The organism is Mycoplana sp. 10N416, assembly GCF_056394765.1.
On sequence record NZ_JBFTIM010000013.1, the window covers coordinates 1 to 57,671 of the forward strand.

Annotated in this window: 50 protein-coding genes and 3 pseudogenes (1 of these 53 running past the window's edge); 41 read left to right on the forward strand and 12 right to left on the reverse strand. The window is 59.8% G+C overall.

The genetic code is table 11. The features are described from left to right. Positions 1 to 159: 159 nt before the first annotated feature. Positions 160 to 933 carry an outer membrane protein gene (locus AC1DDS_RS21860; RefSeq protein ID WP_477480771.1) on the reverse strand — a complete coding sequence of 258 codons (774 nt, stop codon included), beginning with the start codon at positions 931 to 933 and terminating at the stop codon, positions 160 to 162. Between the two features lie 316 nt (positions 934 to 1,249). Between AC1DDS_RS21860 and AC1DDS_RS21865 the strand changes: the two genes are divergently transcribed. From AC1DDS_RS21865 to AC1DDS_RS21925, 13 genes are all read left to right on the forward strand, one after another. After that, complete coding sequence (locus AC1DDS_RS21865) at positions 1,250 to 1,612, forward strand: M20/M25/M40 family metallo-hydrolase (RefSeq protein ID WP_477480772.1); 363 nt, start codon at positions 1,250 to 1,252, stop codon at positions 1,610 to 1,612. A gap of 482 nt (positions 1,613 to 2,094) precedes the next feature. Next, entirely contained in the window at positions 2,095 to 3,096 is a 1,002-nt protein-coding gene (locus AC1DDS_RS21870) for an ABC transporter substrate-binding protein (RefSeq protein ID WP_477480773.1), read from the forward strand. A 133-nt stretch (positions 3,097 to 3,229) separates the two neighbouring features. After that, positions 3,230 to 4,648, forward strand: coding sequence for an amidase (locus AC1DDS_RS21875; RefSeq protein ID WP_477480774.1), 1,419 nt, complete (start codon positions 3,230 to 3,232; stop codon positions 4,646 to 4,648). A gap of 73 nt (positions 4,649 to 4,721) precedes the next feature. Beyond that, positions 4,722 to 5,900 (forward strand): M20 family metallopeptidase, encoded by a 1,179-nt coding sequence (locus tag AC1DDS_RS21880; protein ID WP_477480775.1) that lies wholly within the window; start codon positions 4,722 to 4,724, stop codon positions 5,898 to 5,900. An 89-nt stretch (positions 5,901 to 5,989) separates the two neighbouring features. Continuing rightward, positions 5,990 to 6,649, forward strand: coding sequence for a GntR family transcriptional regulator (locus AC1DDS_RS21885; RefSeq protein WP_477480776.1), 660 nt, complete (start codon positions 5,990 to 5,992; stop codon positions 6,647 to 6,649). A 199-nt stretch (positions 6,650 to 6,848) separates the two neighbouring features. After that, complete coding sequence (locus AC1DDS_RS21890) at positions 6,849 to 7,928, forward strand: ABC transporter ATP-binding protein (RefSeq protein ID WP_477480777.1); 1,080 nt, start codon at positions 6,849 to 6,851, stop codon at positions 7,926 to 7,928. Beyond that, positions 7,928 to 8,785: an ABC transporter permease gene (locus tag AC1DDS_RS21895; protein ID WP_477480778.1), complete on the forward strand. Its 858-nt coding sequence runs from the start codon at positions 7,928 to 7,930 to the stop codon at positions 8,783 to 8,785. The genes AC1DDS_RS21890 and AC1DDS_RS21895 overlap by 1 nt, the downstream gene beginning before the upstream one ends. After that, on the forward strand, positions 8,785 to 9,591 hold the full coding sequence (locus AC1DDS_RS21900) for an ABC transporter permease (RefSeq protein WP_477480820.1): 807 nt from the start codon (positions 8,785 to 8,787) through the stop codon (positions 9,589 to 9,591). The genes AC1DDS_RS21895 and AC1DDS_RS21900 overlap by 1 nt, the downstream gene beginning before the upstream one ends. A 69-nt stretch (positions 9,592 to 9,660) precedes the next feature. Beyond that, positions 9,661 to 10,008 (forward strand): RidA family protein, encoded by a 348-nt coding sequence (locus tag AC1DDS_RS21905; protein ID WP_477480779.1) that lies wholly within the window; start codon positions 9,661 to 9,663, stop codon positions 10,006 to 10,008. Between the two features lie 14 nt (positions 10,009 to 10,022). Next, positions 10,023 to 11,306 carry an NAD(P)/FAD-dependent oxidoreductase gene (locus AC1DDS_RS21910; RefSeq protein WP_477480780.1) on the forward strand — a complete coding sequence of 428 codons (1,284 nt, stop codon included), beginning with the start codon at positions 10,023 to 10,025 and terminating at the stop codon, positions 11,304 to 11,306. After that, entirely contained in the window at positions 11,306 to 12,001 is a 696-nt protein-coding gene (locus AC1DDS_RS21915) for a DUF1028 domain-containing protein (RefSeq protein WP_477480781.1), read from the forward strand. The genes AC1DDS_RS21910 and AC1DDS_RS21915 overlap by 1 nt, the downstream gene beginning before the upstream one ends. Then, positions 11,998 to 12,840, forward strand: a complete 843-nt coding sequence (locus AC1DDS_RS21920) for a nitrilase-related carbon-nitrogen hydrolase (RefSeq protein ID WP_477480782.1) — start codon at positions 11,998 to 12,000, stop codon at positions 12,838 to 12,840. The genes AC1DDS_RS21915 and AC1DDS_RS21920 overlap by 4 nt, the downstream gene beginning before the upstream one ends. A gap of 236 nt (positions 12,841 to 13,076) precedes the next feature. After that, positions 13,077 to 14,321: a flavin-containing monooxygenase gene (locus AC1DDS_RS21925; protein ID WP_477480783.1), complete on the forward strand. Its 1,245-nt coding sequence runs from the start codon at positions 13,077 to 13,079 to the stop codon at positions 14,319 to 14,321. Positions 14,322 to 14,836: 515 nt separating this feature from the next. Here the strand turns inward: AC1DDS_RS21925 and AC1DDS_RS21930 are convergent. The 9 genes from AC1DDS_RS21930 to AC1DDS_RS21970 all read right to left on the reverse strand — a co-directional run bounded on the left by AC1DDS_RS21930 (position 14,837) and on the right by AC1DDS_RS21970 (position 24,752). Then, positions 14,837 to 15,757: an ABC transporter permease gene (locus AC1DDS_RS21930; protein ID WP_477480784.1), complete on the reverse strand. Its 921-nt coding sequence runs from the start codon at positions 15,755 to 15,757 to the stop codon at positions 14,837 to 14,839. After that, positions 15,757 to 16,785 (reverse strand): ABC transporter permease, encoded by a 1,029-nt coding sequence (locus tag AC1DDS_RS21935; protein ID WP_477480785.1) that lies wholly within the window; start codon positions 16,783 to 16,785, stop codon positions 15,757 to 15,759. The genes AC1DDS_RS21930 and AC1DDS_RS21935 overlap by 1 nt, the downstream gene beginning before the upstream one ends. Positions 16,786 to 16,859: 74 nt before the next feature. After that, positions 16,860 to 18,419, reverse strand: coding sequence for an ABC transporter substrate-binding protein (locus AC1DDS_RS21940; RefSeq protein WP_477480786.1), 1,560 nt, complete (start codon positions 18,417 to 18,419; stop codon positions 16,860 to 16,862). Positions 18,420 to 18,462: 43 nt separating this feature from the next. Next, positions 18,463 to 19,296 carry an ATP-binding cassette domain-containing protein gene (locus tag AC1DDS_RS21945; protein WP_477480787.1) on the reverse strand — a complete coding sequence of 278 codons (834 nt, stop codon included), beginning with the start codon at positions 19,294 to 19,296 and terminating at the stop codon, positions 18,463 to 18,465. Further along, positions 19,296 to 20,252, reverse strand: coding sequence for an ABC transporter ATP-binding protein (locus tag AC1DDS_RS21950; RefSeq protein WP_477480788.1), 957 nt, complete (start codon positions 20,250 to 20,252; stop codon positions 19,296 to 19,298). The genes AC1DDS_RS21945 and AC1DDS_RS21950 overlap by 1 nt, the downstream gene beginning before the upstream one ends. 61 nt (positions 20,253 to 20,313) lie before the next feature. Further along, positions 20,314 to 21,084: an SDR family NAD(P)-dependent oxidoreductase gene (locus tag AC1DDS_RS21955; protein ID WP_477480789.1), complete on the reverse strand. Its 771-nt coding sequence runs from the start codon at positions 21,082 to 21,084 to the stop codon at positions 20,314 to 20,316. An 88-nt stretch (positions 21,085 to 21,172) separates the two neighbouring features. Next, entirely contained in the window at positions 21,173 to 22,648 is a 1,476-nt protein-coding gene (locus AC1DDS_RS21960) for an aldehyde dehydrogenase (RefSeq protein ID WP_477480790.1), read from the reverse strand. 268 nt (positions 22,649 to 22,916) lie between these two features. Beyond that, a complete protein-coding gene (locus AC1DDS_RS21965; protein ID WP_477480791.1) occupies positions 22,917 to 23,780 on the reverse strand; it encodes an IclR family transcriptional regulator in 864 nt (287 codons plus the stop codon). A gap of 99 nt (positions 23,781 to 23,879) precedes the next feature. After that, positions 23,880 to 24,752, reverse strand: coding sequence for an IclR family transcriptional regulator (locus tag AC1DDS_RS21970; RefSeq protein ID WP_477480792.1), 873 nt, complete (start codon positions 24,750 to 24,752; stop codon positions 23,880 to 23,882). Positions 24,753 to 24,900: 148 nt separating this feature from the next. Here AC1DDS_RS21970 and AC1DDS_RS21975 point away from each other — a divergent pair, with 148 nt between their 5' ends. From AC1DDS_RS21975 to dps, 26 genes and pseudogenes are all read left to right on the forward strand, one after another. Beyond that, a complete protein-coding gene (locus AC1DDS_RS21975) occupies positions 24,901 to 25,695 on the forward strand; it encodes an alpha/beta fold hydrolase (protein WP_477480793.1) in 795 nt (264 codons plus the stop codon). After that, positions 25,692 to 26,546, forward strand: a complete 855-nt coding sequence (locus tag AC1DDS_RS21980) for a MaoC/PaaZ C-terminal domain-containing protein (RefSeq protein WP_477480794.1) — start codon at positions 25,692 to 25,694, stop codon at positions 26,544 to 26,546. Before AC1DDS_RS21975 ends, AC1DDS_RS21980 begins: the two co-directional genes overlap by 4 nt. Before the next feature lie 65 nt (positions 26,547 to 26,611). Continuing rightward, on the forward strand, positions 26,612 to 27,784 hold the full coding sequence (locus tag AC1DDS_RS21985; RefSeq protein ID WP_477480795.1) for an acyl-CoA dehydrogenase family protein: 1,173 nt from the start codon (positions 26,612 to 26,614) through the stop codon (positions 27,782 to 27,784). Then, positions 27,781 to 28,578 (forward strand): enoyl-CoA hydratase/isomerase family protein, encoded by a 798-nt coding sequence (locus AC1DDS_RS21990; protein ID WP_477480796.1) that lies wholly within the window; start codon positions 27,781 to 27,783, stop codon positions 28,576 to 28,578. Before AC1DDS_RS21985 ends, AC1DDS_RS21990 begins: the two co-directional genes overlap by 4 nt. A 128-nt stretch (positions 28,579 to 28,706) precedes the next feature. Beyond that, on the forward strand, positions 28,707 to 30,794 hold the full coding sequence (locus tag AC1DDS_RS21995) for an acetate--CoA ligase family protein (RefSeq protein ID WP_477480797.1): 2,088 nt from the start codon (positions 28,707 to 28,709) through the stop codon (positions 30,792 to 30,794). A gap of 22 nt (positions 30,795 to 30,816) precedes the next feature. Continuing rightward, on the forward strand, positions 30,817 to 31,779 hold the full coding sequence (locus AC1DDS_RS22000; RefSeq protein ID WP_477480798.1) for a Bug family tripartite tricarboxylate transporter substrate binding protein: 963 nt from the start codon (positions 30,817 to 30,819) through the stop codon (positions 31,777 to 31,779). 12 nt (positions 31,780 to 31,791) lie between these two features. Further along, positions 31,792 to 33,192 (forward strand): MmgE/PrpD family protein, encoded by a 1,401-nt coding sequence (locus tag AC1DDS_RS22005; protein ID WP_477480799.1) that lies wholly within the window; start codon positions 31,792 to 31,794, stop codon positions 33,190 to 33,192. A gap of 14 nt (positions 33,193 to 33,206) precedes the next feature. After that, a complete protein-coding gene (locus AC1DDS_RS22010; RefSeq protein WP_477480800.1) occupies positions 33,207 to 33,593 on the forward strand; it encodes a Zn-ribbon domain-containing OB-fold protein in 387 nt (128 codons plus the stop codon). Continuing rightward, on the forward strand, positions 33,590 to 34,744 hold the full coding sequence (locus AC1DDS_RS22015; RefSeq protein ID WP_477480801.1) for a thiolase: 1,155 nt from the start codon (positions 33,590 to 33,592) through the stop codon (positions 34,742 to 34,744). Before AC1DDS_RS22010 ends, AC1DDS_RS22015 begins: the two co-directional genes overlap by 4 nt. A 12-nt stretch (positions 34,745 to 34,756) precedes the next feature. Beyond that, on the forward strand, positions 34,757 to 35,659 hold the full coding sequence (locus AC1DDS_RS22020; protein ID WP_477480802.1) for an SDR family NAD(P)-dependent oxidoreductase: 903 nt from the start codon (positions 34,757 to 34,759) through the stop codon (positions 35,657 to 35,659). Positions 35,660 to 35,678: 19 nt separating this feature from the next. Beyond that, positions 35,679 to 36,146, forward strand: a complete 468-nt coding sequence (locus tag AC1DDS_RS22025) for a tripartite tricarboxylate transporter TctB family protein (protein WP_477480803.1) — start codon at positions 35,679 to 35,681, stop codon at positions 36,144 to 36,146. Position 36,147: 1 nt separating this feature from the next. Continuing rightward, entirely contained in the window at positions 36,148 to 37,656 is a 1,509-nt protein-coding gene (locus AC1DDS_RS22030) for a tripartite tricarboxylate transporter permease (RefSeq protein ID WP_477480804.1), read from the forward strand. Positions 37,657 to 37,687: 31 nt separating this feature from the next. After that, positions 37,688 to 38,731 (forward strand): AbrB family transcriptional regulator, encoded by a 1,044-nt coding sequence (locus tag AC1DDS_RS22035; protein WP_477480805.1) that lies wholly within the window; start codon positions 37,688 to 37,690, stop codon positions 38,729 to 38,731. Between the two features lie 105 nt (positions 38,732 to 38,836). Next, on the forward strand, positions 38,837 to 39,586 hold the full coding sequence (locus AC1DDS_RS22040; protein ID WP_477477796.1) for an electron transfer flavoprotein subunit beta/FixA family protein: 750 nt from the start codon (positions 38,837 to 38,839) through the stop codon (positions 39,584 to 39,586). A 24-nt stretch (positions 39,587 to 39,610) separates the two neighbouring features. Then, positions 39,611 to 40,540 carry an electron transfer flavoprotein subunit alpha/FixB family protein gene (locus AC1DDS_RS22045; RefSeq protein ID WP_477480806.1) on the forward strand — a complete coding sequence of 310 codons (930 nt, stop codon included), beginning with the start codon at positions 39,611 to 39,613 and terminating at the stop codon, positions 40,538 to 40,540. Positions 40,541 to 40,570: 30 nt separating this feature from the next. Continuing rightward, positions 40,571 to 41,767, forward strand: a complete 1,197-nt coding sequence (locus AC1DDS_RS22050) for a helix-turn-helix domain-containing protein (protein ID WP_477480807.1) — start codon at positions 40,571 to 40,573, stop codon at positions 41,765 to 41,767. A gap of 267 nt (positions 41,768 to 42,034) precedes the next feature. Beyond that, positions 42,035 to 43,585, forward strand: a complete 1,551-nt coding sequence (locus AC1DDS_RS22055; protein WP_477480808.1) for an ABC transporter substrate-binding protein — start codon at positions 42,035 to 42,037, stop codon at positions 43,583 to 43,585. Positions 43,586 to 43,723: 138 nt separating this feature from the next. After that, positions 43,724 to 44,713, forward strand: a complete 990-nt coding sequence (locus AC1DDS_RS22060) for an ABC transporter permease (protein ID WP_477480809.1) — start codon at positions 43,724 to 43,726, stop codon at positions 44,711 to 44,713. After that, complete coding sequence (locus AC1DDS_RS22065; RefSeq protein WP_477480810.1) at positions 44,713 to 45,633, forward strand: ABC transporter permease; 921 nt, start codon at positions 44,713 to 44,715, stop codon at positions 45,631 to 45,633. The genes AC1DDS_RS22060 and AC1DDS_RS22065 overlap by 1 nt, the downstream gene beginning before the upstream one ends. After that, positions 45,630 to 47,513, forward strand: a complete 1,884-nt coding sequence (locus AC1DDS_RS22070; protein WP_477480811.1) for a dipeptide ABC transporter ATP-binding protein — start codon at positions 45,630 to 45,632, stop codon at positions 47,511 to 47,513. Before AC1DDS_RS22065 ends, AC1DDS_RS22070 begins: the two co-directional genes overlap by 4 nt. A gap of 38 nt (positions 47,514 to 47,551) precedes the next feature. Next, positions 47,552 to 49,135, forward strand: coding sequence for a GMC family oxidoreductase (locus tag AC1DDS_RS22075; RefSeq protein WP_477480812.1), 1,584 nt, complete (start codon positions 47,552 to 47,554; stop codon positions 49,133 to 49,135). 138 nt (positions 49,136 to 49,273) lie between these two features. After that, complete coding sequence (locus AC1DDS_RS22080) at positions 49,274 to 50,707, forward strand: aldehyde dehydrogenase (protein WP_477480813.1); 1,434 nt, start codon at positions 49,274 to 49,276, stop codon at positions 50,705 to 50,707. 133 nt (positions 50,708 to 50,840) lie between these two features. Then, positions 50,841 to 51,995: an amidohydrolase gene (locus AC1DDS_RS22085; protein ID WP_477480814.1), complete on the forward strand. Its 1,155-nt coding sequence runs from the start codon at positions 50,841 to 50,843 to the stop codon at positions 51,993 to 51,995. A 203-nt stretch (positions 51,996 to 52,198) separates the two neighbouring features. Continuing rightward, entirely contained in the window at positions 52,199 to 52,510 is a 312-nt protein-coding gene (locus AC1DDS_RS22090) for a hypothetical protein (protein ID WP_477480815.1), read from the forward strand. 118 nt (positions 52,511 to 52,628) lie between these two features. Continuing rightward, positions 52,629 to 52,928 (forward strand): helix-turn-helix domain-containing protein, encoded by a 300-nt coding sequence (locus AC1DDS_RS22095; protein WP_477480816.1) that lies wholly within the window; start codon positions 52,629 to 52,631, stop codon positions 52,926 to 52,928. 868 nt (positions 52,929 to 53,796) lie between these two features. After that, positions 53,797 to 54,277, forward strand: a pseudogene (gene dps / locus AC1DDS_RS22100) (DNA starvation/stationary phase protection protein Dps). A gap of 595 nt (positions 54,278 to 54,872) precedes the next feature. Here the strand turns inward: dps and AC1DDS_RS22105 are convergent. Next, entirely contained in the window at positions 54,873 to 55,259 is a 387-nt protein-coding gene (locus AC1DDS_RS22105) for a type II toxin-antitoxin system VapC family toxin (RefSeq protein WP_477480817.1), read from the reverse strand. Then, positions 55,259 to 55,513 (reverse strand): type II toxin-antitoxin system VapB family antitoxin, encoded by a 255-nt coding sequence (locus tag AC1DDS_RS22110; RefSeq protein WP_477480818.1) that lies wholly within the window; start codon positions 55,511 to 55,513, stop codon positions 55,259 to 55,261. The genes AC1DDS_RS22105 and AC1DDS_RS22110 overlap by 1 nt, the downstream gene beginning before the upstream one ends. Positions 55,514 to 55,916: 403 nt before the next feature. On the opposite strand from AC1DDS_RS22110, the pseudogene AC1DDS_RS22115 reads away from it, so the two are divergent. Both AC1DDS_RS22115 and AC1DDS_RS22120 read left to right on the forward strand, forming a co-directional pair. Next, a pseudogene (locus AC1DDS_RS22115) lies at positions 55,917 to 57,342 on the forward strand (ISNCY family transposase). 302 nt (positions 57,343 to 57,644) lie between these two features. After that, positions 57,645 to 57,671 (forward strand): annotated as a pseudogene (locus tag AC1DDS_RS22120) (helix-turn-helix domain-containing protein) (its annotated part continues 393 nt past the right edge of the window); the annotation flags it as partial.

Here is a 57,671-nt window from a genome sequence, read left to right on the forward strand (position 1 = left end):
GGAGAGTATGATCCGACCCGCCTGCCGTCCCATCCACGACTTTCGCCGGATCATCGAATGTCAGAGTTGTCTGCGCCATAGTCTTCCCTCACCGCTGCGTCGCAGCGCCCCTTCATCCAGCCGTGCTGGGTGCACTTGCGAGCCACCCGCCGTATAAAATTACATTCGCCACTTCAGCCCGACGCGGATCGTGTCGACTTCGACATCGTTTTCGAAGCGTGGAAAGGCGCCGGGCGGAAAGCTCGCCGCGCCGGTTGCCGTGATGGTGCCGAAGTCATAATGCAGGTATTCGATTCCGACCGACCACTCGGGTTTGACGCGCCATTCGATGCCGGCGCCGGCGACCCAGCCGCCCTCGGTCCCACCGCCGGACACGTCCATTTCTCCGGGCGCTGCGAGGGTTGGCCGACTGTAGGCGCGCACGTCCACATTCGCGAGCGCGTAGCCACCGGTGGCATAAAACAGCAAATCGGAAGCGGCGATGCCGGCGCGAACTCGGGCACTCGTCGCCCAATCGATGTCAAAGCTGGTGTGGGTGTCGCTGCTGATGGCGGACGTCCTGGTCGCGCCGAGGTTCATGAGCGAGAAATCGATGACACCGCCCAGCACGAACGACGTGCCGTTGAAATCGAACTGACGGTCACAGCCAACCTCTACTCCGCCCGCAATGCCGCTGTCATCGTTGGAGATGCGCTCATAGGGCGCGCCAGCACTGTTCCAGGAAAAGCCCGACCCCGCGAAAGGGCCTTCCGTGAAGGGCGAATCCGTGGCGTCTGCATCGCCGTGCACGTAACCAGCATTTGCACCGAGGTAACAGCCGGACCACGACGGCGGCACAGCAAGCGCCGGCACCAACGGGTCGGCCGCATCTGCCGGAAGCATGCCAGCCAACGTGAAGACGGCCGATGCTGCAGTCAAAAATCGATACTTCACGTCTGTTCCTCGGGTCGGAAAGATCAGCGAGACACTCGTTCAGGTACTTGAGATGGGAATCGAGAAATACAGAAGCGAGCGAATGGCAGCTAGTCAGAAAAGTAGCAAAATTCGCGTAGAAAGGGTTCAAAGGGTCGCGACTGCGGCAGATTAATCACAAGGCAGGTGGGTCACGGGCACAGGGCGGATAGGCGTCGTCGGCCTCATTCATGGGTCGACTCTGGCGCGGGCGGTCCCGTGATAGTCTCAGGGCCAATATGAGGCGCTGCCATCCTACAGGATCCGGCTACACTTATGCTTCACGACGGTCGGGCTCATGTATGCCTGCGGCCATGACGGCCATACGTCGTTGCTTCTCGACGCAGCCAAATATCTTCCCGCGACCCGGCGCTTGCCGGGCAGCGTCGCAGTGATTTTCCAGCCGGCGGGAGAAGGCGGCGGCGGCGCCAACGAGATGGCCAAAGACGGCGTTCGGGAGAGGCTGGCATCGCTGAAGTCTACGGTATGCACAACATGCCCAGGCGGCCCGCCGGCACGTTCGCCATGCGCAATCGACCGATCATGGCTCCGCTTGAGATCGACGGAAGCGCGGCCACATGACTGCATCGACCCCATCCTGTGGGCGCGCAGATCGTCAGTAATGCGTCGATCGTCTCGCGCAATGTCGCCCCACCACTGACCGCGCCTCCTAGGACGCAGGCCCTCCGCTAATTTACTCCGGTTCGTGAGCGCACCATTTTTGACATTCCTCAAAAACTTGTTGCGCCTGCTATTTCTGTATGCAAGTATCCCGGCACACACAGGCACTGGGGAGGTGGACCGTTGACTCTTTCCGCGGAGTTGAACGCCGGTTTGGAGAGGCAGCTGATTTTTTGTGCTGCCGGCTTCGCTGAGTTGACTGGAATTGAAAGTGGGTCCTATTGCGGCGATGGCTGATGCCGGGTCTTTCCCGCGCGATAAAAGATCGCGTTAAAGAGGTGGCCTTCAGGCCCATCCGTCCAGGACATGCACCACATGATCGGCAGGTCTCGCTCCGGAACAACGGAACTCCGGTGGCTGGACGACTGTCGGCGATCCGACGGTCCCTTTCCATGGCCGACGTTTGCTCACAACACGTACGCGTTGACAGCCGAGATGACCTTAAAACCAGGAGGAGTTACCATGAATATTAAGTCCCTGCTTCTATCGTGCGGCGTGCTGCTCGCAGCCAGCCCCGCATTTGCACAGGCCAAAGAGATTACCGTTCAGATCTGGGGCTCGACGTGGGAAAACGGCTTGATGGCCATTTCACAGCAGTTCGAGGCTGAAACGGGTATCAAGGTCAATGCCGTCACCCAGTCGTCTTCGGGCGAGGGGCTCGTCAAGCTCCAGGTCGAGCGTGACAACCCCTCCGTGGATGTCTGGTTTGCAACCAACACCATTGCAAGCGAGGCGGCGCAGGATCAGAAGCTGTTCGTCAAGATTCCGCAGGATAAGCTGAGCAACCGCGACCAGTTGATCAAGGGCGCGATGTCCGAGGATTGGGTCGGCATCTATTATTACCCGATGGGCATCGTCTATGACGCGGATGCCATAGATGTCCCGCCGACCTCCTGGGAAGACCTCTGGAAGCCTGAGTACAAGGGCAAGATCATTGCTCCGGCCATGTCGATCTACTCCGGCTCGCTGTTGACGGTTGCAAACACCATCAATGGCGGCACCTCGGAGAACTTCGACCCGGGATTTGAGGCTCTCAAGCGCCTCAATGAGAATGTCTCGCTCTACTACACCTCGGACTCCCAGGCTCGCCAGTCCGTCGTTCAGGGGGAGGGGAGCATCCTCATCGGACAGAGCTCGCACATGAATGCGGTTGCAGGCGAAGGCCTCAACATGAAGATGATCGCTCCGCGTCCGGCCCCGATGTATTTCGACGTCATGATGATGACGAACGGATCGCACCAGGAAGATGCAGCCAAGTTTATCGACTTCATCATCTCGAAGACTGCACAGGAAGAGATGCTGGCTAGGGTGAACATGGCTCCGGTCAACCGGAACGTAACGCTGCCGGCAGAACTCGCAGCGGCCCTGCCCGCTGAAGGCGACGGCATCGTGATGGATGGCGCTGTCGTCTTGAAAAACATCAGCGACTGGTCCGTCCGCTTCGACGAAATCGCGACCCACTAACCCCACACCACCACCGCTCTACGGAATTGAGATCGATCAGGTGGTGAGAGCCACCTGATCTTCTTTCCGACAAAGCTTCAAATCAAGACAGTGGGCGGCTGGCTCGTCTCGCTGGCCGACCCCTTGCGAGCCCATGACCCTGTCCACCCCGATCGCAGCCATCAGACTTCCCGACCTCATTGCCAAACCGCTGGCTCAGGCCGCAAAAGCGGTCGCAAAAGGTGAGGTCAGCTCCGTCGCGCTTACACAACACTATCTTGAGCGGATCGCGCGGTTGAACCCGTCGCTTCGGGCCTACATCACAGTCACTGCTGAAACAGCCCTCGCGCAAGCAGACGCAGCCGACCGGGCATTGGCTGAGGGCAGGACGCTTGGGATCTTGCATGGCGTACCCATTGCGCTCAAGGATCTATGCGAAACTGATTTCGCGCCGACGTCCAACGGCATGGCGATTTTTCGCGATCGCAATACCGGCAGCAATGCAGCGATGGTGGGCAATCTTCTGGCGGCGGGCGCGGTTATTCTCGGCAAATTGGCCATGGCCGAGGGTGCCTGTTCCACCCACCATCCGAAAATGCCAGTTCCGGTAAACCCGTGGGGCCCATCGTTTCGCGTTGGTTCATCCTCGTCGGGCTCGGGTGTTGCGGTCGCTGCCGGCCTCGCAGCCGCAGCCGTGGGCAGCGACACTGGCGGGTCAATCCGCTTCCCTTCAGCCTATTGCGGGATAACAGGGCTCAAGCCCAGCCGCGGCCTTGTCAGCACCGATGGCATTTGCGCCATGGCCCCCAGTCTCGACCATATCGGTCCAATGGCATCCAATGCGGAAGGCTGCGCTCTGCTGCTGAAAGCGATGTCGGGCCATGACAATACGCAACCGGCCCAAGAAAAAATGCGCCGCTTCGGCTACCTTCCGATCCTGCTCAATGATGGGCTCGACCCCGAGGTTGCGGCAACCTATCGCCGCCTGCTTGATACAGCCGAGCGTATGGGCCTCGATCTCATTGCCTGCGACCTGCCGGACATCCCCTATCTGCACGAAACGTGGGACCGGATCTGCGCTAGGGAGACGGCGCTTTGCCATGCCACCACCTATCCCGCGAAGAGCCAAGACTATGGTCGGGCGCTCGCTACATTGATCGAAAAGGGATTGAGCTTGTCGGATGACGACTATGCTGGCGCCCTGAAGCGGCAGGCCGAGATTACCATCATGTGGGAAAAGCTGTTCGAAGAGATCGACTGGCTGGCCCTGCCGGTTCATGCAGCTATTCCGCCCCTGCTTGATAATGCGCTTGGCGCGCCAAACAGGAGCGTCGGCAATCCATTGGAATACACTTCGGCTGCCAATCTTACCGGCCTGCCTGCGCTTGCGCTTTCTGCAAGTCGCGATTCCCGCGGTTGCCCGATCGGCATGCAGATCATGGCCCCGATGCACGCCGACTTCGCGTTGCTGGAACTGGGCAGCCGCCTGCAGTCAAACGGCCTCCTTCCGCTCTCGCTTCTGAATGGAGAGATAGCGGGAGGGTGCTGGAGCAGCCCGCAGGTCCAGAAATAGCATTTGTTAAGTTTTTTGTTGCGCATTGCGCACAGGTATGCTTGTATCCCTGTATACAAACTTGGAGGCTATCGTGACCCTGGCTAATGAGTTTCGCAGCGTTTTTGCGGATCGTCTTGATGCAATGCTCGCAGACATTGCCGAGCTCGTCGCTATTGAGGCGGGATCCTATGATATTGAAGGTGTGACCCGCACATCGCGCTGGATTGGCGAACGGTTGCAGGCGCTTGGCTTTGAGCTGAACTATGAGCGGGTGCACGAGCGCGGAGATCGCTTGCTGGCAGTACGCAAGGGTGATGGCAAGGGTCGCTTGATGATCCTCGGCCATGCCGATACCGTTTGGCCGCGCGGCACTCTCGAGAACTGGCCTTTCGAGATCAAGGGCGAGCTTGCAACCGGCCCCGGCGTTGGTGACATGCGAGGCGGGCTTGTGTTGGCCCTCAATGCCATTGATGTTGCTTCAAAGGCGCGCCTCGCCGAGTTTGAAGAGATCAAGTTCCTTGTCGTCAGCGATGAAGAGCTCGGGAGTCCGCTCTCGCGCGGTTGGATCGAGGAGCACGCAAAGACCTCCGATTGGGTCCTGACCCTTGAGCCTGGTCGCCCCGGCGGTGGTTATTTTACCTCTCGCGGTGCTGTTGGTGCCTTCTTTGTTGAGGCGACCGGGCAGACCGCGCACGCGGCAGCCAACTATCTCAAGGGCGCTTCCGCGATTCGTCCTCTTGCCATCCTCGTGCCCCAGATCGAGGCACTGACGAATCTCGAAAATGGCACCATCGTCAACGTCGGCGTGTTCCAGGGTGGCGATGCCCGGCAGGTCATTCCGGGCCACGCCAAGCTCCACGTTGATATGCGCGCTCGAACGCCTGACGAAGCTGAGAAGCTGCAAAAGGAAGTGGAGCGTCTGATTGCCGAGGTTTCGACCGACCGGGTTCGGGTGGTTCTGTCTGGTGGCTGGACGCGGCCTGCCTGGGCCCGCACGCCCGAGACCAAGGAGCTTTACGACATCGTTGCCAAGGCTTCCGCGGAAATCGGCTCACCCTGCTTTGAACTCACCAATATCTCGGGTGGGTCCGATGCGAGCTTCTGCGGCGCGCTCGGTGTGCCGACGATCGACGGCCTTGGTCCGATCTGCAACGACATCTGCTCTCGCGATGAAACGATAGTCGTTGACAGTCTCGTGGGGCGCGGCGCGGTATTTTCGACGCTGATCGCTGATCTCTCCAAGAACGGGAAGGTCCGGGACAAGGGATAACGTGCAAACTAGTTGTCTGGGGACTGGTAGTCAACTTTTGATCGCGGCATAACCAAGGCATGTCAGTGAATATATGGAAGCGAGATATCATGGATGCCGATGGAATTGACGATCTGGTTGGATTCCGGCTGGCTGCGGTTAGCTCTGCCGATGCTGTTTATGAGCTGTTGCGGTCGCTTATTCTGGATGGGAAGATCGAGGCGGGGCAGCGTTTGCGAGAAGTCGAGGTGGCCCAGCGGCTCGGGGTCAGCCGCACGCCCCTGCGCGAAGCCTTTACGCGGCTTATCTCCAACAGGCTGCTTGTGCGGACGTCTTCTGGTGTCGTTGTCGCGGATGTGAAGTCTGCGCTTAAGGGTATCCGTGCGATCAGAATTGCACTTGAGGGTTACGCGACGAGGCTCGCGGTGCCCCACCTCAACGAGGAAGACTTCAAGGTTCTTGAGGAGTCGATCAAATTGGCGCTAGCGCTGCCGGAAGAGGCACGCACCGAGCGCGTGCGCAACAACAATGTATTTCACGGGAGGATCTACAACGCATGCGGAGTTCCCGAACTACAGTCCGCGATAGACAACTACGCCGGCTTTTTCATGAGTGAAGCGAATCTCTCCGCTCTCAGCCGGGCGCAATCGCAGGAAGTGATCCAGGATCACGTCAAGCTTCTCGAGGCAATCAAAGCGCGGGATGCGGAGGGAGCCGAGCAATTGATGAGAGCTCACCTGATCCGCGGTTTTAACCAACCAATGGGATAAAAAATGAAGCACAGTGCGTGTCCCGCGACTGAATGTGCCATGCGTGGCCCATTTTAGTCGGACCCGGATCCAGGCGGTCCGGTGAGCCAAGCTACGACATCGTAGCTCGCTAACAGTCCCCAAATTCAAATTCAGTCGAATGTTCGGGCGGCCGGCCGCGCGAGCACGCCCTCAATTCTTCTCTGACGGAATGGCGACCATGAAACATCTGCAGAGCAGTACTTTGCAACTCAGGAACCTGACCAAGCGGTACGGCTCGTACGATGCTGTACGCGACCTCGATCTGGACGTGCCGAGCGGATCGCTCTTGACCCTTCTTGGGCCATCCGGTTGCGGCAAGACCACCGTTCTCCGAATGATCGCAGGATTTCTCAATGTGACATCCGGCGAGATCCTCGTCGATGGCAAGGACATCAGCAAGGTGGAGCCGAACTTTCGTGACATCGGCATGGTTTTCCAGAACTATGCCCTGTTCCCGCATATGACCGTCGAATCGAACGTTGCGTTTGGCCTCAAGATGCGCGGCGTTTCAAAGCAAGAGCAGGTGACCCGCGTGCGCGAAGCGCTTGCGATGGTCCAGCTAACGCACCTGGCGGACCGCTATCCCAGCCAATTATCCGGTGGCCAGCAGCAGCGCGTTGCCCTCGCGCGTGCCGTGGTCATCAAGCCCAAGCTCTTGCTTCTCGATGAGCCGCTTGGCGCGCTCGACCGGCACCTTCGCGAAGGGCTGCAGTCTGAGCTGCGCGAGCTTCAGCAGAAACTGGGCATCACATCGATCCTTGTGACGCACGATCAGGAAGAAGCTCTCTACCTCTCTGACTATATCGCCGTCATGAACCAGGGCCGCATTGAGCAGCTTGATTCTCCGATCGCGCTCTATGATCGACCCAAGAGCGAATTCGTCGCCAGGTTCCTCGGCGTGCCCAATATCTTTGACGCAAAAATTGTCGCCAGCAACGGCAGAGAGGCAACCCTATCGGTGGGCGGACAGCTGATTTTTGTCAATGACGCCGAAGGCCAATCCGCAGGCGCAGATTGCAAGGTTTCGATCCGTCCCTCCCATATCGATGTTGTCGGCGCCGATGATCCGCGAGAAGGGATCGCCGGAACCGTCAAGAACATGCACGAACTTGGCGAGCGGGTGGTCTATCGTACTGAGGTCAACGGCCTCCTGATCGAGGCCAATGCTCCGCGCAACAACAACCGTGACCGGTACGCCATCGGGAAGTCAGTCAAGCTGATCCTCGATCCGGCCCAGACAATTCTGTTGAGGGCATGATGGAGGCAACCAACGATCGCACGAAGTATCTGATTGCGCCTGCGCTGATTATCGGCCTCTTTATCGTTGCAGCGTACAGCTACTTCGGTCTCTCGAGCTTTTTCGTAAAGGGCCCACCGGGATCGCAGTTCGTCGGGGCGTTCACACTCGACAATTATTGGCGCGTATTGTTGACCGGGACGAACCAGTCGGTGCTCGTAAGCACGCTCGGGGCTTCCTTTGTGATCTCGGTCATTACAGTCGCCATTTCCATTCCGATGGCCATGGCGATTGTGCGTTCCAAGCGACCGTGGATTGGCACCTTGATCATGCTCGCCATCGCCGTCACATTCCTGTCGGGTGGTGTGACGCGCGCATATTCCTGGCTTATTCTTCTGGGAAACAAGGGGCTGATCAACCTCAGCCTGGTTGGGCTTGGCATCATCGATAGGCCGATCCGGTTCCTCTACAACTGGTCCGGGGTTGGCATCGCAATCACCCATTACCTGCTGCCCTTCGCCGTCTTTACGCTCATCGGCGTCGTCCAGAACCTCAACGTTTCGGTCGAGGAAGCAGCGCGCAGCCTTGGCGCCAGCCGCACGACGACATTCTGGCGCATCACCATGCCGATGATGTTGCCGGGGCTCATGGTAACGCTGGTTCTCGTCTATTCGATCGCGCTCGCCTCATTCCTCTTCCCGTTGGTTCTGGGCGGCGGAAAAGTCCGGATGATCGCCAATCAGATCTATGACCGCATGTTCACCGAATATGACGTTCCATATGCCGCTGCTACTGCCGTCGTATTCCTCGTCAGCGCGTTCGCCTCGATCTGGCTGATCAACTTCATTGCCAAGAAAATCAAGAAGGCCGTTTCGTGATGTTTAGGCGTGATCTCGAGGCAAAGTTCGGCATCGTCGCTACTACCCTGGCGACAATCGCGGTCATCTTCCTGTTGCTGCCAGTGGTGTTCGTCGTGCTCCACTCGTTCAGCCCGACGCGCTATTTCCAGTGGCCGCCGACCGGGTTCTCTCTCGAATGGCACAAGAACTTCTACGGTTCGTCCATGTTCATGGATGCCGCGAAGAACTCGTTCACGATGGCCCTTATTGTAACGCCGCTGAGCCTTTTGATCGGCATTCCGGCCAGCTACGCGCTGGTGCGGGCCAATTTCAGCGGCAAGGAGCTGATCCAGCAGATCATTCTGTCGCCGCTGATCATCCCCGGCGTCGTCACGGGTGTCTCCCTGCTCTCACTGCTGTCGGCGGGCGGGATCCGTATTGGTCTGTTTGGCCTCTGCCTCGGCATGCTGGTCTTCGCACTGCCGTTTGCCATCCGTGCACTTTCAGCCAATCTGCTTGGACTTGATCCACGGATCGAAGAGGCGGCGCGCAACCTCGGCGCGGGGGTCTTCCGCACCTTCTTTGTGATTGTGCTTCCGCAGTTGAAGTCGGGAATTCTTGCCGCATCGGTGTTCATCTTCGTTGAGGCGCTCGACAACTTTTCAATCGCGGTGTTCCTGACCAATGACCGCACCAAGGTGCTGCCAGTCGCGGCCTATCAGTACATCAAGGATTTCGACGATCCGACGGTTGCAGCCATGGCTACGGCACTGATCGGGCTCTCGGTGATTGCGGTCGCGTTGCTTGAAAAGCTCATGGGTTTCCAGAAGAGCCTGAGGCTCTAGCCTCAGGTCTTCCCGGAGAAGTTCTGTAAATCAAAGGCCCTAAGGCGGCCGGAAAATTGGTGAAGTAGCATGGTTGATGTAGTTCGCATTGAACGACTGAAGCGCACCTCGATGGTCTCCATCCACAACGGCCTCGCCTATGTGGCGGGCATGTGCGGCAACAAGGGCGAGTCCATCCAGGACCAGACCCGTGTTGCGCTGCAAAAGGTTGACCGCTGGCTCAAGGAAGCCGGAACCGACAAGTCCAGGATTCTGCGCGCCACTGTCTGGATTTCCGACCAGAAGCATTTCGACGCCATGAACGAAGTATGGGAAGAGTGGGTCGACCCGGAAAATCAGCCATCGCGCGCTGCCGGCGTCGTGCCGCCTGCGGCTCATGGCTACGATGTCGAGATCATCGTCACCGCGGCAATCTGAGGGAACTGCCTTAAATGCAGACCAACAACAGCGGCAAGCTTTCCGTTGCAGTGATTGGCGCCGGCGTCGTGGGCCTTTCCACGGCGCTCTGGCTGCAAAAGAAGGGGTTGGATGTGGTCCTCGTTGACCCCACACCACCCTTGCCAGGCGTTTCGTTCCGCAATGCGGCCTCCTTCGGCAATGCGGCAACGGTTGCGCCATCGGGAATTTTTCCCACCGCCGCTCCGGGTATTGTCTTGAAGGTCCCGGGAATGTTATTGCGCCGCGATGGGCCGCTGACGCTCTATTGGCGTGATCTTCTCGATCTTGCCCCATGGCTTGCGGCCTTTCTCACCGCTTCACTGCGCCGCCGGCAGAACGGCACCATCTCGGCGCTCGGCTCGCTGATGCGCGTGCTGGAAGAAGGCCATGCGCCCCTGATGGAAGAAGTCGGTGGCATTCGGCTCGGCCGCGGCAAGGGTTCCATCCACCTGTACCGTACGGAGGAAGAAGCCAAAGGCGCCAAGAGGTCCAATGAGCGTCGACGCGCTGAGGGCATCGAAGCGCAGTACCTGTCGCGCGACGAAGTAGCTGCCATGGAGCCTCATCTCGCGCCGGGCTATATTGGCGGATCGATTTTCCCCGGCTGCTTTGTCATTGACAGCCCCGAGGCTTATTGCCGGAGTCTTGCCGAGGCAATCCAGAAGCGCGGCGGTCGTTTCGTCACGGCCAATGCCGAGCGGATCGAAAGCGGTTCGGATGGCGTGCGCGTCCATGCGGGCGGCCGGTTCATCACGGTCGACCGCCTCGTCATTTCGGCCGGTGCCTGGTCGCGCGGCCTGTCCAGGCAGGTTGGCGACCGCCTCAACATGAATACCGAGCGCGGTTACCACGTCGCCTTCGCGCACGATGAGCCGCTGCTGACGCACCCGGTCATGTATCCCTCGGACGGGTTCTTCCTCACCCCGCTGTCGCATCAAATCCGCGCGGCGGGCACGGTCGACCTGGGCGGGCTCGACAAGCCTGCGCGCCAGTCCCGTCTCAGTGTGCTTGAGAAGAAGGCCAGGCAGATGGTGCCCGCACTGGGCGAGCGTCAGGATACCTGGATGGGTTTCCGTCCCTCAACGCCGGACAGCCTACCTTTCATCGGCCCGTCGCCGAAGGATCCGCGCGTCATCTATGCTTGTGGTCACGGCCATCTGGGCCTGACGCTCGGCGGCATCACCGGCAAATTCGTATCGGAGCTCATGACGGGCGAGAAACCGAGTGTTGATCTCTCACCATTCTCCCCCGCCAGAGCCATGTTGAGGCTGAACTGATGACTTTCTCTATAGCTCTTCGCTGCCCGCAAACAGGACAATTCGGAATTGCCGGCGCGGCCTCCTCGATGGCAATGGGCGCACGTTGTCTGTTCGTCAATCATGACGCCGGAGCGGTCATAACCCAGCACCGTACCGACCCACGTCTTGGCCCGTTGGCGCTGCGCCACCTGCGGAACGGACTTTCCGCCCAGGAAACACTCGACAAGATTGCAATTGCGCCCGACATTGAGTGGCGCGAGCTTGCAATCGTCGATCGCAATGGGGTGACCGGGTTGCGGCAGGGCTCCAATCAGGAGCCGATCTATGCGAACGCGTCCGCTCCCGGGATCGTGGCCGTTGGCAATATCCTTAGGAACGACCGGGTTCCGGCGGCAATGGTGGCGGCAGCGCTTGAAACAAGCGGCAAGCCAATCGCTGAGAGGCTGCTGGCTGCGCTTGATACCGCGCTCGAAGCAGGCGGCGAAATCTTCCCCTTGTGCTCCGCTGCGCTGAAGGTCGCCGAGTACCCGGATTTCTGTTCGGTTGACCTTCGCGTAGATCGCGGGGCGGAGCCTCTGGGTGAGTTGCGCCGCCTCTGGGAGGGCTATGAGCCGCAAATGGCCACCTTCGTCGAGCGTGTCCTGGACCCGGATACCGGTGGACGCGCAACCAACTCACTGGAAATTCTCTCATCTGAGGAGTCGAGACAATGAGAATCGCCGCAGTCCAAACGTTGATGGGTTTGTCGCCGGGCGTCACTGTGCCTGCAGCGGAAGCGGCGATGGAAACGGCAATGCAGGCCGCGGACCGGCCAGACTTCCTTATTCTTCCGGAGTATTTCAGCTATTACGGCCTCGACCAGAAGCGCTCGGTCGAGCTTGCCCAGCCTCTGCATGAAACGCCCGCTTTTCGGATGGCGAAGGCCTTTGCCAAGCGCCACAAGGTCGGGCTCCAGGCGGGGACGATCCTTGCCAAGGTTCCCGGTGAAGAGCGTGTCGAGAACATCTCGGTCGTCTTTGACCGGCAGGGCGAGGAGATCGCCGGGTACCGAAAAATGCATTTGTTTGACATGGGCGACCTGGGCAGCGGTGCCTTCCGCGAATCCGACTATATCAAGCCAGGCGAGGAGATCGTCACCTGGCAGTTCGAGGGCGCAACCTTCGGCACGGCCATCTGCTTTGACGTCCGGTTCCCCGAGCTCTTCCGCGCGCTGCGGCTTAAGGGCGCCGAGGTCATCACGCTGCCGGCAGCCTACACCATGGTCACCGGGGAGGCGCACTGGGAACTTCTGGCGCGTGCGCGTGCCGCCGAAACACAGTGCCATTTCATTGCCTGCGGCCTTGGCGGCACCGTGGTTGTCGATGGTCAGGAAAAGGGCTGCTACGGCCATTCCGTCATCGTTGACGCCTGGGGGAAGGTCGTGGCGCGCGCCGGTCAAGGCGCCGAAATCATCTCAGCTAAATTGGATATGGAGAACCTCCACTCAATTCGCAACAACATGCCGGTCATGAAGCAGCGTCGCCTCACGGGTGATGCGGTCACAGGTTTCTAGAGAATTCCAGACAAGTGGATGACGGTTTTCGTCAGGAGTTGTTAAAAGAATAACAACTGGATCATTTCAGCGTTTCCATGAATCCCTGAAATGACCTGACGCTCACTCAAAAGCACTGGATTTTATCTGCCGCGATCCCTGAACGGTGCGGCGGGAGAGCGGATCTTTGCGCGCTTCTTTCCAGGCGACTGACATCACGGTTAGGGGCTACTCCCCTGAGAAAGGTTTAAGAGACAATGGAAAAGGTTAATACGGTAGTCGTGGGTGCGGGCCAGGCTGGCCTGTCGATGAGCGAGCACCTGAGCAATGCCAATGTCAGCCACGTCGTTCTCGAAAAGGGACGCGTGGCCGAGAGCTGGCGCTCGCAGCGCTGGGACTCGCTGCGCGCCAACGGTCCGGCATGGCACGACCGGCTGCCGAGCATGCGGATCCCCGATATCGAGCAGGACTTTTTCACGCCTAAGGAGAAGCTGGTCGACTATCTCGCGAACTTTGCCGAGAAGATCAACGCACCGGTTCGCACCGGCGCCACTGTGCAGTCGGTCAAGAAGCTACCCAAAAAGCAGGGCTTTCTCGTCTCCACTACGGCTGGTGATTTCGAGGCCATCAACGTGATTGCGGCGACCGGCCCGTTCCAGGTTCCGGTTACCCCCAAGATCGTCCCCGAAACGGCCGGCGTAGTGCAGATGCATTCGGTCGGCTACAAGAACCCGAGCCAGCTGCCAGAAGGCGCAGTGCTTGTCGTTGGCGCGGGCGCGTCGGGCGGCCAGATCGCTGAAGAACTGGTTGATACCGGCCGCAAGGTCTATCTGTCGCTGGGCCGTCACATACGCCCGCCACGCTTCTATCGCCAACGGGAAGGCGCATACTGGACCGGCGTGCTTGGCCGCTGGGATACGGTCAATCGTGACAAGAATGTCCAGCACATCGCTCTGGCCATCAGCGGCGTCCATACCAAAATGCCGATCGACTACCGTCTGCTGGCCTCAAAGGGAGCGGTTCTAGTTGGCCGCACCGCAGGTTACAGCGATGGAAAGCTCACCTTCGCGGATGACCTCGCCAGGAACATCGAGGAAGGCAACCAGAGCTACCTCGATACGCTCGACCTCATCGACGGGCATATCGAGTATAACGGGCTCGACCTGCCGGAGTCCCCGGACGCACGCAACCTGCTTCCGGTCACCGAATACGAAAAGAACCCGATCCGCGAGCTTGATCTGGCCGACGCCGGCATCACGTCGATCATCTGGGCTTCGGGCTTCAGGCGCGACTATAGCTGGCTTGAGCTGGACATCTTCGATGAGGACGGCGATCCGGTCCACGAATCTGGTGTTTCCAAGGAGCCAGGCATCTATTTCCTGGGTCTGCCATTCCAGACGCGCCGGCGGTCCAGCTTCCTGTTCGGCGTCTGGTATGACGCGAAATACATCTCCGACTACATTGCCATGATGCAGGCGTATCACGATAAGTATAATACTTAATACGCCGCTTATTTTCTCGCGTTCTCTTGCGGTTACTGACCTCGAGAGAACGCCCTATATACCTCAGTCTCTGAATCGCCAGACCGGGTCGAGCGACCTTTCGCGAACGGCCCGACACGATGCTGATGCTGGGAGGCCTTTCGCACAAGGCGAACCTTCGAGAATTCGATCGTGTACCGAGGGAGTGGCGTAGCTTTGGAGCGTATCGTGCTTTCCGGGCGAGGCTGGGAACGGGTCAGCTTGCCGCAGCCGGCAGGCTGATGAGCGATACCGCTTTTGCCGCGGCAATCCAGGTGACCTGAGCTGATCACGTGAACCGCAACGCGCCCCGATGTTGGGGAGCGACTTTGCTGAGAAAAGACCGGGCGGCCTACATCGGATAGGGCGACACGCCGGACTGCATCACCCGAAGTATGACTTCAGCGACGCGATCATCCCCTTTGGCGTGGGTGCAACTCGTAGAGAGTGTCGTCGCGTAGGTCTCGGCCCCCGTTCAGCTATCGCGATTCGGATTATTACGCGGCTCCTTCGGCTTCGCGCGTCTTCATCTCGACCTCCGCTTCGCGACCTCTGCGGATCAGCCGGAATGGCGATCTCGGATCATAAAGATCGCGCAGCCAGTCACCGATGAGATTGGACGAAATTACGACAAGGAAGATTGCAAGGCCTGGGAACGTCGAAAGCCACCATGCGCTTGAAACGTAGTTCCGGCCCGACGCCAGCATGCCACCCCAGCTCGCTACCTCCGCGTCGACACCCAGGCCGAGGAAGGAGAGGGCAGCGAGCGAAAGGATCGTTGCGCCCAGATCCAGCGCCGCCAAGACCATCACCGTTGGCATTATGTTGGGCAGCAGATGTCTGAACATGATTCCGAACGACGAAACACCCAGCACCTTCGCGGAGAGGGTGTATTCTCGGTCCCGCAACTGCAGGATCTCGCTGCGCACCGGCCTAGCAAAGGCGGGCCAACCCGACAGTACAAGTGCCAACACGAGTTTGTCCATTCCCTGTCCCAAGACAGCAACCAGTGCGATCGCGAGCAGCAGAAAGGGAAATGCCAGCCACATGTCGACTACGCGCATGATGACCGCATCGACCTTGCCGCCGACATAGCCTGAGATCAGGCCGATCGTTACGCCGACCATCGCCGTGAGGCCCATGACTAAGAGGCCGATTGCGATCGAGATACGGGCTCCCCAAATGAGGCGAGAGAGCACGTCCCGGCCGAGTTGATCTGTTCCGAGTAAGTAGCCTCCCGTACCCGGTGGCTTGAGCCTGAATGCGATTGACTGTGCATTGGGCGAATAGGGCGCCAAGTGGGGGGCAAAAATTGCAATCACGATCATGGCGAGCAAGGCAAAGGTCGCTAGAGCGATCAGGGGGCTGCGCAGAATCTGGCCAAGCCAGAAACGGAGGGAAGCGAGAAAGTCGCTCATCAGTTTCCTTTCCCACGGCTGAGCTTGATTCGCGGATCAAGCCAGCCGTGCATAATGTCCGCGGCCAGGTTGCAGAGAATGACGAGGATTGTCAGCAGGACGACGACGCCCTGAACGACAGGGAAGTCGCGCGCGTTAATGCCCTGAACAAGCAGGTATCCCATACCGGGATAGGCAAACAGCGTTTCGATCACGATAGTGCCGCTCAGTAATGCGCCGATACGCATGCCCACGATGACTGCCGTGGTCGGCATGGCGTTGTGAAGCATGTGCTTGGTAATCTTACGTTCGCCAAGGCCGCGGGCACGAAATGCCTGGATGAAATCCTGATGCTTCACTTCCAACAAACTTGAACGCAGCACGCGGACAAACTGGCCGGCAATAGACGTACCAAGGGTGATGGCAGGAAGCATGAGATGCATTATAACCGAGCGGGCCGCCTCCCAATTGCCTGTAAGCAGAGAATCCGTGAACGGCATTCCGGTGACCCGGTTGATGGTGAGGTGCTGATCCAGTACGCCGCTAACGGGAAAGATCGGGAGCCAGACCGCGAGAAACATGATCAAAAGTATTCCCTGCCAGAAATTCGGCATCGAGACCCCAATCAGTGCCAGGCTCGTCGCGCTCCTATCCCAAGCGGTGTTTTGTCGAAGCGCGGACAAGACCGCGACCGGGATTGCAATGGCAAGCGCGATGACGAGCGCGGCCAAGGACAATTCTATGGTAAGCGGCAGCGCACGGCCGATCATGTGAATGACCGGTTCACCGCCGCGCACCAGCGAGTTTCCGAAGTTGAAGGTCAGTATCTCGCCAAGGAAACGGAGATATTGAACCGGAAGCGGCTGATCTAGGCCGAGCATTTGCTCATAACGCAGGCGGGCTGCACCCAGGTCGGCATCGTCGCCATCCCCGAACAGGAGTTGAACGGGATCGCCCGGCATGACCCGGAGAATGAAGAAGACAATAACCGTTACACCGAGCACGACAATCAGCGTCTGGAACAGTCTCGCGAGAATGAATTTTGTCATGATTTAATCCTTGGATGCCCGAACGCAGGAGCGAAGCCACCGCCCCCAGAGGAGGGCGCTGTTTCCAAGTGCGCTCACTTGTCGAGCGTCACCTTGTGCAGGTCGAACATCTGCCCAGCCGATGACCCCGTGAAGCCATTGACATACGGCTGCATCGCCCAGACCTCGGCTTCGACGAATACCGGCACCCACGGTACGAAAACCTCGGTGAGAAGCTGGTTGATCTCGTCGAGTTTCTTCTGCCATTTCACTGGATCGAGCTCTGCGCGGAGTGCTGCGTATTTCTCATCGAGCGCGGGGTCGCAAAAGCCGGTACGGGTTCGCCCGGTCTTCAGACGCGAGCATTCGAAATGGTTGTTGTAGTAGGCTCCCACGAATTCACCGGTGCCGTAGCCGCCGTTGGCGAGCGCCAGGGTAAAGTCTCCCGCTTCGGTGGCGGCATTGAAGGCCGCCAGATCGAGCAGCTTGGTTGTTACGTTCATTCCTAAGCCACGCAACTGCTCTGCGATGAACTGTGCCGGAAGCTCCCAGGCGGGCTGCGTAATCAGCTCGACGGGTTCCGTAACCTTTGAAAGAACCGCGCCGGCGGCCTCAGGATCATAGGGGAAGGGGTCGTAGCCCTCCTTGAAGCCTTCCTGTCCAAATCCGGCGACCTGTTCGCTGGTGATGGCGAGCCCATTGTAGAGGTGCTCGACAATGGCATTCTTGTCGATGGCCATATTCATAGCCTTGCGAACTTCGACGTCGGCAAAGGGCGAACCCTCACGGACGTTCATCTGAAGCATGCGCATCGATGCGCCCGGCCTGATTTCGAGCTTCATGTTAGCGGAACGGAGCTGGTCGACGAAATCCGGCGTGACGGGGTAGATCATATCGATCGACCCCGAAAGCAGCTCCGCCACGCGGGTGGATTCCTCCGGAATCGTGCGCCAGATGATCTTTTCCACGCCGGGCGCCCCCTGCCAGTACTCCGGGAACGCATCCATCACCACACGTTGATCGGGGGTCCATTCCGTGAGTTTGAACGGACCAGCGCCAATGGGTGTGGCGGTTCGGGTTTCCTCGACGGTGCGTGCGCCGTCGGATGCTTTGTGCATGATTTCCTGCGCGGAAAAGTTCAGGCCCTGTAGCGCCGTCCGGATTGAGCCAAAGGGAACTTTGGTTTTGAAACGAACCGTATAACGGTCAGTCTTGGTCGCGCTTTCCACATTGGCCATGTTGCCCATGCTGGCGCGCGGTGATTTTGTCGCGGGATCCCAAAGGCGTTCAAAGGTATAGACGACATCGTCCGAAGTCATTTCGTCGCCGTTATGGTAACGAACACCCTGACGGATTTTCAGATCGTAGGTGGTGTCATCGACCTGCGTGAGACCTTCGGCGAGTTGGGGTGCCAGGTCGAGGCCAGGAGGGGGGAGATAGTAGAGCTTGTCCCTGAGTGCCTGGGAAATAATCTGGGTGAACCGTGCTCGGTGCATCTGGGGATCCATCGTTCCCGGATCCCAAGTCCAGCCAATTGTCAGCGTCCCCTTTGGGGTCTGCTTGAGAGGCTCTTCTTGAGCCGAGGCCGGAAGCGAAATCGCAACAAGCGACGCGGCAAGCACCAGCCGTTCAATCAGTTTCCTCGTCGATAACATCAGTTCCTCCCTCTAAGGTTATCTGAAAATCTTGCCTCAACAATCAGCCGGCGCGCTGCCGACGCTGATGCGGGTCAGGTACGGGATGGGCCTCGATCAGTTCACGCGTATAGGGATGCTTGGGGTTTAGATGAACGTCGGTCGGGTTGCCGGTTTCGACGATCTTTCCATGGCGCATGACGACGATTTGGTCGCAGAACCGTTCAACGACAGCCAGGTCGTGGGCGATGAGCAGGTAGGTCAGGCCGAATGTCGTCTGCAGTTCTTTCAGCAGGACAAGGATTTGCGCCTGGACGCTGACGTCAAGCGCGGATACCGGCTCATCGAGCACGACCACGCGAGGTTCGACTGCCAGTGCCCTGGCAATTGCAATTCGTTGCCGCTGACCACCGGAAAACTCGTGCGGAAAGCGGCCAACAGCCTGAGAAGACAGGCCACAACGTCCAGCCAGATCGGCCACGCGACGCGGGATTTCGGAAGCTGGATAGAGCCGGTGGACCCGCATTCCCTCAGCGATCAGATCGCCCACGGTCCAGCGAGGGTTGAGCGATGAGGTCGGGTCCTGAAAGACGATCTGGATAAGCCGGGCGAATTCCGCTGCGGTGCCGCGCTCTTTGAGTATATCCTTGTCGTCGACGAGGATCTGGCCCGAATCCGGGGTCGTCAGACCCGTGATCATGCGTGCGACGGTTGTCTTGCCACTACCGGATTCACCGATCAGTCCAGTTGTGCGGCCCGCTTCGACCCTAAAGGAAACAGTGTCGACGGCCTTGAACCAGCGGGCCCGAGTGAAGCTTTCCGATCCTACACGGAATGCCTTCGTCAGCTTAACGATATCCAGTTTGGCGCTACGACTGCTCGCTCCAGTATCAGTCATCAAGCCACCTCAATCGGATTGAAACAGCGAAACTTACTGCCGTCCTGGCCGAGCACTGGCGGCTGTTCTCGGCGACACTCCGCGCTTGCTTTGGAACAGCGTGGCTCGAACGGGCATTTGCGCAATTTTCCCAGAATCTGGATGGCCGAACCGGGTATGGGCGCGAAGGGCTTGTCCTCACCGATGCGCGGCATCGATCGCATGAGCGCATGCGTGTAGGGGTGACGCGGCCTGTCAAACAGGGTGTAAACATCCGCCTCCTCCGCCACGATACCTCCGTAGAGGACGGCCACGCGATCGCAGGTTTGCGCGACAACGCCGAGGTCATGGGTAATCATGATGACGCCGGCGCCGCGATCGGCGCAAACGCGCAGAAGAATGTCGAGAACCCTGCGCTGAACGGTTACATCGAGAGCGGACGTTACTTCGTCCGCGATGATAAGCTCAGGATCCGCGATCAAGGCCGCGGCGATGACCGCACGCTGCCGCATACCCCCCGACAGCTGATGCGGGAAAGAATTCATCACGCGCGAGGGGTCGGTGATCTTCAGTTCGGCGAGCAGGCTCTCACCCGCTTGCTGTGCTTCCTTAGCGCGCACCTTCTTATGAACCTGCAGGGCCTCAACGAGTTGCTGGCCAATCGTGCGAACCGGATCGAGGGCCGTCAAGGCGTCCTGGAAGATATAGCCGATCTGACCGCCCCGCACCTTGCGCAATCTGGCAGAAGACGCCCCGACCAGCTCTTCTTTCTTGTATCGTACGCTGCCTGATATCCGTGCGGCCGGAGGAACCAGGCCTATGATCCCTTTGGCAGTCGCGGACTTGCCCGCACCGGATTCACCAACCACACCGAATACTTCTCCCTTGCCGACTGAAAAGCTGACGGAGGACACGGCGGTAATCGCCCCGATCCCAATCGAGAAATTTTCGACTTCCAGCAAATTATCTGGTTTCATATCGGCGCTCTTCAACAAGCATTTGCATGATCAAACGGCCTCCAGGTTCCGGCTAGCGGCGTCAGCGGAAGCCGCCGCCGCCGCTGACGTACACGGTATCGGCTGTCATGAATTCGCAGCCATCCGAGCACAGAAACAGCACGAGCTCACCGATCTCGTCGGGCTCGGCGTTGCGCTTCATCGGATTTGCAGCGATGATGCGCTCTTCCATTTCCTTGCTTGTGCCGGACGCGGCCTGGAAGCCTGTGGTAACGCTGGCAGGTGAAACGGAAAGGCATCGAATGCCACGGTCGGCGAACTCGCGGGCAACGCCCATAGTCAGGGTATTAACTGCGCCCTTCGCGGAGGCGTAGTGCACCGAGCCACCCGGCCCACCACGACGATGTGCCATGCTGGCCACGTTTATGATTACACCCTTGCCATTTTCCAGCATGTGCGGGAGCATCTCCTGAATGGCGTAGAAGGTGCCTTTGACGTTAAGGTCGTAGCTCAGCTCCCAAAGCGCGTCGTCGATTTCCAGAAACTTGCAGCGACGCAAAGCCGACCCCGCTGAGTTGAAAAGAAAATCCACGCGGCCGAATTTCTCGATCGCTGCGGCGACCATGTTTTTTACGTCGGCGCGTTTGGTGACGTTGGTGCGGATAGAGATCGCCTCGCTACCTTCGGCTTCCACCAGTCTCACCGTCTCGGCGCCGCCGGTTTCATTGATGTCTGCGCAAACGACTTTAGCGCCTTCTCGGGCAAAAATTACTGCGGTCGAACGGCCGATGCCGCTGCCGCCGCCGGTGATTACAATCGTTTTGCCTTTGAAATAGTCTGGGGTTCTGGCCACGGTTCTTCTCTCTTGTTCAATGAAATTGGCAAGTTGCGGTTCTGAGTTCTGATGGGACGGGCAACGATCTCAAAGCATTGCAGCTTGATCACGCAAACGGGTCGCGGACCTGGCTTGCGAAGTCGATCATCACGTTCTTCGTGCGGAGATATTCATCGATGGCGATGACGCCCCGCTCCTTGCCGTAACCGGAATCCTTGAAGCCACCGAAGGGGGCCATGGGTTGTGCAACGCGATAGGTATTGACCCAAATCATGCCGGCATGCAGCGCGCGACTCATCCGCAGGCTGCGGGAAAGATCGGTCGTCCAGATTCCGCCTGCGAGGCCGTAACGCGTGTCATTGGCAATGGAAATCGCCTCCTCTTCAGTTTCGAAGGGGATCAACGTCAGGACAGGGCCGAAGATCTCTTCGCGCGCCAGTTCCATCTGGTTGTTCGCATCGATGAAGATCGTCGGCTGTACGAAGTAGCCTTCGTCAAGGCCTGTGCCCCGCGCTCTTCCGCCGCCGGCCACGAGCTTCGCGCCCTCGGCTACACCTTTCTCAATTGCGGCAAGGATGCGATTGAAATGGATCTCGTTCGCGGCGGTGCCCATCTGCGTGGACGGGTCGAGCGGATCACCCAGTCGAATTCTCAGAGACCGCTCGACCAGACGCTGCCAGACTTCCTTGTAGACACTCCGCTGCACGAGAAGACGTGAGCCTGCAATGCACGTCTGTCCCGTTGCCGAGAAAATCCCGGCCAAGGCGCCGGGCACAGCGCGGTCGAGTTCGGCGTCGTCGAAGATGATGTTGGGAGATTTTCCGCCGAGTTCTAACGTGACAGGAATGAGCCGGGCGCCGGCATCCGCGGCGATCTGCGCGCCGACGGCCGCGCTTCCGGTGAAGCTGACCTTATCAACACGGCCCGATCGCAAGAGGGCCTGACCCACGCGATAGTCGCCAGTTACAACATTGATGACGCCCGGTGGAAACCCTGCCTCACGGGCGAGCTCAGCGAACTCCAGGGTCGTGATTGAGGCATGTTCGGATGGCTTGATCACTACGCAATTGCCGGCCGCCAGCGCGGGAGCCAGTTTGTTCGACAGCAAAGCCATCGGCGAGTTCCAGGCGGTGATCAGGACGCAAACACCGAGCGGCTCTTTCCGCGTGTAGTCAAACGTATCCGGAAGATCGACTGGAATTGTCTGGCCTGACAGCTTGTCAGCGAGGCCTGAAAAGAAGCGATAGGCGCGAGCCGCCGACAGCATTTGACCGCTCGTTTCCCGAATAGCCTTGCCATTGTCCGTGCTTTCCATGCGGGCGAAACGCTCGGCATTTGCCTCCAGAAGCTCGGCGAGGCGCAGCATCAATTTGCTGCGCTCGTAACCGGCGGTCATGTTCCAGCGGGTTTCGTAGGTCTCGCGGGCTGCCGCAATGGCATCGGATACCTGGTCGGCGCTGGCTTGAGGTACCTGTGCCCACGCTTTGCCGGTGTAAGGGTTTATTGCCGGGAAATATTCCTGATTTGCCGCCCTGACGCTCTCGTTGGCGATGAACAGGCCATAATGCTTTTGCGTAGTCACAATATCTCCTCCAAGCGGGAGATGCGCGATCTCCCGCTCTAGCTGCATCATTTGTGGGGGAACCGTTCCAACAGGGGTTACGTCTTCACCCGGACTATCTTGGATAGTGTTCTGATGTGACCGATCCTTACTCCTCTAAAGGTCGATCATTTAACCGGTGATATTCAATACATGGATGAAAGCTAAATTCAATACAGGATATACAAAAAAATGTTCAACTATTGAATTTCATGAGATGGGGTGGAAAAGCCGATGCTTCGAGAAGGGCTTAAACGTAGCCCAGTTTGGCAATTTCCATTTGGATCTCCGCCGCGGCCTTTTGTAATCCCGAAATGTGCGAGGCAATCCGCTCTTCCGTCATCTGCGTGGCGAGTGCACTGACGCTCAGTGCGCCAAATACGTGTCCTGTCTTTCCACATATCGGAACACCGATTCCGTGTACTTCAGTCGAGGTGAGGGCTGCCTGGTGAATGTACCCCTTCTCCTGTGCCCACGCCAAGCGCTCGCGCATCATATCGAGATCGATGCCGTAGTGTCCGTAACGGTCAATGTTGTGTCGCAGGACCGTGTCCATCTCCGCGTTTGTCAGGGATGCGAGCAGGGTCAGACTGCCCGCGCCAAGGCCGAGCGGACGACGTTGCCCGATTTCCACCGTGCAGGTTCGTATTGGATTGCTGCCTTCGCAGCGATCTGCACATATGCTATCGAACCCGCTTCGGACGGTCAGGTAAACGGTATCACCGAGCTGCCTAGCGAGCCGTTCGATTACAGGCTGGCAGAGTTCGCGAATATTGAAATGCGGGAATGCTGTGGTGAACAGTTCGAACAGCAGTGAGCCAAGATAGAAGCGTTTTGTCTTCGGATCGCGCGATACAAATCCCACGCTATGTAGTGCCGTGACAATTCGATGCGCCGTCGACTGCTCGAGTCCGGCCAGTTCCGCGATCTCGTTTAATTTCATGCCGGCGAAATTGTGTGCCGCCACTATCTGCAGCAGGGCAGCGATCCGCACTGTGCCTTGCGCACCGGCCGGAATGGTACCCTCTACGAAGCGCACCCAACTCGGCTCCGTGCCGTCGTTCGCGTCAAGACCTTCTCCGGATTCGACAGCCGAACTTGCGTTTCGCTTCAACTCAGCCTCCGAGATAAACTTGCCGAACGTCCCAGACAACTAACAAACATTTGTGGGATGCCCATACTTGAATAATACGCGCGTCCAGACCGAGCCTCATCATACGTACCCTTGTGCGGCAATCTGATCCGCGATGTGCTGAGCCTGCTCGCGAAGGCTCTCAAGGATCAGGGGGGCGCGATCTTCGGGAATGCGATTGGCGATGGCGGTGATGCTCAGGCCCGCGAGGGGGTACCCGGTATGTCCGGTCACGGCCAAGGCCACAGTCTTGATCTCGGGCACGTTGAGCACTTCCCCATAAATGAAGCCCTGTTCGCGGATTTTTTGAACTTTGGCTTGTACGGCGTCTGCCGTCGTGTTGAACGACGTGTACCGATCGCGGTTGTGCTGGATAATGGTCTCGGCCTCCGTTGCGCCGTGAGCCGCAAGCAGAACAAGACTGCCCGCGCCGATGCCCAGTGGACGTCTTCGGCCCACATCGACCGTGCAGGTGCGGATCGGATAGCCGCCTTCCTGCCGCTCGGCGCAAATACCATCAAAGCCGGTGCGTACTGTGAGGTTGACCGTGTCGCCGAGTTCCGAGGCCAACTTTTTCATCGCCGGCAGGCAGATTTCCCGAATGTTGAAATGCGGAAAGGCCGTGGTGAAAAGTTCGAACAGCAGTGGGCCGAGATGATAGCGGCGTGTTTCAGGATTTCGGGACAGAAAACCCACACTGTGAAGCGCGGAGACAATCCTGTGTCCTGTCGATTGCTCGAGCTGAGCTAGCTCGGCAATCTCGCTCATCTTCATACCCGTAGCATTGTGGGCGGCGACGATGCGCAGAAGTGCCGCGATTCTCACCGTGCCTTGAGCGCCCTGAGGCGCGGCAACTTCGAGATATTTTTTCCAGCCTTTGTCCGAGGACGTTTCAATTTCCTCGTCTACATTCAATATGTGGGTTGATTGGTCGCGTTTTGAAATGGTAGACATTGTCTATTCCATATAGTGGTAATTTGGAGGGGTGGCAATGGTCGAATGTTGGCTCTCTGTGAGAAGCGCTTCGGACGCGCGGAGAATAGGGCTTGTCGTTGACAGTTTTTCACTCAACGTTCGCGAGTCCGACGGTAACGAAATTTCCGTGTCGAAGCGTTCACCTTCGTCTATTCACTATGTGGGCACATCTGCGTGGAAAGATCAATCCTCAGGTTGTGTGCTTCTGCATGGGGGGAGTGGCGACTGGCGACATTATTGCGCCAATCTGCACAGGCTCTCCAAGCGTATCCCTCTTCTCGTCCCGGATCTGCCGGGCTTCGGGTCCTCGGACACCCCGCGGGACGACGATTTGGAATCGATCGTAGATCCGATCGTCGAGGTGACACGGTCCCTGCCATGGACGGAGATCACTTTGGTGGGTTTTTCCTTCGGAGCGCTCGTGGCGGCTGCGGCGGCGGTGAAACGTCGGCCGGCGCGCTTGATGCTGATCAGTCCGGCGGGCTTTGGAGCGCATGCTCCTGAGATGGCAGCGGCGCGCGAGGCGGCGGCCCAGGTAGCGAAGGCATCGGGCCTCCGGTCAGGCCTGGCTTCGAATCTCGATCGGATCATGTTGCATCGCCCGTTGTGCCATCAGGATGAGCCGGTGCTGACGATGATGGAGGAAATGCTTCGCTCCACCCGAGCGAAGGTACGTCAGTTTTCTCGCAAGGAAATGATCTTGGATCGGCTGCGGCTGCTCGATTGCCCCGTAAGCGTGCTTTTTGGCGGGCGCGATCCCTACCATGCCTCCGTGCTTCGACAGCGCTACGCGGCAATTTCCGAAGCCTGTCCTCACGCGCACGTCGAGACGATCGCTGACGCGGCGCACTGGTTGATGCTGGAACGACCAGAGACGTTCGAGGACGTGTTGCTGAATTTCTACCGGGAGAAAATACGATGATCGACTACGATAGGCTCAAGGCGCGGGTGTTTACCCCCGTGATCCAGGAATATTCACGACGGGACACCATGATCTATGGGCTCGGTCTCAACCTCGGCGCGGACCCACTCGATGAACGTGCGCTTCGGTATGTCGCGGTGGATCCGCCAGTCGCCGAGCCAATGATGGCCGTGACGCTGGCACGCCTCGGACCTTGGATGCGCGATCCGGACGTGGGCATCGACTATCGCCGCATCGTGGTCGGCGAAATGTCTTTGCGCCTGCACGCGGAACTGCCGCCGGAAGGGCGTGTACGGGGTGACCATCGCGTAATCCGGATTACAGACAAGGGCGAAGGCCGCGGCGCGCTCGTGACTGTGCGCCGTGAGCTCCGCTCCGCCGAAACCGGGCAATTGTTGGCGGAGTACGAGCAGGTCACGTTCTGTAGGGGCGATGGCGGCTTTGCAAAGGACGGCCGGCATGATCCACCAAACGAGGCTACCGGCAATGCTTTGGGAAAGGATGAGGGCATGGGTTTCGAGGTCGAACTCCAGACATCCCCGCAACAAGCGCTGATCTACCGCCTGTCCGGTGACATGAACCCCCTGCATTCTGAGCCCGAAACGGCGCGGCGGGCCGGTTTTGACCGGCCAATCTTGCATGGGCTCGCGACCATGGGGATGGCCGGACACGCCATTGCGCGTTCCCTGGACCGGCCATTGGCTGCAATCGGTGGCCGTCTGTCGGCTCCGGTCTTTCCGGGGGAACGGATTCGGTTGGAAGGACGCAGGGCAGGGGAGAGCGGCGTATTCCGCATATTGAATAAAGATGGGAGGGAGGTTCTCTCAAAAGGTCACTTTTCTTTCACATAGTGGATTGACATGGGTGGTAATGGCCGGTAACCCTCAATTATAGACCACATAGTGAGATTATTCCGATGAACTTCTCTTTCACAGACGAGCAGAGCCTATTTGCAGACTCCGTGCGAAACTTCGCGCTCAAGAACCTAAAGGATGGTGCGTTGGAGCGCGCTCATCTGGAAGAGTTTCCGCGCGAGATGGCGCGAATGTTCTACGAGCAGGGCCTAATGGGTATCACAATGTCCGAGGCCGATGGTGGTCAGGGCGGTACGCTCATGGATGCGGTTATCGCGATCGAGCAGATCGCCCTCGTTTGCCCGCGCAGTGCCGACATCGTCCAGGAAGGTAACTTCGGCGCGGTCCGTACACTGGCGCAATACGCCAGCCCGAGCCAGAAAGAGCGCTTCCTTAGGCCTGTTCTGGAGGGGCGCGAGATTATCGCGGTCGGCATGACCGAACCGGACGCCGGATCTGCGACCACGGACCTGAAAACCACTGCGACGCCGGATGGCGAAGGTTTCCGGATCAAGGGAGCGAAGGTGTTCCCGAACCCGCATGCTGACTTCTATCTGGTTTATGTCCGCTTTGGACCCGGGGTGGGCGGTATCGGCTCCGTGCTGATCCGCCGTGACTCGCCCGGCTTTTCAATGGGCAAGACTTCGCAGTTCATGTCCGGTGCTGCGTGGGCTCCGCTGTTCTTTGACAATGTCTACGTACCGCCGGAGGATGTTCTGCTTCCCGCGGGCGGCTTCAAGAAACAGATCTCGGGCTTCAATGCCGAGCGTATCGGTAACGCAGCGCGTTCGCTGGCCTATGGCCGCTACTGCTTCAACGAGGCGCGGCGCTACGCAACCGAGCGGACCCAGTTCGGCCGCGCGCTCTGCGAATTCCAGGGCCTTCAGTGGAAGTTCGCCGACATGAAGGTGGCGATAGAGGCTGCCCAACTGCTTCTATATCGGGCGGCAAGCAACGCGGACGATGGTCTGCCGTCTTCGGACGAGACGACGATGGCGAAGCTGATGTGCAACCAGGTTGGTTTCAATGCGGCCAATGAAGCGATCCAGATCATGGGCGGCCTCGGCTATTCTCGCGAGGCTCTGATCGAATACTGCTTCCGCCGTTCGCGCGGCTGGATGATCGCCGGCGGTTCGCTGGAAATGCTGCGCAACCGTATGGCGGAGTCCATCTTCGAGCGCCGCTTTCCGCAGCGTCCGCCCCGTGTCGAGCCCAAGGCGGAGAGCGCACAGTGAACCTAACGGTCCCTTCATCAGGCGAAGTGCGACTGTCGTCAAAAGGCGAAGGGATCGTTGAGGTTCGCCTCAACCGTCCTGAGAAGCTCAATGCGCTCAACGACGACATGTACGCGATTTTGACCGATGTCTTTAGGCGCCTCCACGAAGACGCGTCGGTTCGCGCGGTTATTCTGATCGGCGAAGGCCGGGGCTTTTGCTCCGGCTCAGACATCGGCGGGATGCTGAAGACCACCGGGCCCGCGTCGCGGGCCCGTCTTCAACGCCGCCACGCGGCAATCCAGGCGATTTACAGTTGCGAGAAGCCCGTTATCGCGGCTGTGCGCGGCCCGGTTACGGGAATCGGATTTTCGATGGCGATGGCCTGCGACTTCCTGGTCGCCTCCCCGACGGCCTATTTCCAGCAGGCTTTCCGTAATATCGCCTTGATTCCGGATGGCGGCGCGATCTTCTTCCTCGCTCAAAGGCTCGGGATTGCGCGGGCAAAGGACTTGGTGATGTCGGCCCGCAAGTTGCCGGCCGCCGAGGCGTCCGACTGGGGACTCGTTTCGCGCATGGCGGCGGACGACAAGCTTGAAGCAGAGGCGCTCGCACTTGCCGAGGATCTCGCGCAGGCGCCGACGTACATGCTCGGGCTGTCCAAGAAAATGTTTGCGGCGGCGTGCAGCCCGTCACTCGAGACGGTTCTCGAAATTGAAAGTTATGCGGCGAGTGTTGCGCGATCTTCCTCCGATCACAGGGAAGGTGTCGCGGCGTTCCGGGAAAAGCGGAAGCCGAATTTCACCGGCGAGTAAGAGCGGTCTGGGAGGACGCTTGAAATGTCATCCCTTCGCAATCCGGGCAACCTGTTACCCGATATGCCGACTTTGACCGGGCAGGTTAAGTGGAACGACGCGATCGAAAAGTCAGGGACAACGATCCAATGAACATGATGAAAAACAACATGCGTCCGACGCTGGGCGATTGTATGTTCCGCCCGCGCGCGGTGGCTCTGATCGGTGCATCCGCCGATCCCGCCAAGAACAATGCTCGGCCACAACGCTATCTGACGGAAGCCGGTTTTGCAGGCAAGATCGTGCCGATCAATCCGGGACGCAGCGAAATCATGGGGCTGCCATGCTATCCTGATCTCGCCTCTGTTCCGTTTGACATCGACCATGCCTTCATCATGGTACCGGCTGCGGCGATCGAGGACGTGATCGACCAATGCGGGCGCAAGGGCGTGCCTGTGGTGACGATCTTCACAGCCGGCTTCGCCGAGTTGGGCGAGGAAGGGCTTGCGCTGCAACGTCGCATCGTCGAGCGCGCTCGAGCCGCCAATGTCCGCATCCTCGGCCCCAACTGCATCGGCCTCATTAACGTTCAGGGAAAACTGCCTCTGACTGCCAACGCCGCGGTGCAGGAAGAAAAGCTGCGCCCCGGACCGGTTTCGGTTGTTTCGCAAAGTGGCAGCATGCTAGGCAGCGTTCTGACCCGCGCAGCGGTGCGAGGGATCGGCTTTTCGAAGATGATCTCCATCGGCAACGAGGCGGACCTCTCCGTCGGCGAGATGGTCTCCCTTCTCGCGCAGGACGAAGATACAAAGGTCATCCTGCTCTTTCTGGAAACGATCCGCGACGGTGACGCACTCGCGAGGGCCGCGCGCGAAGCTTTCGCAGTCGGCAAGGCGGTGATCGCCTACAAGCTGGGCCGCTCTGCCCTTGGGCGGCGCGTAGCGGCTTCGCATACCGGGGCAATGGTCGGGGCCGACGAACTGGCCCAGGCATTCTTCAGAGACAATGGTATCTTGCGCGTCGAAACACTCGAAGCGCTGGTCGAGTTGCCTCGCCTGATCGAAGGACATGAGCCCCCTAAGGGACGCCGCGTCGGTATGATGACAGCGACGGGCGGGGCCGCGGCGATGATCGTCGACCGGCTGGGCGTTTACGGCGACACCGTGCCGGAGCCGCCGGAGGATTTCCGCACGAGGCTGGCAGACGAGGGGATCGAGATTTCGGAATCTCCACTTATCGATCTGCCGATGGGCTCGAGCGGTGGCGGACGTTACACGCGCATCCTTTCCGAGCTCATGTCCTCGGACCACTGCGACGCGGTCATCTCGGTCATGGGATCCTCCTCGCGTTCCAATCCGAAAATGGTCTGTGAGCGGGTGCTGAGTGCCAAGCTTGGCGCCAAGCCGGTGGCGGTTTTCCTCGCGCCCCAGGCCGACGAGGGACTGCGGATCCTGCATGAAGCCGGCATCGCCGGGTTCCGGACACCGGAGAGCTGTGCCGATGCCGTCCATGCGTTCCTCAACTGGCACCAGCCGTCGGCGCCGATCGCTCTGGATGAGAAGGAATTGGACGAAGCGCGGCGGGTCGTGGTGGCGACCGTTGAGTGGGATGAGCGCAAGGCCACCACTCTTTTTGCGGCCCTTGGCGTTCCGGTAGCGGAGAGCCGCGTCATCCCGGTCGAGGGAGGGGACATCGAGCCGGTTTCCGGTCCCGCAGCCGTGAAATGCCTTTCGCCCGACATCCTGCACAAGTCCGACGCCGGGCTCGTGGCGCTCGGCGTCGCGCCGGATGCCGTCGCGGGCGTTGCTGAAGAGATCCTGCGCAAAGCGCGCGCGGCGTTTCCGCAGGCGCGGATCGAGGGCGTGCTGGTCCAGAAGATGGAGAAGGGGCTTGCCGAGGTCATCCTCGGCTTCCGCAGGGACCCGGAGGTGGGCCCGGTGGTCGTGCTCGGCATGGGCGGCGTCACTGCGGAACTACGACCGAGCATCTCGGTCCGTATTGCGCCCGTCGATGTGGTCACCGCGCGCGAGATGATCGCCGAGGTGCCCGAACTGCGAAAGCTGGCAGGCTTCCGGAACCTGCCCAAAGGAGATCTCGCGGCGTTGGCCGAGACGATTGCCCGCTTTTCGAGGCTGGCCGTACTGGGCGGACAAATAAGCGAAGCTGAAATCAATCCATTGCTTATCAGGGAGGAAAACTATGGTGTCGTCGCAGTCGATGGGCTTGTTGCCCGCTGAAAGAACATATCGTCGCAGAAGCATGCTCGTCGCGGGCTTGCTGCTCGGCCTCAGCCTTGCCGCGCCGGCGCCGACGCTGGCGCAGGACTATCCGGACCGGCCGATTCAGGTGATCGTTCCATTCCCGCCGGGCGGGGGGACGGACACGGTGTCGCGCGCTGTGTCCGATCTCATGGGGCGCGAACTAGGTCAGCCCCTGATCGTCGAGAACCATGGGGGCGCCAATGGTGCCATCGGTACGCAAATGGCCGCTGCGGCCGAGCCCGATGGCTACACGCTCTATATCGGCAATCTGGGCACGATGGCGATCACGCCGAATCTGGATCCAAACGTGCGCTACGATCCGGTGAAGGATTTCATCGCGATCACCCAGATCAACGCCTCGTCCACGGTCCTGGTCGTTAATCCGAAGCTTGGCATCAAGACCTTCCAGGAGCTGATCGCCTATGCAAAGGCCAATCCGGGCAAGCTGAACTACGCCTCGAGCTCGCCCGCAACCATTCTGCCGATGGAAATGTTGAAGCAGATGGCAGGCATTGATCTCGTACACATTCCGTACAAGGGCTCCGGCCCGGCTATGACGGATATTCTTGCCGGCCATGTCGACGTTATGTTCGGCGGCGCGCTAGCAACTGTCCCGCACGTGAAGAGCGGAGCATTGATTGGACTTGCGGTAGCCGGATCTACGCGAAGCAAGGTGCTTCCGGATTTGCCGACCGTCGCTGAAAGCGGTTACCCGAAATTCGCGGCGGATTCGTGGAATGGCATCTTCGCCCCAGCGGGCACGCCCCCCGAGATCATTGCCAAGCTCAACAAGGCAGCGGTCACAGCGCTGAACGAACCGGAGGTGGCTGCTCGGATGGAGAACGAAGGAGCGGTTGTGATCGCGAATTCGGCGGAAGATTTCGCGGCCTATGTGGCTGCCGAACATGCCAAGTGGAAGGCTGTGATCGCCGCGCTTCCCGGCGGAATCAAGCTCGACTGAGGGGGAGCGGACATGGCGTTGCCAGTTGAGAATGCCGCGGCCGCGGTCCGAGAAGACAGCCTCAGCGGCGTGCTGGCGCGCCATGTCGCGACCATTGAGTGCGCCGATCTGGACGAGACCGTGATCCACGCCTTCCGTCGGGCCCTGGTGGATTACCTCGCCTGCGCCTTTGCCGGTGCGGAAATGCCGGTCACCCAGGCGCTTCACGCCTGGGCGGAAGCGGAGGGCGGGCGTGCCGCGGCGTCGGTCATTGGAAAACCGACGCGGCTGCCGGCAGCACAGGCGGCTTTCGTGAACGGGGCAGCGGCACACGCCCTGGACTTCGATGACGGCCATACCCGCGGCTCCGCCCACCCGGGCGGGGTGATCTTTTCCGCCGCCTTGGCCGCGGCGGAAAAGCGTGGCGCCACAACGGGCGAATTGATCGCGGGTGTGGTCGCCGGTTACGACGTAATGCTGCGCATAGCTTCGACCATGCATCCGGCTTCGGCCCGACAGGGCTGGCACAATACGGCGGTTGCCGGTGTGTTCGGCGCGGCAGCAGCCACCGGGCGCATCGCTGGCCTTTCATCAGCACAGTTGCGGGATGCATTGGGTTTGGCCGCAAGCTTTGCCGGCGGGATCCGGCAATATTTGTCAGATGGCGCCGAAGTAAAGCGCCTTCACCCCGGCAAGGCGGCGCGCGACGGCATCGTTTGCGCTGAGCTCGCGCAGGCGGGCGTCACCGGCGCCATCGCATGTCTCGAAGGGGCCGACGGTCTGTTTCGGGCCATGGTCGATGGCCGCGTGGACCAGGAGGCGCTCTTGGTCGGGCTGGGGCAGGACTTCTTGATCACTGCGGCTTACTTCAAACCTTATCCATGCTGCAGGCATTTCCACGCCGCCGTCGACGCGACGCTGGCGCTCCGTGCCGAGGAACGGTTGGAATCAACGCAGGTGGCGGCGATCGACATCGGCCTCTACCAGGTCGGCGCCCATGGCCACGATCACCGCACTGCAAGCAATTTGCTCGAAGCACAGATGAGTGCTCCCTGCGCGGTCGTCGGAGCTTTGATTCACGGTCGTTTGAATGCCGCCGACTTCGATCCCTCCGCCTTCACCGGAGCCGAGCCACAACGCCTCCTGGAGACAACGCGGGTCCATGTCGATGAAGATTGCGAGCGGCTCTATCCCAAGGTGCGCAGTGGTGTCGTCACGCTTGTACTGAAGGACGGTCGGCGGCTTGAGCGCCGCATCCTTGAGCCGCGGGGAGAGACGGCAAATCCGCTCACCGACGACGATTTGAGCCGAAAGTTCACTGACAACGTACCGGGCCGGATCGGGCCGAAGAATGCCGGAAAGCTCCTCGATCGCATCTGGGCGATGGACGGCCAAGGCGATCTCTCCGGGTTCTTCCCCCTGCTGGCCCAATGAAGGATGAAACGCAGTTGACAGATCAAAATCTCGAACAGTCGCCGCACGGGCGATTTCTGGAACATGCTGCGCGCGGCGAACTGGTCTTCCAGCGCGACGGTACTGGCAAAGCCTATTTTCCTCCGCGCCTGGTCGCCCCTAGGGACGGGGCCGATCCGGTCTGGGACGTCTCGGCCGGAACGGGCGCGATCCATTCGCTGACACTGGTTCGCCACAAGGGCGAACCGTCCTTCGCGCTGGCGATGATCGATCTCGACGAAGGGTTCCGCATGATGAGCCGGGTCGACAGCGATGACCCGGAGACATTGCGCATTGGCGACAGGGTCCGAATTGCCTTTCGTCCGCTGGCCGAGGGGCAGCCGCCGATGCCGGTGTTCAAGCTTATGGAGAAGTCCGCATGACCAGACCGAAACGTGGCAGTGTCGCCGTCGTTGGCGCAGCGGAATCCGATCTCGGCCGGGTCGCCGATCACACGACGCCAATCGATCTGATGGCGCAAGGGGTGCAGCGGGCATTGGCCGATTGTGGGCTGCGGCTGCGGGATGTCGACGGACTGTTTGCCGCAACCTCGCAGGTTCGGATGGCTCCCCTGGCATTGGCTGAGTATCTCGGTATTCGTCCGGCCTATTTTGACGGTACGAATATCGGCGGTTCGTCGTTCATGTCGCATCTGGCCCATGCCCATGCGGCAATCGAGGCGGGACTCTGCTCTGTTGCGGTGATCGCATATGGCAGCACGCAGCGTTCAGTCAGCCGGGCGGCGGCGTCGCCGCGTGAATACAATGCATGGGAAACACCGTATCGTCCGATTCTGCCGACCTCGGCCTATGCCCTCTCGGCCGCGCGGCACATGCATCTTTACGGCACCACACGGCGGCAACTCGCCGAGGTGGCGGTGGCGGCACGGCAATGGGCGCTGATGAACCCCAAGGCCTGGGAAAAGGATCCGCTGACCATCGACGACGTCCTCTCGGCGCGGATGATCAGCGATCCCCTGACGGTGCGCGACTGCTGCCTCGTTACCGACGGTGGCGGAGCGCTCGTACTGGTTTCCGCGGAAAAGGCCCGAGACCTGGACGTAGACCCGGTCTACGTGCTGGGCCATGGCGAGACGTTGAGCCATGCCTCGATCTCGTCAATGGAGGACCTGACGGTGACCGGGGCGGCGCTGTCCGGCCCGCAAGCCTTCGCCATGGCCGGTGCGACGCCTGCCGACATGGATGTAACTATCCTCTACGACGCGTTTACCATTACCCCGATCCTGTTTCTCGAAGACCTCGGTTATTGCCCGAAGGGCGAGGGTGGACGGTTCGTCACCGGCGGCGCGATTGCACCCGGCGGCAGTCTTGCACTCAATACGAACGGCGGCGGCCTCTCTTACTGCCATCCCGGCATGTACGGCATGCTCGGCATGATCGAGGCCGTGCAGCAGCTTCGTGGCCGGTGCGGCGCACGGCAAGTCGCCGGCGCAGGGATGGCTCTGGCGCACGGCAACGGCGGGGTTCTCTCCAGCCAATGCACCGCAATCTTCGGCACGGCCGAGACAGTCTAGGAAGGAATGAGCATGCTTGAAGGCAAGGTTGCCATCGTCACCGGAGCGGGGCGAGGAATAGGAAGAGACATTGCTCTGGCCATGGCACGCGAGGGTGCGAAGGTTGTGGTCAACGATTTGGGCGTGCAACTGGACGGCTCCAACGGTACCGCCAATCCGGCGGAAGAGGTTGTCGCCGAAATCCGTGCGGCCGGCGGCGAAGCTGTGGCGAACTTCGACAGCGTCGCTGCCTGGGATAGCGCGCAACGTGTAGTGGCGAGCGCTATCGACGCGTTCGGTCGCATCGACTGCGTGGTCAACAATGCGGGCATCCTGCGCGATGTGATGTTCCACAAGATGCCGCCCGAGGACTGGGATCTGGTGATCCAGGTCATGCTGAACGGTGCCTTCTACATGAGCCGGGCCGCGATCACGCATTTCCGTGCGCAGGAAAGCGGCAGTTTCGTTCACATGATCTCGGCCTCTGGCCTGGCTGGCAACTACGGCCAAGCCGCCTATGCCGCAGCCAAGGCCGGGATGGTCGGCCTATCCAAATCCATCGCTATTGACGCGCAGAAGTACAATGTACGCTCGAACTGTGTCGCGCCGTCGGCATGGACGCGGATGACGAGCTCGATTCCCGAAACAGAGGCGAACATGGCCCGGATTGCACAGCGCAAGCAGGTTACTCCTGACAAGAACGCGCCGCTGGTGGCCTTTCTCGCTAGCGATCTGGCAAAGGACGTGAATGGTCAGATCTTCGCGACGCGCATGAACGAGATCTTCCTGATGGGACAGTCGCGCCCGATCCGGAGCATTCACCGCGCCGAGGGTTGGACCCCCGAGACCGTCGCCAACCATGCAATTCCCGCTCTCAAATCGAGTTTCTATCCAATCGACCGGAACCAGGACGTGTTCTGCTGGGACCCGGTGTGAGCTGAGCCGAGCGACAACGATGGAGGAAGAAATGAAACAAAAGAGCGGGAATGTTGACGTCGAGAGCGGTGTCTTCTTTACGGCGACGGGCGCAGTCACCCTGCTGCTTTCGACGAACTATTCATTCGGGTCGGCTGCACGGATGGGCCCGGGCTTTTTCCCGATCATCCTCAGCGCCGTGCTGATGCTGCTCGGCATCGCGATCCTGTTTTCCGGCTTGCGCAACCGTAAGGCGGTGGCGCCGGCGCCGTTCGATCTAAAAAGCGTACTGATCATTTGCCTGGCCATCGTGCTGTTCGGACTGCTGTTGATGCGGGCGGGGCTCCTGATTACCGTGCCTCTGACGGTGTTTGTCGCCTCCTTCGCCCAACACGAGATGAAATGGAAGCAGACGCTCGTTATCGCGTTGGCGCTGACGACTTTCACTTGGCTGGTGTTCATCGCGGGGCTTAACCTTCGTATTCCGTTGCTGCCGAGGTTTGTCTGAAATGGAAATCCTGTCACATCTGGCGATGGGTTTTTCCGTCGCCCTGTCGTTCCAAAACCTGCTTTACTGCATGTTCGGAGTCATTGTCGGCACGGCGATTGGTGTGCTTCCAGGGCTCGGGCCGCTCGCGACGATCGCCATGCTTCTCCCACTCACATACACTTTGGAGCCGACCTCCGCGCTGATCATGCTGTCGGGAATCTACTATGGTGCCCAATACGGCGGTTCGACCACAGCCATCCTGGTCAATCTGCCGGGGGAATCGGCCTCGGTCGTCACCTGTCTCGACGGCCACAAGATGGCGTTGAAAGGACGGGCTGGCGCAGCGCTCGCCATCGCGGCCCTCGGTTCATTCTTCGCCGGCACGGTCGGAACCGCGCTCATTGCCGGCTTCGCACCGGTCCTGGCAACCTTCGCCTTCAATTTCGGACCCGCCGAGTATTTTGCGCTGATGGTTCTGGGCCTGGTGGCTGCTGTTACGCTGGCGCATGGCTCGCTGTTGAAAGCCCTAGCCATGGTGGTCTTTGGTCTCATTCTCGGCTGCATCGGCATCGACGTGAACAGCGGCGTGGCCCGGTTGGATTTCGGGCTCCTGGAACTGGCTGACGGGATCGAATTTGTCGCAATCGCTATGGGCGTGTTCGCCTTCACCGACATCATCGTGAACTGGCGCAAGAAACAGCAGGAGCCTGTTCTGGCGGCGAAAGTAACTTCGTTTATGCCAAGTCGCGAGGAGTTTAAGGAGAGTTGGCCCGCCGCTATCCGCGGAACGGCACTTGGGTGTATTCTTGGCCTTCTGCCGGGCGGTGGCGCGACCCTGTCTTCTTTTGCCTCATACACGATCGAAAAGCGCGTGTCGCGCAGTCCCGAGAAGTTCGGTCACGGCGCACCGGCAGGTGTCGCCGGCCCCGAATCGGCCAACAATGCCGGCTCGCAGTCCTCGTTCATTCCGATGCTGACGCTCGGCATTCCCTCCAACGGCGTCATGGCTTTGATGATCGGTGCGATGATGATCCATGACATCGTGCCCGGTCCGCAGATCATGACCGAGAACGCGCCGATGTTCTGGGGGCTTGTCGTCTCGATGTGGATCGGCAACTTGATGTTGCTGGTGCTGAATCTGCCGATGGTCGGGATATGGGTGAAGTTGCTGCGGGTAAAATATGACGTGCTGGCCCCGCTTGTCCTGATCTTCTGCCTGATCGGCCTCTACAGTATCCATAACCAGTCCTTCGAGATCTACCTTGCCGCGATTTTTGCCGTGGTGGGCTATCTCTTCAAGCGCATGCACTGCGAGCCGGCGCCCTTGCTGCTGGGCTTCATCCTCGGTCCGATGATGGAAGAAAATCTGCGGCGGGCCCTGCTTCTGTCGCGCGGCAGCGCGATGACGTTCATCGAGCGACCGATCTCAGCCGGTCTGCTGGTCGTATCCATCCTGGTCCTCGGGGTTGTCTTGTTCCCGACGTTGAGGCGCAAGCGGGAGGAAGTCTTCGCAGAGGAAGAGGCATGAGATCCACGGTCGATGATGCCAAGGCACGGTCATGAGGCGGACCACCTATCTGGCGCGGTTGGCCCTCAGCATTGCGATCGGAGCCGGGGGCGGTACGGCGTTCTACCTGCTCTCGCTACCTCTGCCGTGGATGCTAGGTGCAATGTGCTCGGTCCTTGCAGCGGCGCTCGCGCGGCTACCCGTGGTTTCCGCGCGACGCATCCGTCCTCCGATGGCGGCGGTGATCGGCGTGATGCTCGGCAGTTCGTTCAGTCCCGACATGCTGGGGCGGCTAAGCGACTGGCTGCCTGTCACGCTGGCAGCCGTGGCGGCGTCGGTGCTGATTGGTGCAACGGGATACGCCTACATGCGCTATGTGGCGAAGCTCGATCCGGTGACCGCCTATTTTGCGGGAATGCCTGCGGGCGTCTATGAGATGACGGCGCAAGGTGGGCTAGCCGGCGGCGACGAGCGACGCATAGCGCTGGTGCAGGCGACGCGGGTTTTCCTCGTCGTCTTCACCGTGCCAATGATCTTGAATCTATTCCTGCATTTCGGGTCCACGGGCGGGTTGTCGCTGCGGGCCGGGCATGGTGCGCTGTCGCTGGTCGACATAGCGATATTGGTTGTCTGTGGGTCTGTGGGTTGGCCGTTGGCCATGAAGCTGCACCTCCCTAATCCGCCGCTGATCGGCCCTATGCTGACCAGTGCTGTCGCGCATGCTATCGGGCTGACCGAGGGAGCCCCGCCCTATTTCCTGGTCTCCGCGGCTCAAGTCGTGCTCGGCACCACCATCGGGGGCCAGTTCCTCGGGGTGGACCGGAGATTGCTGTTCAGCTCTGCTCTGCACAGTCTCGTCCTCGTGCCGGTCATGGTGTCGATCGCAGCCCTTGCGGCATTGTGCGCGGCTCGGTGGTCGGGCGGAGGCTATCCGGCGACCTTCCTTGCTCTCGCGCCGGGAGGGACCACGGAAATGTCCCTCGTTGCCCTCGCGATCAAAGCGGAGGTCGCGCTGGTCGTGTTTCATCAAATACTGCGGCAGGTCTGCATTCACATGTTCGCGCCCGCGGTATTCCGCGCAATCCGGCGAGCATGACGGAAAGGTAGTGCGAGCCGCTTCGACCATAAGGCGTCAAGCGAGCTTCGATCGCCACGCACCTGGACGATCGAGAGCAACAGTACAAGAACGATGAGGTGAGAAATGAAGATCTTGGTCCCCGTCAAGCGGGTCGTCGACTACAACGTGAAGATCCGGGTAAAGCCGGATGGCACCGGGGTCGAGCTTGCGAACGTCAAGATGTCGATGAACCCGTTCGACGAGATCTCCGTCGAAGAGGCGCTGCGGCTGAAGGAGGCCGGCAAGGCCGAGGAAGTGGTGGTCGTGTCGATCGGGCCGGCGAAGGCGGAAGAGACGCTGCGCACCGCCCTCGCCATGGGCGCCGACCGGGCGATTCTGGTGGAAACCGACGACGCGGCCGAGCCGCTCGCCGTGGCCAAGATCCTGAAGGGCGTGGCCGAGGCCGAGGCCCCCGGCCTGATCATCGTCGGCAAGCAGGCGATCGACGACGATAGCAACCAGACCGGCCAGATGCTGTCGGCACTGTTGGGCTGGGCGCAGGGCACCTTCGCCTCGAAGGTCGAGATCGGTGACGGCAAGGCAACGGTGACGCGCGAGGTCGACGGCGGCCTGCAGACGATCGAGATCAAGCTGCCGGCGGTGGTCACCACCGACCTGCGCCTGAACGAGCCGCGCTATGCCTCGCTGCCAAACATCATGAAGGCGAAGAAGAAGCCGCTCGACAAGAAGAGCCCGGCCGACTTCGGCGTCTCAACCGCCGCGCGCCTGAAGGTGCTGAACACCGAGGAACCGTCCGGCCGCAAGGCGGGCGTCAAGGTCAAGTCGGTCGCCGAGCTGGTCGAAAAGCTCAAGACCGAAGCCGGCGTGCTCTAAGGGACTGGAAAGGGAGATATCATCATGGCCATTCTTCTTCTGGCTGACCACGACAAGAACCACCTTTCCGACCAGACCGCCAAGGCGTTGACGGCGGCGCAAAAGATCGGCTCCGACGTGCACGTGCTCGTCGCCGGCTCGAACGCCAAGGCCGTCGCCGAGCAGGCGGGCAAGCTGTCCGGCGTCTCCAAGGTGCTGGTCGCCGACGACGCCGCGCTCGCCAACAACCTGGCCGAGCCCTTGGCGGCGACGATCGTCGCGCTCGCCGGCAACTACGACACGATCATCGCCGCGGCGACCTCGGTCGGCAAGAACGTCATGCCGCGCGTCGCCGCCCTGCTCGACGTCGCCCAGGTCTCGGAGATCATCGAGGTCGTCTCGGCCGACACCTTCAAGCGGCCGATCTACGCCGGCAACGCCATCCAGACGGTGCAGGCGACCGACGCCAAGAAGGTGATCACCGTGCGCACGGCCTCGTTCGCCGCAGCGGCGGAAGGCGGCAACGCGCCGATCGAGACGGTTTCCGCCGGCACCAACCCGGGCGTCTCCTCCTTCGTCGCCGACGCGCTGTCGTCGTCCGACCGGCCCGAACTGACCTCGGCCAAGATCATCATCTCCGGCGGCCGCGCGCTCGGCTCGGCAGAGAAGTTCCAGGAGGTGATCCTGCCGGTCGCCGACAAGCTCGGCGCCGCCGTCGGCGCATCGCGTGCCGCCGTCGATGCCGGCTACGCGCCGAACGACTGGCAGGTCGGCCAGACCGGCAAGGTCGTCGCCCCGCAGCTCTATATCGCCTGCGGCATCTCCGGCGCGATCCAGCACCTCGCCGGCATGAAGGATAGCAAGGTCATCGTCGCCATCAACAAGGACGAGGAAGCGCCGATCTTCCAGGTCGCCGACTATGGCCTCGTCGCCGACCTGTTCGACGTGCTGCCGGAGCTGGAAAAGGCGATTTAACGGATATGGCATCTGCGGCGGGGCTGCCCGATGCGCCAGAGCATGGAGTACGACGCGGTGTTGACCCACTGGAACAAGACTGCCACTGTTTATGACAACCTGAGTCTTTGTACCTTTCGAAACTTGACAAGGCCGCCGATGTCGACACCGTGTTTGACTTCCAGCCGTCCTCACAAGGATGGACCTGATGCCGCAACGCGGGCCCGGATGGAATTTTCTAACGAGATGCTCTTCGACCGGCCTAAGGCCGAGGCCTTCTACGGTTCCCCGCCAGAGCGTGCTGGACGGTTTTATGACGATGATCGAGGGCTGGTGGTGCGCTCGGACCTTGACGGAAACCCTTTTCATCAAGATCTGATACAGTTCGATCCCGATGCCATCGCGTTTACGGGCAGCGGCACGCCACGCCCCTTGCCACTCGTCGGGCATCATTACCAGACCGTCGAGAGTGGGGATTGGCTGCATTTCTGCCTCCGTCTTGGCGGGCGGGGTGTGGAGAGCATCTCGAACTACGCAGATATCGACCAGCCCAGCCGGAGCTGCATCGTCACCCGCTATCCGGGCGGCGCGCGAATAGAGCGGATTTCCTCTCCTGTTGATGGCTGGCGCACAGCCTGCCTCTGGCTACGGCCGGCAGCGGTACTGCGATTTCTTGAAACCACGGTGTCACGTGTTCCCGAGCATCTTTCGCTTTTGGTCGACCCCGGCCACATCGATACGCCAAGGCATTTTTCACTACCGTTGGACAGGCGGATGGTTCTGGCGGTTGATCAAGTGCTGGACTGCCCCTTTACCGGAGGTACCCGGCGTGCCTTCGTCCGCTCGCGCTATCTTGAGATCCTCGCCCTGATTTATCAGGCGGCGGTCGAGATGCCCGGAGAGATTGTGGGCGTCTCCCTGACACAGCGCACCACCGAAGCCATCACCCGGGCTGCCGCCCTTGTCGCTTCACAGCGGGATCGCATGGGCAGCCTCGATGAAATTGCGCGCGAGGTAGGCATTAGCCGCACCCGGTTGACCCACGGTTTCCGCGCGCTGATGGGCACCTCGGTCGAGGCCTACTGGCGGCAGTGCCGCATGAACTATGCCCGAGACCGTCTCTGTGAGGACAGAGTCGCAATCAGTGAGCTGGCACAGCAACTTGGCTATGCCGAACTGGCCTCTTTCTCGCGCGCCTTTACCCGAACCTTCGGATTAAGCCCGACGCAAATGCGTACCCTGCGCTGAGTTAGTGCAGACCGTAAAACGTCGTTGCGGTGTCTTTCTCACTGCAGCCTTCAAATCAAAGCCTGAGCGACTTGCGGGCCTGTCCGTTGCGACAAGTAATTTGTTCGCACGGCCAAAGGCTTTTGCCAGGAAGTGCAATAGCATGGTCTGGTGATTGCCTGGGTAGGATCGCCTCCCTTCCGGATGTAGTCCTGCTGCATCGAACTAGAATGCGAAGACGTGGCGTTGCGCCTTCGTCAAAAAGTCCAACAGGAGAGAGGTTAACCGATGACAACTCGCAGACAGATCTTGGTAGGCGCAGGCGCCACGCTGACGCTTAGCGCGGTAGGGGTGCCACTTGCGGCCAAAGCTCAAGGCAAGAAGACCGTTGTGCTGGCATCAATGGGTCCGCTGACCGGTAACTTCGATCCAACTTCACATACTACACTCGGTCAGGGCAATTTCGACAAGCTGATCTTCAGCCATCTGACGCGTGCGCCGATGGAAGAGGGTAAGACTGACGTGCTCGAGCCCGATTTGGCCCTCAGCTGGCAAATCATCGACGAGCATACCCTCGAGTTCAAACTCCGTGAGGGTGTGAAGTTCCACGATGGGCAAGATTTTTCCGCAGAGGATGTAAAGGCCACCTTTGAGTATGCGTCGCAGCCTAATCGTCCTGCCTCTTCTTTCTATCCTGGGCAGGTCGAAGTGGAGGTGGTCGATCCGTTGACCGTCCGCATCAGGACCGACAAATACGGATACCCCGCCTCGACCTTCTGGTTCGTGTCGAGTTACCTTCCAATCCTTTGCGCGGCCGACATCGCCGACCCGACTAAATTGCAGTCGCGCCCGAACGGCACCAATGGCTTCAAGTATGTAATGACGGAAGGTGACCGCAGTAAGCTCGAAGCATTTGACGGTTATTATGCGGGTCGACCCAAGATCGACGAAATTGTCTATGCTTATGTGCCCGACGCGAACACCCGTGTGCTTGGCCTCATGAACGGCGAGTATCAGATTGCCGAGCGGCTGGAGCCTGAGCAGTATCAATCGCTGCTGTCGAATGACACCGTGGCGGTGCGCAAGGGCATGTCTACGGAGAACAAGTATCTGCATTTCCGCTGCAACAAGGCCCCCTTCGATGATCCGCGCATCCGCCTGGCGGCCTGTCATGCAATCGACCGTGAACAGATCCTTGCCCTTATGGGGGATGCGGGCGTGGCCTCGAACGGCTTCGTTTCGCCGATGAAGTTCGGCTACACGGACATTCCTAACTATCCCACTTATGATCCGGCCGAATCCGCGCGTCTGCTGGAGGAGGCCGGCTTCCCGGGCGGCAAGGGCTTGCCCCAGCTGGAATACATTACCTCGATCGGCTTTTATCCCAAGACTAAGGAATATGGCGAGCTGATCGCAGCGATGCTGATGGAAGTCGGCTTTGATGTGCAGCTGACCGTACTGGAGCCGGCGGCTTGGGAGCAGGCGATCTACCGCGGTGCCGATGGTCAGGGCCCAGGGCATATGTGTGATGTGGGCTGGATGACCGGCTCGCCTGAGCCCGATCTGGTGCTTCGCCCGAACTGGCATTCCTCGGCCGCGTTGATCAATGGCGTTAACGATGCTGAGATCGATGCCGCGCTGGACAAGGAACGGGCGACACTGGACCCGGCGGAGCGGATGAAGGTGCTGGCCGAGGAGACCTTCCCGCTTCTCGCTGCCAAGGTGCCGAGCTTCTCGCTCTTTTCAGCGGTAGTTTTCCACGGTGCTGCGAAGAATCTTGAGGGCGCCTACTACTTCCCGAATGGCCCGATCGATTTGACCAAGGCTGACTTGGTTTGATGCCGCGCACCGGGGATGCTCTTCCTTGACGGGATGCTTCTCCAAACCATTATTTTGCATCGGCCCGCCTGCGGGTGGGCCGGTTGCAAGAACATGCGAGCCCAGCCGATTGCCAGGGCGACCCAAACAGGACTGGCCATGTTATTTGCCGTAGACTTCTTTCTGCGCAGGTTGCTGCAGGGTTTGGTCATCGTCGTACTTGTTGCGATGCTGATATTCACGCTGCTTCGCGTGGTACCGGGGGATCCCGTCCGGATTATGCTAGGCCCGATGGTCACCGCCGAGATGGCCGAGGAGACAGCGCAGAAGATGGGTCTGCGCGATCCGATCCCGGTGCAGTTCATTGGATACGCCACTCAGGTCCTAAGCGGCGACTTCGGTCATTCATTCGTGCGAAGTGCCCAAGGGGGTAGTACCGGCGGTTCGCGCGGAGGGGACACCTTCGATGCCTCAAACCGCGCACCGGTTATGGGGCTGATCTTGTCCGCCTTGCCCTACAGCCTTCTTTTGGCCGGCCTCGCTCTCGGGATCTCGTTAGTGATCTCGCTTCCCATAGGCATCTGTGCGGGACTATTTTCCGGGCGCTGGCCCGATCGACTCGCACTATACCTAAGCTCGATCTTTGTCTCCCTCCCAAACATTTGGCTGGCGCTGGTTCTGATCTTCTTGGTCTCGGTAAAGGGAGGGCTTCTACCCGCCATAGGCTACCAGAACTGGACTTACGCCATTTTGCCCGCGCTCGTTCTGGCAATCGAGCTTTCGCCGGTGTTCATCCGCTCGGCCTCGGTGGCTGTATCCAGCAACATGATGGAGTCTTATGTTCCGTCGGGAATTATTCGTGGCCTGTCGCGATCGAGGATGGTCGCGGCCCACGTCCTGCGCAACTCGATGATCCCGGTGCTGAACGTCGTCGGTATCCAGGCCATCGGCCTGCTGCTCGGCAGTCTATTCGTCATTGAATATGCGTTTAACTATCCTGGTGTCGGGCTGCTGATGATCAACGCCGTCTTTCAGCGCGATTTTCCCGTGATCCAAGCCATCGCCATCCTCGCCTGCACGGTGCTGGTGCTGGTCAACATCCTCGTGGATTTCGCTGCCACCACGATTGACAGAAGGTTGCAATACTGATGACGCCCGAGCTTGTCTCCACTACCTCTGTCGCCCCACCCCCCCTCCGTAGTGAGCGTTCGCTTTCGGCGACAATGTTCATCAATGCCTGGAGAACGACCGAGTTTCGGATAGGCTTTATCGTCTTCTTCGGGCTGATCCTGTTGTCGGTCCTGGGGCCTTCATTGCTTGGCGTCTCGCCCACGAAATTCAGCGTCACCGACAAGTTCTTGCCTCCTATCGGCTTTGAGGGCGGAAGCTGGGTGCATGTGCTTGGAACCGACCAGTTGGGCCGCGACCTTTTTGCCCGTTCGCTCATCGGGCTGCGCAATGCACTGATGATCGGAGTGATCTCGGTCGTCGGAATGTTTCTCCTAGGCTCAGCAATCGGAATGATTGCGGGGTACGTCGGGGGTTGGGTGGACCTGATCCTGATGCGGATCACTGACGCACAGATGGCTATTCCGGTCATCATACTTGCGATCACCATCCTGGGGGTTTCTCGCCCGACGCCTTTCTCAATCGTCTGCGTGCTGATCCTCGCCGGCTGGCCCGCCTATGCCCGCACAGCCCGCAGCGTGATGCTGTCCGAACGACGCAAGGAATATGTTCGCGCGGCCCAGATTCTCGGTGCCTCGGATCTGCGCATCATGATCGTGCATATCGCGCCAAACATCCTGCCGCCTATCGCCTTTGTCGCGGTTCTGGATGTGGCACGGATGATGATCATCGAGGCTATCCTCGGCTTCATTGGCATCGGTATCCAGCCGCCGACCCCCACGTTCGGCACCATCATTGCCGATGGAACGAAATACTTGATGAATGCCTGGTGGATCACCACGGTCCCTGGCCTTCTGCTGGCGATCTCGCTTTGCGGCATCAACCTCATGGGTGGCGCACTGGAGCGGGCCCGCAACAAGCTTCTGCAGGGGGTATCATGAGCGAAGCGCATCCCATCCTTAGGGTCCGCGACCTTACGGTTGAACTGCAGTCTGCTGCTAGCCGTCGCAAGGTTCTGGACAGCGTCTCTCTCGACCTCCACGCGGACGAGGTTCTGGGCATAATCGGCGAAAGCGGCTCGGGAAAGACCGTGCTGTCGCGGGCAATGGTGAACTGGGTCTCGCGCCCGCTAGAGATGACCAGCGGCCAGATCTTCTACCATGGCGAGGATCTCAGGCAGATGCCCGTACGGCAGTTGCAGGTCCTGCGCGGTCGCAAGATCTCGTACATTGGGTCCGATCCGACCAGCGCGCTCGATCCGACGCTGCCGATCGGGCATCAGATCGTCGAGAAGTTGAAATCAGTCGAGCCGGGCATATCAGAGGCCGACGCAAGGAAGCGGGTGATCGAGACACTGCAGGCTGTCCGGATTCCCTCGGCCGCCGAACGGTTCAACGAGTTCCCGTTTCAGTTCTCCGGCGGAATGATGCAACGGGTGATGATCGTCGATGCGCTGGTTACCAGCCCCGATCTTCTGGTCGCCGACAATATCACCCAGCCGCTGGACGTGACGGTGGCCGCTCAGATTCTGCGGCTGCTACGGGACTTGCAGGCCGAATACCGCACTGCGATCCTTTTCGTTTCCTCGCTTCTGGGGGTGGTCAACGATATCGCAGACAATGTGCTGGTGCTGGCGAATGGGAAGGTCGTCGAGCGCCAGTCGATGCAGGGCATCTTGCAGGCGCCCGAACATGAGTACACCCGCCATCTGGTCCGTGACATGCCGCGTATCTGGGAGGCGCAGAGCGAAGTCCCGGCCGTCCCAGCCACGGTGAACCCCAATGATGAGCAAGAGGCTATCCTTTCGGTGCGCGATGTCAGCCGCACCTATACGACCAAGGACAGAAGTCGCCTTTTTGGCAAGCAACGTGTGCAAGCGGTCCGAGGGGTCTCCTTTGACGTCTACAAGGGCGACAGCCTCGGCATTGTCGGAGAATCCGGCTGCGGGAAGTCAAGCCTCTCGCGGCTGCTGAGCCGACTAGAGGGGCCCGACAGCGGCAAGATCCTGTTTAAAGGTCAGGACGTGGGCGGCTTGCGAGGGGCCGCACTCCTCAAGCTCCGCCGGGGCTTCCAGCTGCTGTTGCAGGACCCCTACAACTCGATCCCGTCGCATCTGACCATTGGTCGGACCGTAGCCGAGCCGCTGATCATCCACGGCGGTCGCTCCAAGGCCGAAATCCGCGAGAAGGTGGCAGAGACCATGGCTGAGGTGGGTCTGGGGCCCGAGCTTGCCCATAGCCTGCCGGTCGGCCTCAGCGCCGGGCAGCGCCAGCGGGTCAACATCGCCCGCGCCATGGTGCTGGAACCGGAACTTCTGATCCTGGATGAAACGCTTTCGGCACTGGATCAGGTGGAGCAAGCCAAGCTCCTGGGGCTGTTTGAGAAACTACAGGTACGCCACGGCATGACCTATATCTACATATCGCATGACCTTGGCATGGTGCGTCGGGTCTGTAGCCGCGTCGCAGTGATGTATCTTGGTCGCGTGGTTGAACTGGCCGGGAACGAAACCACCTTCTTCAACCCGGGCCACCCCTACACAAGGGCGCTTCTCTCAGCCGTGCCGGCGATTGAGCACCGGCCCTATGACACAGCGACCTACCTGCTGGAGGGCGAGCCGCCGAACCCGATCAACATCCCGCCCGGATGCAGTTTCCGCACACGCTGCCCCTTTGCCTTCGATCGCTGTGCCAAGGACGATCCGACTCTTCTCGCGCGCGGCAGCGGCGATCTGGCTGCCTGTCATTTGGCGGAAGGTGGGATGCCCGCACCCGGCATGTCGCCAGGACTTCCTTTCGATCTTAACCCAGTGCCGGCCTGAGATCCGGGACAGACGCTTGAACTGAAGGTTTTCACCAGATGGACTTCGACTACATCGTGATCGGCTCGGGAAGTGCCGGGTCTCCCCTGACCGCTCGCCTTCTCGAGAAGGGCATGAAAGTGCTACTCATCGAGGCGGGCAAGCGCGAGCGCATTCCGATCACCCGCCTTCCCGCAGCCTTGATCCATACGGTCGGCAATCCGCGCTATGACTGGTGCTACAAGACCGAGCCTGATCCCACCCGCAAGGGACTGACCGAGGCTTGGCCCCGCGGTAAGGTGCCGGGCGGATCTTCCGCGATCAACGGCATGATCTTCATCCGTGGTGCCAAGCAGGATTACGATGCCTGGGAGAAGCTGGGCAACCCAGGCTGGGGTTGGAACGACGTATTACCCTATTTCCGGCGGATGGAAACGGCGGATAACGACAAGGACAATGGTGTGCGCGGCGGCATGGGGCCGCAGCGCGTCTCGGCGCTCCGCTGGAAGCATCCGGTATCGGAGATCTTTCTGAAAAGTTTCTTCGCTGCCGGTGCCACTTTCAACGATGATATGAACGGCGTCTCGCATGAGGGCGTAGCCTGGAACCAGGGGTCGACCAGGAACGGTGTTCGTGCTTCGAGTTTTGACAGCTTCGTCCGCCCGAAGCTCGGCAATCCGAACCTGAGGTTCATTGACGACACGCTGGTTGAACGCGTGATCATCGTGGACCGCCGCGCTACGGGGGTGGAGGCGCTCCAATCTGGTGAACGTGTCACCTTCTCCGCGCGACGGGGCGTGGTGCTGTCTGCAGGCTCGATCAACTCGCCGCAACTGCTGATGCTGTCCGGAATCGGCGATCCTGCCGAACTGAAAAAGCACGGGATCGCCCCGGTTGTCGACAGCCCGGAAGTGGGCAAGAACCTGCTTGAGCATCCGGGCCTTTATGCGCTGGCCGAGATGAAAGTGCCTACCGCTAACCGCATGGCTCGTCCACTACGCGGCGCCGTTGCCTTTGGAGAATGGCTCTTCGGCAGGCGAGGGGTGATGAGCGTGCCGACTGCCCAGCTGATCGCCTTCATCAAGTCGCGGCCGGAGCTGGAGTATACCGATCTGCAGTTTCACCTCTTCCCGTTCGGCCTGGCTCAGACCAAGACTAAGCTCGAGGTGCCGAAGGCGGATCTTGTCACCATCTTGATGAACATCAATCATTCGAAAAGCGTTGGTCATCTTGAACTTCGGTCGGCCGATCCCCGGGAGAAGGTGGCAATTTTCCCGCGCCTGCTGGACCACCCCGATGATGTTGAAACCCTGCTTCGCGGCATCGAGTGGATCCGTCGGATCTGTGCCCAGCCGCCCTTTTCGGAAGACATGCTGCGCTTTCTCGACCTTCCGCCCGAGGGCAGCTCGCGAGAAGAAGAGATCGCCTACCTGCGCCGCACGACGGTGCCGTTCTTCCATCCTGTCGGCACGTGTCGGATGGGATCGGATGACAAGGCGGTGGTACGCCCCGACCTCAAGGTGCGCGGAGTCGAGGGGCTTTGGGTCGCTGACGCCTCGATCATGCCGCGGCACATTTCGGGCAATACCAATGCCACCGCGATCATGATCGGGGACAAGGCCTCGGATTTGATCCACGCCTGATGTCGTCCTGGCAAGGGCGCGTATCCGGCCTTGCCGCAAACTGACTCCCGGCACGTCGCGTGCCCTCACTCATCTCGCTCCACTGCGTCCCGGCCGGGACGCAGGTTAGTGAACCACGTTCAAAAGGCGGATCCTGACATGAATGAATTTTCGGAACTCTTCATCGGCGGTCGTCGCGTCGCCTCCACCGCTCCGCGGATCATTGAGGTCCGTTCTCCCTATGATGGCTCAGTCGTCGGCACTGCCCCGCTGGCCAGCCACGAGGACATCGACCGCGCGGTCGGCGCGGCCCGCCGTGCGTTTGATCATGGACCCTGGCCGCGCCTTTCGGTGGAAGAGCGCATACAGGTAATCGAGAGGTTCCATGCGCTATACGAGGCGCGCTCGGATGAATTCGCCCGCTTCGTTTCGCGCGAGATGGGCGCGCCGCACTGGTTCACCCAGGCAATCCGGACCCTGATTACCAATCAGAGCCATGCCTTCTTCAAGGCAGCGCGCAGCTACCCGTGGGAGGACCGCCGCGATGGCTTCCCCACCGGCAAGAGCCTTTGGCTGCGTGAGCCGGTCGGCGTCGTTGCAGCCATCATTCCGTGGAATGCCCCACATCAGGTGGCGCTTGGAAAGCTCTATCCCGCGCTGATCTCCGGTTGTACCGTAGTGCTGAAACTTGCCGAGGAAACGGCGGTTGACGGCCAGTTCCTGGGCGAGTTGTTCGCCGAGGCCGGGCTACCCGAGGGCGTCTTCAGCGTGTTTGCCGCCGACAAGGAAACCAGCGAACGTCTGGTGACCCATCCAGGAATCGACAAGATCGGTTTTACAGGGTCCTCTGCGGTGGGGCGCCGCATTGCCGGTCTTGGCGGCGCGCTTCTGAAACGCGTGAGCCTGGAACTGGGTGGAAAGTCGGCAGCCATCGTCCTGGAAGACGCCGATCTTGAGGAAACAGTGGCGGCACTCAAGTTTCGCTCCTTCCCAAACAATGGGCAGGTCTGCGTGGCTCAGACCCGGGTACTGGTATCGCGGCATCGCCAAGCCGACTTTGCCGATGCCATGGTCGCGATGATCAAGGAAATGACCATCGGCGATCCAAGTGCAGAGACCACCTTTCTTGGCCCGGTTGTCTCAGAACGCCAGCGGTTGCGGATAACGGACTACATCCGTCAGGCCGAAGCAGAGGGCACCCGCATCGCCATTGGCGGCAGCGGAATGCCCGATGGCATCAACCACGGCAGCTTCATTCGTCCCACCCTCTTCACTGACGTCGACAACAGCTCCCGCATTGCCCAGGAAGAGATATTTGGCCCGGTTGTCTGCATGATCCCCTATGACAGCGAGGAGGAGGCCATCGGCTTGGCCAATGCCTCGGACTATGGCTTGGCCGGGTCGGTCTGGACGCCAGATGCGGAAAGGGCCGAAGCTATCGCCCGCCGCGTGCGGACTGGCACGGTGACGCATGGCAACGCGGCGATCGATCTGCTTTCGCCCTTCGGGGGCTTCAAGCAGAGTGGAATCGGCCGCGAGTTCGGCGCTGAAGGGATCAACCACTATATCGAGCACAAGACGATTGCCATTTGAGCCATGGAGTAACAACGTCCTTGTTCGCCTGCGCCGTGCGCTTCCGGAACAACATTTGCAACAGTAGTGCAAACGGATGCGCGGCCTGCCCCCCCGGCGGACGGCTCCTCCCAATAAGCTTCAAAGGCACCAGATGACAGCTGACCTACCCCATGATCTTGTTCAGGAAGCGCTGCAATGGCGCCATGACCTGCACCGGCACCCGGAAATTGCCTATCAGGAACACCGCACATCGGCCTTTGTCGCCAGCAGGCTGTCAGAATTCGGCTATGAGGTGACCCGCGGCCTGGGGGGCACCGGGGTCGTCGGCACGTTACGACGTAGCAGTTCCACACGCTCCATTGCGCTTCGCGCGGATATGGACGCCTTGCCAATCCATGAACAGACCGGGGTAGCCCACTCCTCGACGGTGCCGGGGATGATGCATGCGTGCGGTCATGACGGCCATACCGCGATGCTGCTGGCGGCGGCGCGCCACGCCGCCACCCGCAAGGATCTGGACGGGGTGCTCCATGTCATCTTCCAGCCCGCCGAAGAGGTGGAGGGCGGTGCGCAGAAGATGATCGAGGACGGGCTGTTCGATCAGATTGCGCCCGACCGGATCTTCGGCTTGCACAACTGGCCTGATGCCCAGCCCGGCACCGTGGCAGCCCCGGACGGGGCGATGATGTCGGCATTCGGTACCTTCGACATCACGGTGTCGGGTAAGGGCGCGCATGGTGCGATGCCGCACCAAAGTGCCGATTCCATCCTTGCCGCCAGCCAGATCGTCTCGGCCCTTCAAGTGATTGCGGCACGCAACGTCTCGCCGCTCGACTCTGTCGTTGTCTCAGTGACCAAGATGCACGGAGGTGACGCCTATAATGTGATCCCCGAATCACTACATCTGGCTGGTACTACCCGTTGGTTTACCGCTGAAGGTGTCGAACTGATCGAACGTCGGCTGGCAGAGGTGGCGCAGCATGTGGCCGCCGGGTTCGAATGCCGCGCAGAGGTCGTGCATCAACGTCGTTACCCAGCAACGGTCAACGATGCCAAGGCTGCCACCTTCGTACGCAGCGTCGCGGCAGAGGCAGGATTTGAGATTGTCTCGGCTCCGCCCTCGATGGGCGCGGAAGACTTCTCATTCATGTTGGAACGCAAACCCGGTTGCTACATTTGGCTTGGCGCAAGCAAGGAGGGCGAGAACCCGATGCTGCATTCGCCGTACTACGACTTCAATGATGCAGTGCTAAGTGATGGCATCAGCCTATGGGATCGGCTGATTGGCGCGGCGCTGGCGACCTAGGAAAGTGCTCGTCCGTAGCGACGACGTTGAGGTCAATAATTAATACATTGTCTGATGAGAAGGTTCTCCCATCCTCTCCGCCACTTGCCCTTGGGGGTCTAGTCCCTTGTTGCGCGCGCCCGAACCAAGGCAGGGTCGGCTGTATTCCCGAAGTGGATGAGCGGCACTATCGCTTCCGCGAGCACCTCCGGGCCGAGGAATCGATGGCCATGCGATCAAGCTGTGGCGGCATCTCGAAAAATTTCGACGGCGACTATCGATCAAGAAAGCGCCTCATCATTCTGGCGGAAGATGGAGATGCAGTGCCTCTGCCTCTTCTGCTAGCTGCCGATCACGTCATCAATGTTGACCCCGTCCGGCAAAGAGATTTGCAGGCGGCATGCTACGTCACCTTGGGCCTCTCAATCACCTTTGAGCAGGCCACGACGGCTTTAAGCTATCCAGATGAGCTGCTCTGGGCCGCCCTACGTCCTGGACGCGGGGTCGGGAGCGCCACGGAGAAAAACGAACGATGAGGACCGACTATTGGGTTGCGGTCGAATGCGCATAAACTCGAAAAAGATGGTAGTTTCATCTGCGGTCGGAGAGAGTGATTGTTTGTACGCCCTGTGCTGGTAATTCGGAGAGGAAAACATGATCACAGGACCGCAGTGCCGGGCAGCGCGTGCGCTTGTCGAAGTTACTAGAACCAAACTGGCGTTTCGCTCAGGAGTCGATGAGTCTATCATCGAGGAATTCGAGCGCATGATCGATGAACCAACGCCTGAGGTCGTCGCGACGTTAGAAGAGGCCCTGCAAGAGCTTGGCGCAGTTTTCATTGAGGAGAATGGTGGCGGAAAAGGCGTCCGGCTGAAGTTCACCGATTCAGAGGCGAAACGCATCGCCCGCCTGGAAGGAGAGGGTGGTATCGTCGCTAGCGACAGGGTGCCCTGAGGTTTCGCTAGGCAGTATGTATGCTCAAACGTGACGACTTCGCAACGACGTGCAACCATCCTGATAGCGAAGCCGGGGAGCCATGGTGACCGGCCATGGCTGCAAGCCCGGCGCGGTTCAGCTGTATCGAGTGAAGCGAAAACGAGCCCCCTTCGCATCAGCCGTTGCCATCTTTAAGCGGGCGAGACAATTCCTCTTCGAACAAAGGAAGAAACCGCCTCGCCGCCGCCCATCAGGGGATCTACGGTGACCTCCCGCAGCAGAAGCAGGTCGTGGGCATATTTCCGTGTCTTATAGCTTGCGGCCGCCACCTCCGACGGTGACAGGCGAGCCGCTGGCCCGCCTGATCGCTCGTCGCATCGGTGGTTCGAGAGTGAACTCGGTTAGAAATCCTCTCCGGGCTGGGATAGCCAGCAGCATCTGCTCGCGTTGCAGGAGGGCTGCCTTGCGCATGTCAGGGTCCCGCGTGATGCGATCGAGATGGGGTTCGTGCCAGCCACGGATGCAGACGTCCTGGCCGGATCGCTGTGGGATGCTCCGTCATCCTGATTGGCTTCGCATTCCACAACACTCGGGCAGAAGGTGAGCACCGAGGCGGTCACCAGCCGCGGTTAAGCGACTGCACCAGTTCGAGGTAGATGCGCCAAGCGGCCAATCAATTGGCAAAGCAGCGGCAACATCTTGCATAACAACTAATGTCCTCTTGGAACAGACCTATCGGTGCTATAAGTATACTAAATTCCTCCTTCAATAACGTCAGAACATTTAAAGTGCTGACTGGTATTGAAATAAGAATCTATGTAACTGCGTATAGGTGTGATGCAATATATCCGAATAATATCCTGGTTTACAGGAATGAGGCGACCCATTGAATAACTACGAAACACGCAACGACCTTACAATACAAGGAAACTATCATGATCTGCTAAATGCGGGGCTTGCGGACGCCATCGACCTTTCTCTCGTCGCCAAGCACGCCCATTGGAACGTGAAGGGCCCGCAATTCATTGCCATTCACGAAATGCTCGACGGTTTTCGGGCCGATCTCGACGTCCATGTCGACACCATAGCCGAACGTGCGGTCCAACTCGGCGGCACCGCCCTCGGCGCCAGCCAAGCGATCGCCGAACGTACTCCGCTGAAGCCATATCCAACCGACATCTACAAGACGAAAGATCATCTGGCGGCGCTCATCGACCGCTATGATGTCGCAGCCAAAAATGCACGCGACGCCATCGCTGAGGCGGAAGAGGCCGGCGACATAGGCACGGCGGACATCTTCACCGCCTATTCGATCGCTCGACAAGTCGCTCTGGTTTCTCGAGGCGCATACCCAAGAGACGGAGTAGCTGATGTAGTCGCCGACGGCATGTTGCGCCTTGGATTGGATGATGCGGAGGACTTGTAGGCTCGGTTATCCCTCGTGCGGATACCCATCCAAACGATACTGGCTGAGGGAACAGTAATGGAGACGAATGTGAAAGTGTTATCGGAAAAAAGGAAAGAGAGTTGCCAGGAGCGGTCAGATCGAGTTGCTCGTGAGATTATGCTGTCCGAGCGTCAGGCGCGAGTCCGCAAGACGGCTCGCCTTCGGGCTCTGCGGGTGGAGATGGAAGCGTTGGCGAACTAGGGGAGCGCTGAAACCCCTGTGCGCAAGTGGGGCATAACCTACAACAAGTACGTCGAAGGCATCGCCCTGGGCCCGGCCCAGCCCTAAGGGCATGGCGGCGTCGTTTCGCACTTGGCGGGGCTGATTCAGACCGCATCACGGGGCAGGCTCAGCTCATCGATGTTGGAATCGGCTACCGCTTATAAGAACAATTCGTGTGTGGCGGCGGTTGCCGCCCACGAATTGCCTCACCCGAAGTAAGGCAAATTCAAGTTTGAAATCACGACGGACAAGAATTGGGTTGATTGAAACGCAAATCTAGTCGGTCAGTGTGTTCATGCTGCTTCAATGTCTGTGCGTGAGAAATCGTCGCCCTTGAACAGCAGGGGTTCGCCGCGCGTCTTCGCCAGGGCATAGGAGAAGCAGTCGCCGTAGTTCAGGGCCGCCGGGTGGCGTCCCTTGCCGAAGTTGCGCCAAGCGCGGCGCGCAATTGCGATCTGGTCTGTGTCGACCGGGACAATTTCGACGCCGGCCTTGTGGAGCCATAGGTCCAGTTCTGATGCTCCTGCATCGCCAAGGCACGCCTCAATCACGATTGAAAGCTCGAGGATCGTGGCCGCAGACATGAAGCGCCGTGGGGCGTCGACGATTTTTGTCTCGAATGCTTCGGCTTCCGGCTCGTTAAAGGCGATCGCAACGATGGCCGATGTGTCAATGACCATCAGCCGGGAAGCCCATTTTCGTCATAGCCCAGGATCTCGTCGGCCGAGCGGTTGTCGAGGATTGGCAATTTTGCCCAGCGCCTGCGGCTCGCGGCGAGTTCCTCCAGCAGCACGCTACGATTTCCGGAATTGGCAAGGCGCCGCAGGCGCTCTTCGAGGGCGCGGCGGGTTGCCATCGTGATGGTCTCGCCTGTCTTCTCGGCCAGCGCCTTTGCCAAACGCTCGGTCTCGGAATCCTTGATACTAAGTGCCATGGTTGGTTCCTTGGTTCCTATTGTTCTACATTCTACCTAAATGAGGGAAATGGCAAGATACCACCGAACACCTCGCGTCAGATCGCTGCGCGCTGAGGAGAGGAGGGCAACGACGATAGCTTCAATCCTTAGACGCCGAATTCGCCGCCATCAACGCTGTGCTCGCCAGATTGGTTTCGGCCATCGAAGACGCAAGGGCGGCGCCCAGCCGTGTCACGCACATGGCGGTTCCATAAGATAGATTACGCGACTAGCATATGTAACGGCATTTTAGAGATGCGACATATGAGCCAGTTAGAGATGCGACAGCCGTCGCCTCTTGGGATGCTGGTCAAACGTCAACGTTTGGAAGGAAGACTGGCGACGTGAAGCGTGGTTGAGACCATGAGCGTTCGGAGTCGTCATGTCTTGTTTGATCGTCATGTCGCAAAAGGAATTGCATCGCCTTGAACTCATCCAGCAGATTGGCGGCGGTAGCCTGACGGTCGTCCAGGTGGCCGAACTGCTTGGGCTCAGCCGCAGCCAGGTGCACCGGCTGCTGCAGGCCTATGACCGTGCCGGAGCCGATGGCCTGGTCTCGAAGAAGCGTGGCCGTCCGAGCAACCGGCGCTACAGTGAGGACTTCCGCAACCTGGTGCTCAACCTGGTGCGTGAGCATTACCGGGATTTCGGGCCAACCCTGGCCGCCGAGAAGCTGATCGAGCGCCATCGGATTGCCGTCAGCAAGGAGACTCTGCGTCAATGGATGATAGAAGCCGGCATCTGGGCGTCCCGGCGCGAGCGCAAGAAGCGGGTTTTCCAGCCGCGCGGTCGGCGCGATTGTTTCGGCGAACTCATTCAGATCGACGGCTCGCATCATTGGTGGTTCGAAGAACGTGGCCGCAAATGCGCCCTGCTCGTCTACATCGATGACGCCACCGGCCGGCTCTTGCACTTACGCTTTGCCGCCTCGGAGAACACCTTTGACTATCTGCACGCGACGAAGGCCTATTTGCAGCAATGGGGCAAGCCGATTGCGTTCTACAGCGACAAGCACGGGGTTTTCCGCAGCACGCATGCGTCGGCGAAAGACCGCACGAGTGGTCTGACGCAGTTCGGTCGGGCCCTGTATGAGCTGAACATCGACATTATCTGCGCCAACACCCCGCAGGCGAAAGGTCGTGTGGAGCGCGCCAATCAGACGTTGCAGGATCGGTTGGTGAAGGAACTGCGGCTGCGCGGTATCGACACGATCGAGGCGGCCAACGCCTATGCGCCGGCGTTCATGGCGGACTTCAATCTTCGCTTCGGCAAGGAGCCGCGCAATCCGAAGGATATGCACCGGCCGCTGGCGGCTCACGAGAACCTCGATGGTGTCATGTGCCGCAAGGAGGTTCGTAAGCTTTCGCAGTCCCTGACGCTGCGCTATGACAAGGTGATGTTCATTCTCGATCCGACCGAGCGCGCAACGGCGCTGGCGGGCAAGAAGGTCATCGTCTGCGACTATCCCGACGGACGCCTCGAGATCACGGACGGGGAAGCCTCCCTGCCCTACAGAACGTTCGACACGCTACGTTCGGTGCACAGATCCGAGGTGGTCGAGAACAAGCGCCTCGATGACATGCTGGCATTGGTCGCTGATGCAGGCCGGCCGTGAACAACAGCGTAGCAAAAGCGGTCCGCGTCGCACCGGCCAGACGAACCATATGTTTGGCATTCGCGATGGCAGCCAGAGCAATGGCTATCAAAAACGCGGCACAAGACCCGGCAAGAAAACGGACTTCACCGCCGATCCTGTGGTTATCGCGAAACGGCAGCAGGCGCTGGCGCGACTGAAAGCGGCCGAGTGATCGATGGCATCGGGTTGTCAAAGCTAAAGTTTATTCTTGCACTTTAAGCCATCCGCCGCCGGCCAGCCTGCGCAACCCTGGCCAGCTCCAGCCGTCCGGCGGCTTGCGTCTGCGTATTGTACAAATATGGGCGCTTGCAAACGCAGTAATAAGAAATACGATAAAGTCGCATTTCTAAATTGATTACTTTGTCTCATCTTTAAAAGGCTGTGACAGCATAAGTAGCCGCAAAGTTAGAATGTCCTGGATCTGCAAAGTATGAATGTCACACTCCCAGCGTTTGATGACGTGGGAGATTGCGGATGGGACTGGTTGCGATGAGCGCCGGC

Excerpts from the sequence above, each read along its gene's own strand:
- AC1DDS_RS21895 (WP_477480778.1), top strand. The coding sequence starts at position 7,928 with ATGGAGGCAACCAACGATCGCACGAAGTATCTGATTGCGCCTGCGCTG.
- AC1DDS_RS21915 (WP_477480781.1), top strand. The coding sequence starts at position 11,306 with ATGACTTTCTCTATAGCTCTTCGCTGCCCGCAAACAGGACAATTCGGA.
- AC1DDS_RS22070 (WP_477480811.1), top strand. The coding sequence starts at position 45,630 with ATGAGCGAAGCGCATCCCATCCTTAGGGTCCGCGACCTTACGGTTGAA.
- AC1DDS_RS22065 (WP_477480810.1), top strand. The coding sequence starts at position 44,713 with ATGACGCCCGAGCTTGTCTCCACTACCTCTGTCGCCCCACCCCCCCTC.
- AC1DDS_RS21945 (WP_477480787.1), bottom strand. The coding sequence starts at position 19,296 with ATGACTGATACTGGAGCGAGCAGTCGTAGCGCCAAACTGGATATCGTT.
- AC1DDS_RS21865 (WP_477480772.1), top strand. The coding sequence starts at position 1,250 with ATGTATGCCTGCGGCCATGACGGCCATACGTCGTTGCTTCTCGACGCA.
- AC1DDS_RS22060 (WP_477480809.1), top strand. The coding sequence starts at position 43,724 with ATGTTATTTGCCGTAGACTTCTTTCTGCGCAGGTTGCTGCAGGGTTTG.
- AC1DDS_RS21875 (WP_477480774.1), top strand. The coding sequence starts at position 3,230 with ATGACCCTGTCCACCCCGATCGCAGCCATCAGACTTCCCGACCTCATT.
- AC1DDS_RS21980 (WP_477480794.1), top strand. The coding sequence starts at position 25,692 with ATGATCGACTACGATAGGCTCAAGGCGCGGGTGTTTACCCCCGTGATC.
- AC1DDS_RS22055 (WP_477480808.1), top strand. The coding sequence starts at position 42,035 with ATGACAACTCGCAGACAGATCTTGGTAGGCGCAGGCGCCACGCTGACG.
- AC1DDS_RS21870 (WP_477480773.1), top strand. The coding sequence starts at position 2,095 with ATGAATATTAAGTCCCTGCTTCTATCGTGCGGCGTGCTGCTCGCAGCC.
- AC1DDS_RS22015 (WP_477480801.1), top strand. The coding sequence starts at position 33,590 with ATGACCAGACCGAAACGTGGCAGTGTCGCCGTCGTTGGCGCAGCGGAA.
- AC1DDS_RS21925 (WP_477480783.1), top strand. The coding sequence starts at position 13,077 with ATGGAAAAGGTTAATACGGTAGTCGTGGGTGCGGGCCAGGCTGGCCTG.
- AC1DDS_RS21995 (WP_477480797.1), top strand. The coding sequence starts at position 28,707 with ATGAACATGATGAAAAACAACATGCGTCCGACGCTGGGCGATTGTATG.
- AC1DDS_RS21920 (WP_477480782.1), top strand. The coding sequence starts at position 11,998 with ATGAGAATCGCCGCAGTCCAAACGTTGATGGGTTTGTCGCCGGGCGTC.
- AC1DDS_RS21985 (WP_477480795.1), top strand. The coding sequence starts at position 26,612 with ATGAACTTCTCTTTCACAGACGAGCAGAGCCTATTTGCAGACTCCGTG.
- AC1DDS_RS22020 (WP_477480802.1), top strand. The coding sequence starts at position 34,757 with ATGCTTGAAGGCAAGGTTGCCATCGTCACCGGAGCGGGGCGAGGAATA.
- AC1DDS_RS22080 (WP_477480813.1), top strand. The coding sequence starts at position 49,274 with ATGAATGAATTTTCGGAACTCTTCATCGGCGGTCGTCGCGTCGCCTCC.
- AC1DDS_RS21910 (WP_477480780.1), top strand. The coding sequence starts at position 10,023 with ATGCAGACCAACAACAGCGGCAAGCTTTCCGTTGCAGTGATTGGCGCC.
- AC1DDS_RS22050 (WP_477480807.1), top strand. The coding sequence starts at position 40,571 with ATGCGCCAGAGCATGGAGTACGACGCGGTGTTGACCCACTGGAACAAG.
- AC1DDS_RS22025 (WP_477480803.1), top strand. The coding sequence starts at position 35,679 with ATGGAGGAAGAAATGAAACAAAAGAGCGGGAATGTTGACGTCGAGAGC.
- AC1DDS_RS22105 (WP_477480817.1), bottom strand. The coding sequence starts at position 55,259 with ATGGTCATTGACACATCGGCCATCGTTGCGATCGCCTTTAACGAGCCG.
- AC1DDS_RS22030 (WP_477480804.1), top strand. The coding sequence starts at position 36,148 with ATGGAAATCCTGTCACATCTGGCGATGGGTTTTTCCGTCGCCCTGTCG.
- AC1DDS_RS21970 (WP_477480792.1), bottom strand. The coding sequence starts at position 24,752 with ATGTCTACCATTTCAAAACGCGACCAATCAACCCACATATTGAATGTA.
- AC1DDS_RS21890 (WP_477480777.1), top strand. The coding sequence starts at position 6,849 with ATGAAACATCTGCAGAGCAGTACTTTGCAACTCAGGAACCTGACCAAG.
- AC1DDS_RS22045 (WP_477480806.1), top strand. The coding sequence starts at position 39,611 with ATGGCCATTCTTCTTCTGGCTGACCACGACAAGAACCACCTTTCCGAC.
- AC1DDS_RS22095 (WP_477480816.1), top strand. The coding sequence starts at position 52,629 with ATGATCACAGGACCGCAGTGCCGGGCAGCGCGTGCGCTTGTCGAAGTT.
- AC1DDS_RS21935 (WP_477480785.1), bottom strand. The coding sequence starts at position 16,785 with ATGACAAAATTCATTCTCGCGAGACTGTTCCAGACGCTGATTGTCGTG.
- AC1DDS_RS22085 (WP_477480814.1), top strand. The coding sequence starts at position 50,841 with ATGACAGCTGACCTACCCCATGATCTTGTTCAGGAAGCGCTGCAATGG.
- AC1DDS_RS22040 (WP_477477796.1), top strand. The coding sequence starts at position 38,837 with ATGAAGATCTTGGTCCCCGTCAAGCGGGTCGTCGACTACAACGTGAAG.
- AC1DDS_RS21900 (WP_477480820.1), top strand. The coding sequence starts at position 8,785 with ATGTTTAGGCGTGATCTCGAGGCAAAGTTCGGCATCGTCGCTACTACC.
- AC1DDS_RS22090 (WP_477480815.1), top strand. The coding sequence starts at position 52,199 with ATGGCCATGCGATCAAGCTGTGGCGGCATCTCGAAAAATTTCGACGGC.
- AC1DDS_RS22075 (WP_477480812.1), top strand. The coding sequence starts at position 47,552 with ATGGACTTCGACTACATCGTGATCGGCTCGGGAAGTGCCGGGTCTCCC.
- AC1DDS_RS22000 (WP_477480798.1), top strand. The coding sequence starts at position 30,817 with ATGCTCGTCGCGGGCTTGCTGCTCGGCCTCAGCCTTGCCGCGCCGGCG.
- AC1DDS_RS22110 (WP_477480818.1), bottom strand. The coding sequence starts at position 55,513 with ATGGCACTTAGTATCAAGGATTCCGAGACCGAGCGTTTGGCAAAGGCG.
- AC1DDS_RS22005 (WP_477480799.1), top strand. The coding sequence starts at position 31,792 with ATGGCGTTGCCAGTTGAGAATGCCGCGGCCGCGGTCCGAGAAGACAGC.
- AC1DDS_RS21885 (WP_477480776.1), top strand. The coding sequence starts at position 5,990 with ATGGATGCCGATGGAATTGACGATCTGGTTGGATTCCGGCTGGCTGCG.
- AC1DDS_RS21950 (WP_477480788.1), bottom strand. The coding sequence starts at position 20,252 with ATGAAACCAGATAATTTGCTGGAAGTCGAAAATTTCTCGATTGGGATC.
- AC1DDS_RS21905 (WP_477480779.1), top strand. The coding sequence starts at position 9,661 with ATGGTTGATGTAGTTCGCATTGAACGACTGAAGCGCACCTCGATGGTC.
- AC1DDS_RS21940 (WP_477480786.1), bottom strand. The coding sequence starts at position 18,419 with ATGTTATCGACGAGGAAACTGATTGAACGGCTGGTGCTTGCCGCGTCG.
- AC1DDS_RS21930 (WP_477480784.1), bottom strand. The coding sequence starts at position 15,757 with ATGAGCGACTTTCTCGCTTCCCTCCGTTTCTGGCTTGGCCAGATTCTG.
- AC1DDS_RS22035 (WP_477480805.1), top strand. The coding sequence starts at position 37,688 with ATGAGGCGGACCACCTATCTGGCGCGGTTGGCCCTCAGCATTGCGATC.